The organism is Enterobacter sp. UPMP2052 (assembly GCF_053709675.1).
Map to the genome: position 1 here is coordinate 57,672 of NZ_JBSKJR010000006.1, position 56,092 is coordinate 113,763.

The 56,092-nt window shown below is 55.0% G+C and carries 61 protein-coding genes and 2 tRNA genes (2 of these 63 only partly in view); 23 read left to right on the forward strand and 40 right to left on the reverse strand.

What is annotated here, in order from left to right:
• Positions 1-627 carry the 5' portion of a permease gene (locus ACWKX3_RS16315; protein WP_454542086.1) on the reverse strand. 411 nt of this gene lie to the left of the window's left edge, so the window shows 627 of its 1,038 coding nt (coding positions 1-627); its start codon is at positions 625-627; its stop codon lies beyond the left edge, outside the window.
• 40 nt (positions 628-667) lie between these two features.
• Positions 668-1,312 carry an NAD(P)H-binding protein gene (locus ACWKX3_RS16320; RefSeq protein ID WP_006178743.1) on the reverse strand — a complete coding sequence of 215 codons (645 nt, stop codon included), beginning with the start codon at positions 1,310-1,312 and terminating at the stop codon, positions 668-670.
• Between the two features lie 127 nt (positions 1,313-1,439).
• Here ACWKX3_RS16320 and ACWKX3_RS16325 point away from each other — a divergent pair, with 127 nt between their 5' ends.
• Complete coding sequence (locus ACWKX3_RS16325) at positions 1,440-1,958, forward strand: type 1 glutamine amidotransferase domain-containing protein (protein ID WP_006178744.1); 519 nt, start codon at positions 1,440-1,442, stop codon at positions 1,956-1,958.
• Here the strand turns inward: ACWKX3_RS16325 and ACWKX3_RS16330 are convergent.
• Positions 1,938-2,372 carry a YhbP family protein gene (locus ACWKX3_RS16330; protein ID WP_006178745.1) on the reverse strand — a complete coding sequence of 145 codons (435 nt, stop codon included), beginning with the start codon at positions 2,370-2,372 and terminating at the stop codon, positions 1,938-1,940. The genes ACWKX3_RS16325 and ACWKX3_RS16330 overlap by 21 nt on opposite strands.
• A gap of 57 nt (positions 2,373-2,429) precedes the next feature.
• On the opposite strand from ACWKX3_RS16330, the gene ACWKX3_RS16335 reads away from it, so the two are divergent.
• The gene (locus ACWKX3_RS16335) at positions 2,430-2,717 is read left to right on the forward strand and encodes a GIY-YIG nuclease family protein (RefSeq protein WP_006178746.1); all 288 of its coding nucleotides are present in this window, start codon (positions 2,430-2,432) and stop codon (positions 2,715-2,717) included.
• Here the strand turns inward: ACWKX3_RS16335 and ACWKX3_RS16340 are convergent.
• The gene (locus ACWKX3_RS16340) at positions 2,704-3,207 is read right to left on the reverse strand and encodes a GNAT family N-acetyltransferase (protein WP_006178747.1); all 504 of its coding nucleotides are present in this window, start codon (positions 3,205-3,207) and stop codon (positions 2,704-2,706) included. The genes ACWKX3_RS16335 and ACWKX3_RS16340 overlap by 14 nt on opposite strands.
• Entirely contained in the window at positions 3,201-3,725 is a 525-nt protein-coding gene (gene ubiT, locus ACWKX3_RS16345; RefSeq protein ID WP_042322351.1) for a ubiquinone anaerobic biosynthesis accessory factor UbiT, read from the reverse strand. Before ubiT ends, ACWKX3_RS16340 begins: the two co-directional genes overlap by 7 nt.
• 220 nt (positions 3,726-3,945) lie before the next feature.
• Here ubiT and ubiU point away from each other — a divergent pair, with 220 nt between their 5' ends.
• From ubiU to ACWKX3_RS16360, 3 genes are all read left to right on the forward strand, one after another.
• A complete protein-coding gene (ubiU, locus tag ACWKX3_RS16350) occupies positions 3,946-4,941 on the forward strand; it encodes a ubiquinone anaerobic biosynthesis protein UbiU (RefSeq protein ID WP_006178749.1) in 996 nt (331 codons plus the stop codon).
• A 7-nt stretch (positions 4,942-4,948) separates the two neighbouring features.
• Positions 4,949-5,827, forward strand: coding sequence for a U32 family peptidase (locus tag ACWKX3_RS16355; protein ID WP_006178750.1), 879 nt, complete (start codon positions 4,949-4,951; stop codon positions 5,825-5,827).
• Positions 5,828-5,905: 78 nt separating this feature from the next.
• Positions 5,906-6,913, forward strand: coding sequence for a luciferase-like monooxygenase (locus ACWKX3_RS16360; protein ID WP_454542087.1), 1,008 nt, complete (start codon positions 5,906-5,908; stop codon positions 6,911-6,913).
• Positions 6,914-6,999: 86 nt separating this feature from the next.
• On the opposite strand, the gene mtr is transcribed toward ACWKX3_RS16360, so the two are convergent.
• The 12 genes from mtr to ACWKX3_RS16420 form a co-directional block, all read right to left on the reverse strand.
• Complete coding sequence (gene mtr / locus ACWKX3_RS16365) at positions 7,000-8,244, reverse strand: tryptophan permease (protein WP_101736910.1); 1,245 nt, start codon at positions 8,242-8,244, stop codon at positions 7,000-7,002.
• 141 nt (positions 8,245-8,385) lie between these two features.
• A complete protein-coding gene (locus ACWKX3_RS16370) occupies positions 8,386-10,275 on the reverse strand; it encodes a DEAD/DEAH family ATP-dependent RNA helicase (protein WP_006178753.1) in 1,890 nt (629 codons plus the stop codon).
• Positions 10,268-10,348: a protein YrbN gene (gene yrbN, locus ACWKX3_RS16375; RefSeq protein ID WP_097397692.1), complete on the reverse strand. Its 81-nt coding sequence runs from the start codon at positions 10,346-10,348 to the stop codon at positions 10,268-10,270. Before yrbN ends, ACWKX3_RS16370 begins: the two co-directional genes overlap by 8 nt.
• 108 nt (positions 10,349-10,456) lie before the next feature.
• Positions 10,457-11,341 (reverse strand): lipoprotein NlpI, encoded by an 885-nt coding sequence (gene nlpI / locus ACWKX3_RS16380; protein ID WP_006178754.1) that lies wholly within the window; start codon positions 11,339-11,341, stop codon positions 10,457-10,459.
• Between the two features lie 107 nt (positions 11,342-11,448).
• On the reverse strand, positions 11,449-13,584 hold the full coding sequence (pnp, locus tag ACWKX3_RS16385) for a polyribonucleotide nucleotidyltransferase (RefSeq protein ID WP_006178755.1): 2,136 nt from the start codon (positions 13,582-13,584) through the stop codon (positions 11,449-11,451).
• 242 nt (positions 13,585-13,826) lie between these two features.
• On the reverse strand, positions 13,827-14,096 hold the full coding sequence (gene rpsO / locus ACWKX3_RS16390) for a 30S ribosomal protein S15 (protein ID WP_002434239.1): 270 nt from the start codon (positions 14,094-14,096) through the stop codon (positions 13,827-13,829).
• Between the two features lie 155 nt (positions 14,097-14,251).
• Positions 14,252-15,202, reverse strand: coding sequence for a tRNA pseudouridine(55) synthase TruB (truB, locus tag ACWKX3_RS16395; RefSeq protein ID WP_454542088.1), 951 nt, complete (start codon positions 15,200-15,202; stop codon positions 14,252-14,254).
• On the reverse strand, positions 15,202-15,606 hold the full coding sequence (gene rbfA, locus ACWKX3_RS16400; protein ID WP_003024988.1) for a 30S ribosome-binding factor RbfA: 405 nt from the start codon (positions 15,604-15,606) through the stop codon (positions 15,202-15,204). The genes truB and rbfA overlap by 1 nt, the downstream gene beginning before the upstream one ends.
• Before the next feature lie 146 nt (positions 15,607-15,752).
• Positions 15,753-18,440 carry a translation initiation factor IF-2 gene (infB, locus tag ACWKX3_RS16405; protein ID WP_400406777.1) on the reverse strand — a complete coding sequence of 896 codons (2,688 nt, stop codon included), beginning with the start codon at positions 18,438-18,440 and terminating at the stop codon, positions 15,753-15,755.
• Between the two features lie 24 nt (positions 18,441-18,464).
• On the reverse strand, positions 18,465-19,967 hold the full coding sequence (nusA, locus tag ACWKX3_RS16410; RefSeq protein WP_282484583.1) for a transcription termination factor NusA: 1,503 nt from the start codon (positions 19,965-19,967) through the stop codon (positions 18,465-18,467).
• A gap of 28 nt (positions 19,968-19,995) precedes the next feature.
• Positions 19,996-20,448 carry a ribosome maturation factor RimP gene (gene rimP, locus ACWKX3_RS16415; protein ID WP_014833432.1) on the reverse strand — a complete coding sequence of 151 codons (453 nt, stop codon included), beginning with the start codon at positions 20,446-20,448 and terminating at the stop codon, positions 19,996-19,998.
• Positions 20,449-20,655: 207 nt separating this feature from the next.
• Positions 20,656-20,732 (reverse strand) — tRNA-Met (locus ACWKX3_RS16420).
• 286 nt (positions 20,733-21,018) lie between these two features.
• Here ACWKX3_RS16420 and argG point away from each other — a divergent pair.
• Positions 21,019-22,365: an argininosuccinate synthase gene (gene argG, locus ACWKX3_RS16425; RefSeq protein ID WP_454542089.1), complete on the forward strand. Its 1,347-nt coding sequence runs from the start codon at positions 21,019-21,021 to the stop codon at positions 22,363-22,365.
• Positions 22,366-22,554: 189 nt separating this feature from the next.
• Here argG and ACWKX3_RS16430 read toward each other — a convergent pair.
• From ACWKX3_RS16430 to rlmE, 6 genes are all read right to left on the reverse strand, one after another.
• Positions 22,555-22,641, reverse strand: a tRNA-Leu gene (locus ACWKX3_RS16430).
• A 9-nt stretch (positions 22,642-22,650) separates the two neighbouring features.
• Positions 22,651-22,983: a preprotein translocase subunit SecG gene (gene secG, locus ACWKX3_RS16435; RefSeq protein WP_006178762.1), complete on the reverse strand. Its 333-nt coding sequence runs from the start codon at positions 22,981-22,983 to the stop codon at positions 22,651-22,653.
• A gap of 224 nt (positions 22,984-23,207) precedes the next feature.
• Positions 23,208-24,545, reverse strand: a complete 1,338-nt coding sequence (glmM, locus tag ACWKX3_RS16440; protein WP_454542090.1) for a phosphoglucosamine mutase — start codon at positions 24,543-24,545, stop codon at positions 23,208-23,210.
• The gene (gene folP, locus ACWKX3_RS16445; RefSeq protein ID WP_454542091.1) at positions 24,538-25,386 is read right to left on the reverse strand and encodes a dihydropteroate synthase; all 849 of its coding nucleotides are present in this window, start codon (positions 25,384-25,386) and stop codon (positions 24,538-24,540) included. The genes glmM and folP overlap by 8 nt, the downstream gene beginning before the upstream one ends.
• A 99-nt stretch (positions 25,387-25,485) precedes the next feature.
• On the reverse strand, positions 25,486-27,420 hold the full coding sequence (gene ftsH / locus ACWKX3_RS16450; RefSeq protein ID WP_006178765.1) for an ATP-dependent zinc metalloprotease FtsH: 1,935 nt from the start codon (positions 27,418-27,420) through the stop codon (positions 25,486-25,488).
• Between the two features lie 102 nt (positions 27,421-27,522).
• Complete coding sequence (rlmE, locus tag ACWKX3_RS16455; protein WP_006178766.1) at positions 27,523-28,149, reverse strand: 23S rRNA (uridine(2552)-2'-O)-methyltransferase RlmE; 627 nt, start codon at positions 28,147-28,149, stop codon at positions 27,523-27,525.
• A gap of 127 nt (positions 28,150-28,276) precedes the next feature.
• On the opposite strand from rlmE, the gene yhbY reads away from it, so the two are divergent.
• Positions 28,277-28,570, forward strand: a complete 294-nt coding sequence (gene yhbY, locus ACWKX3_RS16460) for a ribosome assembly RNA-binding protein YhbY (protein WP_003861814.1) — start codon at positions 28,277-28,279, stop codon at positions 28,568-28,570.
• Positions 28,571-28,721: 151 nt separating this feature from the next.
• Here the strand turns inward: yhbY and greA are convergent, their stop codons facing one another.
• Positions 28,722-29,198, reverse strand: coding sequence for a transcription elongation factor GreA (gene greA, locus ACWKX3_RS16465; protein ID WP_006178768.1), 477 nt, complete (start codon positions 29,196-29,198; stop codon positions 28,722-28,724).
• 248 nt (positions 29,199-29,446) lie between these two features.
• Between greA and dacB the strand changes: the two genes are divergently transcribed.
• Genes dacB through pmrB form a run of 3 tightly spaced genes read left to right on the forward strand, consistent with a single transcriptional unit; the run spans position 29,447 to position 32,585 of the window.
• Positions 29,447-30,880 (forward strand): serine-type D-Ala-D-Ala carboxypeptidase, encoded by a 1,434-nt coding sequence (gene dacB, locus ACWKX3_RS16470; protein WP_006178769.1) that lies wholly within the window; start codon positions 29,447-29,449, stop codon positions 30,878-30,880.
• A 2-nt stretch (positions 30,881-30,882) separates the two neighbouring features.
• Positions 30,883-31,545 carry a two-component system response regulator PmrA gene (pmrA, locus tag ACWKX3_RS16475; RefSeq protein WP_006178770.1) on the forward strand — a complete coding sequence of 221 codons (663 nt, stop codon included), beginning with the start codon at positions 30,883-30,885 and terminating at the stop codon, positions 31,543-31,545.
• Complete coding sequence (gene pmrB / locus ACWKX3_RS16480; RefSeq protein WP_454542092.1) at positions 31,542-32,585, forward strand: two-component system sensor histidine kinase PmrB; 1,044 nt, start codon at positions 31,542-31,544, stop codon at positions 32,583-32,585. Before pmrA ends, pmrB begins: the two co-directional genes overlap by 4 nt.
• A 34-nt stretch (positions 32,586-32,619) precedes the next feature.
• On the opposite strand, the gene cgtA is transcribed toward pmrB, so the two are convergent.
• The 4 genes from cgtA to rplU all read right to left on the reverse strand — a co-directional run bounded on the left by cgtA (position 32,620) and on the right by rplU (position 35,461).
• A complete protein-coding gene (cgtA, locus tag ACWKX3_RS16485) occupies positions 32,620-33,795 on the reverse strand; it encodes an Obg family GTPase CgtA (RefSeq protein WP_006178772.1) in 1,176 nt (391 codons plus the stop codon).
• 16 nt (positions 33,796-33,811) lie between these two features.
• Positions 33,812-34,777, reverse strand: a complete 966-nt coding sequence (locus tag ACWKX3_RS16490; RefSeq protein WP_006178773.1) for a DMT family transporter — start codon at positions 34,775-34,777, stop codon at positions 33,812-33,814.
• Between the two features lie 95 nt (positions 34,778-34,872).
• Positions 34,873-35,130 carry a 50S ribosomal protein L27 gene (gene rpmA / locus ACWKX3_RS16495; RefSeq protein ID WP_004385076.1) on the reverse strand — a complete coding sequence of 86 codons (258 nt, stop codon included), beginning with the start codon at positions 35,128-35,130 and terminating at the stop codon, positions 34,873-34,875.
• A gap of 19 nt (positions 35,131-35,149) precedes the next feature.
• Positions 35,150-35,461 carry a 50S ribosomal protein L21 gene (gene rplU, locus ACWKX3_RS16500; protein WP_003025032.1) on the reverse strand — a complete coding sequence of 104 codons (312 nt, stop codon included), beginning with the start codon at positions 35,459-35,461 and terminating at the stop codon, positions 35,150-35,152.
• 257 nt (positions 35,462-35,718) lie between these two features.
• Here rplU and ispB point away from each other — a divergent pair, with 257 nt between their 5' ends.
• Together ispB and sfsB are read left to right on the forward strand one after the other, a co-directional pair.
• Positions 35,719-36,690, forward strand: a complete 972-nt coding sequence (ispB, locus tag ACWKX3_RS16505) for an octaprenyl diphosphate synthase (RefSeq protein ID WP_006178774.1) — start codon at positions 35,719-35,721, stop codon at positions 36,688-36,690.
• Positions 36,691-36,922: 232 nt separating this feature from the next.
• Entirely contained in the window at positions 36,923-37,195 is a 273-nt protein-coding gene (gene sfsB, locus ACWKX3_RS16510; RefSeq protein WP_042322106.1) for a DNA-binding transcriptional regulator SfsB, read from the forward strand.
• Between the two features lie 79 nt (positions 37,196-37,274).
• On the opposite strand, the gene murA is transcribed toward sfsB, so the two are convergent.
• The 7 genes from murA to mlaF form a co-directional block, all read right to left on the reverse strand.
• Complete coding sequence (gene murA / locus ACWKX3_RS16515) at positions 37,275-38,534, reverse strand: UDP-N-acetylglucosamine 1-carboxyvinyltransferase (RefSeq protein WP_454542093.1); 1,260 nt, start codon at positions 38,532-38,534, stop codon at positions 37,275-37,277.
• Between the two features lie 49 nt (positions 38,535-38,583).
• Positions 38,584-38,838 (reverse strand): BolA family iron metabolism protein IbaG, encoded by a 255-nt coding sequence (gene ibaG / locus ACWKX3_RS16520; RefSeq protein WP_042322109.1) that lies wholly within the window; start codon positions 38,836-38,838, stop codon positions 38,584-38,586.
• Between the two features lie 126 nt (positions 38,839-38,964).
• Positions 38,965-39,258: a lipid asymmetry maintenance protein MlaB gene (gene mlaB, locus ACWKX3_RS16525; RefSeq protein WP_058609401.1), complete on the reverse strand. Its 294-nt coding sequence runs from the start codon at positions 39,256-39,258 to the stop codon at positions 38,965-38,967.
• Positions 39,258-39,893 (reverse strand): phospholipid-binding protein MlaC, encoded by a 636-nt coding sequence (gene mlaC, locus ACWKX3_RS16530; RefSeq protein WP_006178779.1) that lies wholly within the window; start codon positions 39,891-39,893, stop codon positions 39,258-39,260. The genes mlaB and mlaC overlap by 1 nt, the downstream gene beginning before the upstream one ends.
• An 18-nt stretch (positions 39,894-39,911) precedes the next feature.
• Positions 39,912-40,460, reverse strand: coding sequence for an outer membrane lipid asymmetry maintenance protein MlaD (gene mlaD, locus ACWKX3_RS16535; RefSeq protein WP_006178780.1), 549 nt, complete (start codon positions 40,458-40,460; stop codon positions 39,912-39,914).
• A gap of 4 nt (positions 40,461-40,464) precedes the next feature.
• Positions 40,465-41,247: a lipid asymmetry maintenance ABC transporter permease subunit MlaE gene (gene mlaE / locus ACWKX3_RS16540; RefSeq protein WP_006178781.1), complete on the reverse strand. Its 783-nt coding sequence runs from the start codon at positions 41,245-41,247 to the stop codon at positions 40,465-40,467.
• Between the two features lie 7 nt (positions 41,248-41,254).
• Positions 41,255-42,067 carry a phospholipid ABC transporter ATP-binding protein MlaF gene (mlaF, locus tag ACWKX3_RS16545; protein ID WP_006178782.1) on the reverse strand — a complete coding sequence of 271 codons (813 nt, stop codon included), beginning with the start codon at positions 42,065-42,067 and terminating at the stop codon, positions 41,255-41,257.
• Positions 42,068-42,297: 230 nt separating this feature from the next.
• Between mlaF and ACWKX3_RS16550 the strand changes: the two genes are divergently transcribed.
• The 11 genes from ACWKX3_RS16550 to npr all read left to right on the forward strand — a co-directional run bounded on the left by ACWKX3_RS16550 (position 42,298) and on the right by npr (position 50,217).
• Positions 42,298-43,275, forward strand: coding sequence for a calcium/sodium antiporter (locus ACWKX3_RS16550; protein ID WP_006178783.1), 978 nt, complete (start codon positions 42,298-42,300; stop codon positions 43,273-43,275).
• 13 nt (positions 43,276-43,288) lie between these two features.
• Positions 43,289-44,275, forward strand: coding sequence for an arabinose-5-phosphate isomerase KdsD (kdsD, locus tag ACWKX3_RS16555; protein WP_006178784.1), 987 nt, complete (start codon positions 43,289-43,291; stop codon positions 44,273-44,275).
• 14 nt (positions 44,276-44,289) lie between these two features.
• Positions 44,290-44,856, forward strand: a complete 567-nt coding sequence (kdsC, locus tag ACWKX3_RS16560) for a 3-deoxy-manno-octulosonate-8-phosphatase KdsC (protein ID WP_058609399.1) — start codon at positions 44,290-44,292, stop codon at positions 44,854-44,856.
• Positions 44,853-45,428 (forward strand): LPS export ABC transporter periplasmic protein LptC, encoded by a 576-nt coding sequence (gene lptC / locus ACWKX3_RS16565; protein ID WP_006178786.1) that lies wholly within the window; start codon positions 44,853-44,855, stop codon positions 45,426-45,428. The genes kdsC and lptC overlap by 4 nt, the downstream gene beginning before the upstream one ends.
• Positions 45,397-45,951, forward strand: coding sequence for a lipopolysaccharide ABC transporter substrate-binding protein LptA (lptA, locus tag ACWKX3_RS16570; RefSeq protein WP_101736896.1), 555 nt, complete (start codon positions 45,397-45,399; stop codon positions 45,949-45,951). The genes lptC and lptA overlap by 32 nt, the downstream gene beginning before the upstream one ends.
• A 6-nt stretch (positions 45,952-45,957) precedes the next feature.
• On the forward strand, positions 45,958-46,683 hold the full coding sequence (gene lptB, locus ACWKX3_RS16575) for an LPS export ABC transporter ATP-binding protein (RefSeq protein WP_006178788.1): 726 nt from the start codon (positions 45,958-45,960) through the stop codon (positions 46,681-46,683).
• A gap of 47 nt (positions 46,684-46,730) precedes the next feature.
• Positions 46,731-48,164, forward strand: coding sequence for an RNA polymerase factor sigma-54 (rpoN, locus tag ACWKX3_RS16580; protein ID WP_006178789.1), 1,434 nt, complete (start codon positions 46,731-46,733; stop codon positions 48,162-48,164).
• Between the two features lie 22 nt (positions 48,165-48,186).
• Positions 48,187-48,474, forward strand: coding sequence for a ribosome hibernation promoting factor (gene hpf / locus ACWKX3_RS16585; protein WP_006178790.1), 288 nt, complete (start codon positions 48,187-48,189; stop codon positions 48,472-48,474).
• Positions 48,475-48,556: 82 nt separating this feature from the next.
• Positions 48,557-49,048, forward strand: coding sequence for a PTS IIA-like nitrogen regulatory protein PtsN (ptsN, locus tag ACWKX3_RS16590; RefSeq protein WP_006178791.1), 492 nt, complete (start codon positions 48,557-48,559; stop codon positions 49,046-49,048).
• A gap of 45 nt (positions 49,049-49,093) precedes the next feature.
• Positions 49,094-49,948 carry an RNase adapter RapZ gene (rapZ, locus tag ACWKX3_RS16595; protein WP_006178792.1) on the forward strand — a complete coding sequence of 285 codons (855 nt, stop codon included), beginning with the start codon at positions 49,094-49,096 and terminating at the stop codon, positions 49,946-49,948.
• The gene (gene npr / locus ACWKX3_RS16600; RefSeq protein ID WP_003861872.1) at positions 49,945-50,217 is read left to right on the forward strand and encodes a PTS phosphocarrier protein NPr; all 273 of its coding nucleotides are present in this window, start codon (positions 49,945-49,947) and stop codon (positions 50,215-50,217) included. The genes rapZ and npr overlap by 4 nt, the downstream gene beginning before the upstream one ends.
• 39 nt (positions 50,218-50,256) lie before the next feature.
• Here the strand turns inward: npr and mtgA are convergent, their stop codons facing one another.
• From mtgA to lptF, 5 genes are all read right to left on the reverse strand, one after another.
• Positions 50,257-50,982: a monofunctional biosynthetic peptidoglycan transglycosylase gene (gene mtgA, locus ACWKX3_RS16605; protein ID WP_102890127.1), complete on the reverse strand. Its 726-nt coding sequence runs from the start codon at positions 50,980-50,982 to the stop codon at positions 50,257-50,259.
• Positions 50,979-51,632, reverse strand: coding sequence for an isoprenoid biosynthesis glyoxalase ElbB (elbB, locus tag ACWKX3_RS16610; protein WP_042322122.1), 654 nt, complete (start codon positions 51,630-51,632; stop codon positions 50,979-50,981). The genes mtgA and elbB overlap by 4 nt, the downstream gene beginning before the upstream one ends.
• 231 nt (positions 51,633-51,863) lie before the next feature.
• The gene (gene arcB / locus ACWKX3_RS16615; RefSeq protein ID WP_006178795.1) at positions 51,864-54,200 is read right to left on the reverse strand and encodes an aerobic respiration two-component sensor histidine kinase ArcB; all 2,337 of its coding nucleotides are present in this window, start codon (positions 54,198-54,200) and stop codon (positions 51,864-51,866) included.
• Between the two features lie 137 nt (positions 54,201-54,337).
• A complete protein-coding gene (gene lptG / locus ACWKX3_RS16620; protein WP_006178796.1) occupies positions 54,338-55,420 on the reverse strand; it encodes an LPS export ABC transporter permease LptG in 1,083 nt (360 codons plus the stop codon).
• Positions 55,420-56,092, reverse strand: partial view of an LPS export ABC transporter permease LptF gene (gene lptF / locus ACWKX3_RS16625; protein ID WP_368747316.1) — the 3' portion only. The gene runs 428 nt beyond the window's last position; only the last 673 of its 1,101 coding nucleotides appear in the window; its start codon lies off the right edge, out of view — the gene reads right to left on this strand; its stop codon occupies positions 55,420-55,422. The genes lptG and lptF overlap by 1 nt, the downstream gene beginning before the upstream one ends.

The window sequence follows — 56,092 nt, forward strand, 5'->3', positions numbered from 1 at the left end:
CATCTCCAGCTCAACGGACGCTGTTTCTACCGTCTTGTCCTTCACCAGGTGCTGCACCAGCGTGGCGACCACCAGCACGGTCAACAGCCCGGCGACCAGGCGGATAAAGGCAAAATGCCAGCCGAGGACAAAGCCCATGAACACCAGCGTGGCCGGATTAAGCAGCGGGTTTCCCATCCAGAACGCGAGCGCCCCGCCCATTGAGACGCGCTGGCGACGCAGACCGGCGGTAACCGGCGCAGCACAGCAGGAGCACATCATGCCCGGCAGGGAGAAAATCGTCCCCAACAGCGTGCCCTGAAAGCGCGGCTGGCCTAAGGTTTTCACCAGCCAGTTACGCGGGATAAGGACCTGAACCAGCGAGCCGAGGAGCACCCCTAATACCGCCGCTTTCCAGACGGCAAGGAAATAGACCATGGCGTAGTCCCAAGCCGCCCGTAGCGGGCTGGCATCGGCCTGTGCGAGGATGGATTTACCAATACTGTGCGTGTCGGCAGCGGTGAAGGCTTTACCGTAGTAAGGCTGCCACTTCACGTACCAAAGGCCAACGATGACCACAAGAAAGAAGAGTGCGGGCTTCCACCATTGAACAGGTGTTGCCGCCTGAGATGAAGACTGACCAGTCATAGCATTCCCCGGAGAGTGTTATTGAATAAGCCGGGGGAGTTTACGCCTCGCCCTGCGCGATTTCACGCAGTTTTGCTGAGGGGATAATATTCACACCTTTCTTAGAGGGCGACAGGCCTTCTTTTAACATGGCGCGGGCGACGTCTCTTGCCTCGATGGATTTCCAGTTTCCGGGCAGGATTTTAAATAGCGGGGCAAAAAAGGATTCGTTGAACCGTCGCTCGTCACGGTGCCCGAGCAGCATCGAAGGCCGGACAATGGTCAGATACTCCCACTCCTGAGCGATCAGCGCCTCCTCCATTTTGCCTTTTACCTTGCTGTAGAAAAAAGGCGAGCTGGCGTTGGCACCCATTGAGCTGACCACCACAAAATGCTTCGCCCCCAGCTTTTTGGCCGTCAGGGCCGTATCGACAATCAGCGTGTAGTCGGCATGCACGAACGCCTCTTTGCTGCCCGCCTCGCGCCGCGTGGTGCCGAGACAGCAAAAGGCGATATCTATGGGGTCCTGCACCTGCCCCAGCGCATCGGTAAGCTGCGGATCGTGAGGATTAAAGACGCCTGAGATATCGGCCAGCGGGCGACGCGTAGGCGCGGCGATATAATTTACCCTTCGCTCCTGAATCAACAGCCGCAGCAGATGATCACCCACCAGCCCGGTTGCGCCTGTTATCAATACCTGGCTCATCCACTTCCCCTTTACAGAATAGTCCGTTTGCGATTCTGGCCTGCTCGACCACACTTAAAAGTCTGTACGGTAAGTATTTACCACAAACGGGAAAAAAACAGTCTGAAGCGATAACAACGGAGGAACCATGGGTAAAAAAATCGCAGTCTTGATTACCGACGAGTTTGAAGATTCAGAATTCACGTCACCAGCAGAGGCATTCCGCAAGGCGGGCCACGAGGTCGTTACCATCGAGAAAGAAGCGGGTAAAACCGTGAAGGGCCACAAGGGCGAAGCCAGCGTGACCATTGACGAATCCATTGATAACGTCAGCCCGTCAGATTTCGATGCCCTGCTGCTACCAGGCGGCCATTCACCGGATTCCCTGCGCGGAGACGATCGTTTCGTCACGTTCACCCGCGATTTCGTCGCCACCGGCAAGCCGGTCTTTGCCATTTGCCACGGGCCTCAGCTGCTGATCAGCGCTGACGTCGTGCGCGGGCGTAAGCTCACCGCCGTGAAACCGATCGTTATCGATCTGAAAAACGCGGGTGCCGAGTTCTACGATCAGGAGGTGGTCAACGATAAGGATCAACTGATCACCAGCCGTACGCCGGACGATCTGCCAGCGTTTAACCGCGAAGCGTTACGCCTGCTCGGCGCGTAACCAGTGCAGCTTTTTGCCAAAGCCCAGCGTGTTGTCGGTAAATTTCAGCTCATCAAGGCGGATTTCCCACACCGGGGCTTTTAGCGCAGCGGCAACCGGGAAGCGTCGCGTGTAGCGTTTACGCTGCGCGTCGCTTTCCTCTCCTTCCAGACGGCGAATTTCCCCTTTGAACTGAAGCCCGCGGATCAGCGCCACCGTTTTCGGCTGGCCGTTTACCGTGCCGGCCACCTTCGCCTGCTGGCCCGTCATTTGGGCATGACGCGTTTTGTCTTCGCTGAGGACGTAAAACGCCACCCGCTCCGGGTCGTAATAGTAGAACGCGTTCGCGCACCACATCTCCCCTTCGTCGTAGACACACCAGGTGACAACATGCTGCTTCGCAAGCCAGCGGTTTATGGCGGCCAGTGTTTCCATTTTTACTCTCTCTCATGCTAAGGTGCGTTTCACCTTAACATACTGAATCTGAATACCGTGTGCTGGTTTCTCTATCTTGTCCGAACCGCTGATAACGCGCTCTACACCGGGATCACCACCGATGTGGCGCGGCGTTTTATCCAACATCAGACGGGGAAAGGGGCTAAAGCCCTGCGGGGAAAAGGGGAACTGCGGCTCGCGTTTTCTGCCGCCGTTGGCGACCGTTCGCTGGCACTCAGGCTGGAGTACCGCATTAAGCAACTGACGAAGCGCCAGAAAGAGCGTCTCGTCAGTGGAGACGGCTCCTTCGAGGCGCTACGCGAAAGCCTGATTAAAAGCGATTGAAATGGTCGTGATACTCCACCAGACCATTAACGCCGTTCAGCGCGTCATCCGCCAGACGATGTACCTGGAAGGCGGATTCGGTGCCCGGCCAGCGGCAGCGCAGATCGTAATGCGCCGCCTGCTCAAAGCCTAAACGGCCATAGAACGCCGGATCGCCAAGCGTCACCACCGCCGCGTAGCCGAACTCATTCAGCGAATCCAGCCCTTCATAGACCATCTGGCGCGCCAGCCCCTGGCCGCGATAACGCTCATCGACCGCCAGCGGGGCCATTCCTACCCATTGTAGCTCTTCGCCCTGAACCACCACCGGACTGAATGCGACATAGCCCACCACCTGACCTTCGTCATCGGTGGCGACCAGCCCCAGCGTAATCAGGCCGTCTTCACGGAGATCCTGAACCAGTTGGGCTTCGGCATCGCTCTCAAAGGAGCGGCGCAGCAGCGCGTCAATACCCGGAGCATCAATCCCAATTTCGACTCGAATCAGCATGGCTCACCTACTGAAGTGTGTTTACCGTCCGGCGGGGTTTTCAGCCCGGCCTCAACGAAATCTGCCATTTGCATCAACATCATGCGCAGCGCTTTTGGCATCTGCTCCAGCTCAATGGCATCCATTAAATTTTTGACGTACAGACCCAGTTCCGTGTCACCTTCAATCACCAGACGGCGCTGGAAGAACAGCGTATCCGGATCCTGTTTACGCGCGGCGATCATCAGCAGATCGCTGGCACAGGCGCTAAAGCTCACATCCGCTTCGGCAGATTCACGCACGATCAGCTGGTCGTTCTCCACGGAGGTAAACCAGCGCAGCCCGATATCGCGGACCTCAATACTTAACCAGCGGCCTTCAAGGAACGCCAGCTCGCCGTCCTGCAGCGCCTGGCGGAATTGCCAGCTCAGGACCTGCTCCAGCACCTGGCGCTTGAGCGCGAACGGGGCCAGTTTGACCGGCACGCTCAGCATTGATGGGCCAAATTGTACGAGACGCGAACGCAGTTTATCCAGCACGAGCATTACTCCCTGATGTCTATAATCCTGTTATTTTGCCATATCCCGACGAGAACATAGCGGCGTAAATCAACAAACCGGCGTCCGCCTTACCTCATTATTGGTGTCATCAATACGCCATTAGCTGCCTTAAATCAAAAATTGTCGCGTATAGGTTAATTAAAATCCCAGCTCGTTAACAATTTTGCGATCGCTGCGATCGTCAACATCGGGATAATTTATGGAGCTGCTCTGCCCTGCCGGAAACCTTCCGGCGCTTAAGGCGGCCATCGAAAATGGGGCCGACGCGGTCTACATTGGGCTTAAGGATGATACCAACGCCCGTCATTTCGCTGGCCTAAACTTTACGGAGAAAAAGCTTCAGGAAGCCGTCAACTTCGTCCACCAGCACCGCCGCAAGCTGCATATCGCCATCAACACCTTTGCGCATCCTGATGGCTACGCCCGCTGGCAGCGCGCGGTGGACATGGCTGCCCAACTGGGCGCCGATGCTTTAATCCTGGCCGATCTCGCCATGCTTGAGTATGCGGCAGAACGCTATCCGCATATTGAGCGCCATGTCTCTGTTCAGGCATCTGCCACTAACGAGGAGGCGGTGCGTTTCTACCATCGTCACTTTGACGTTGCCCGCGTGGTTCTGCCGCGCGTGCTCTCTATCCATCAGGTGAAGCAACTCGCACGCGTCACGCCGGTGCCGCTGGAAGTGTTTGCCTTCGGCAGCCTGTGCATCATGGCTGAAGGGCGTTGTTATCTCTCGTCCTATTTAACCGGTGAGTCTCCGAATACCGTCGGAGCCTGTTCCCCTGCCCGCTTCGTTCGCTGGCAGCAAACGCCGCAGGGGCTGGAATCTCGTCTCAACGAGGTGCTGATCGACCGTTATCAGGACGGTGAAAACGCGGGCTACCCGACGCTGTGCAAAGGACGCTATCTGGTAGACGGCGAGCGTTATCACGCGCTTGAAGAGCCGACCAGCCTCAACACGCTGGAGCTGCTGCCGGAACTGCTGGCGGCGAATATCGCCTCGGTAAAAATTGAAGGTCGCCAGCGCAGCCCGGCCTACGTGAGCCAGGTAGCGAAAGTGTGGCGGCAGGCGATTGACCGCTGCATGGCCGATCCGCAGAACTACACCGCCCAGCCCGCCTGGATGGAGACGCTCGGATCGATGTCCGAAGGCACGCAGACCACGCTTGGCGCCTATCACCGTAAATGGCAGTGAGATAACCATGAAATATTCATTAGGGCCGGTGCTTTATTACTGGCCAAAAGAGACGCTGGAAGACTTCTACCAGCAGGCGGCAAACAGCAGCGCCGATGTGATTTACCTCGGCGAAGCGGTGTGCAGCAAGCGCCGGGCCACCAAAGTGGGCGACTGGCTGGATATGGCGAAAAGCCTCGCAGGAAGCGGTAAACAGGTTGTGCTGTCAACCCTCGCGCTGGTGCAGGCCTCGTCGGAGTTAGGCGAGCTGAAGCGCTACGTTGAAAACGGCGAGTTTCTGGTGGAGGCCAGTGACCTGGGCGTGGTGAACCTGTGCGCCGAGCGTAAGCTGCCGTTTGTCGCCGGCCATGCGCTGAACTGCTATAACGCGGTGACGCTGCGCCTGCTGCTTAAACAGGGGATGACGCGCTGGTGCATGCCGGTGGAGCTTTCCCGCGACTGGCTGGAAAATCTGCTGAAACAGTGCGACGAGCTGGGTATTCGCCATCAGTTTGAAGTAGAGGTACTGAGCTACGGCCATCTGCCGCTGGCCTACTCGGCCCGCTGCTTTACCGCCCGTTCGGAAGATCGTCCGAAAGATGAGTGCGAAACCTGCTGCATTAAATACCCGAACGGGCGCAGCATGCTGTCCCAGGAAAATCAGCAGGTCTTTGTCCTCAACGGCATTCAGACCATGAGCGGCTATGTGTATAACCTCGGCAACGAGCTGGCATCGATGAACGGACTGGTGGATATGGTGCGCCTGTCACCGCTGGATACCGGCGTCTTTGCGATGCTCGACGCGTTCCGCGCCAACGAAAACGGTGCCTCGCCGCTGCCGCTTACGTCCAACAGCGACTGTAACGGCTACTGGAAACGTCTGGCCGGGCTGGAACTTCAGGCCTAAAAAAGGCTCACTTTGTTAACAACGGTTAGTAAACTTTAATGCAGTATGAAAGATTCACCGTCGACAAAGTGAGCTGCTATGACTGACAAAACCATTCCGTTCTCGGTGCTGGATCTCGCGCCGATCCCACAAGGCTCCTCGGCACGAGAAGCCTTTTCGCATTCGCTCGCGCTCGCTCAGCTGGCCGAAAAGCGCGGCTATCACCGCTACTGGCTGGCCGAGCATCACAATATGGTCGGCATCGCCAGCGCCGCCACGTCCGTGCTGATTGGCTATCTGGCGGCCAATACGACGATGCTGCACCTCGGCTCGGGCGGCGTGATGCTGCCTAACCACGCCCCGCTGGTGATTGCTGAGCAGTTTGGCACCCTGAATACGCTCTATCCTGGCCGTATTGATCTGGGGCTTGGCCGCGCGCCGGGAAGCGATCAGCCAACGATGCGCGCGCTGCGCCGCCACATGAGCGGTGATATCGACAACTTCCCGCGCGATGTCGCCGAACTGGTGGACTGGTTCGACGCGCGCGATCCGAACCCGCACGTACGTCCGGTGCCGGGCTACGGCGAAAAAATCCCGGTCTGGCTCCTGGGCTCCAGCCTGTATAGCGCCCAGCTCGCAGCACAGCTTGGGCTGCCGTTTGCGTTCGCCTCGCATTTCGCGCCAGATATGCTGCACCAGGCGTTGCATCTGTACCGCACCCACTTCAAACCGTCCGAGCGTCTCGAGAAACCGTACGCGATGGTGTGTATCAACATCATTGCCGCCGACAGTACCCGCGATGCGGAATTCCTGTTCACCTCCATGCAGCAGGCCTTCATGAAGCTGCGTCGCGGCGAAACCGGCCAGCTACCGCCGCCGGTGGAGAACATGCATCAGCTGTGGTCCGCCTCCGAGCAGTATGGCGTTCAGCAGGCGCTGAGTATGTCTCTGGTGGGGGATAAGGCGAAAGTGCGTCACGGGCTGGAAGCGGTGCTGCGTGAAACCCAGGCGGATGAGATTATGGTTAACGGCCAGATCTTCGATCACCAGGCGCGTTTGCATTCGTTTGACCTGGCGATGCAGGTAAAAGAAGAGTTGGTGGGGTAGCCTTTTCGCCCGGTGGCGCGTCGCTTACCGGGCCTACGGGATCGCATAGGCCGGATAAGGCGTAGCCGCCATCCGGCACAAAAAACTTACTGATACACTGGCAACAGATTGAAGCTCGACAATACGTGTACCACCGCGTTGCCTACCCCGAACACCAGAATCAACGCAATCATCGGCTTACCGCCCCAGACGCGGAACGTCGGGCTACCAAAGCGCTTACGGGATTTGCGTGCCAGTAGCGCCGGAACGATTGCCGCCCAGATGGTTGCTGCCAGCCCTGCATAGCCAATGGCGTACAGGAAACCGTTCGGCCACAGCAGACCGCCGACAACCGGCGGCAGGAAAGTCAGCAGCGCGGTTTTGAAGCGCCCCATCGCCGAATCGTCAAAGCCAAACAGATCCGCCAGGTAGTCAAACAGACCCAGGGTGACGCCCAGGAAGGAGCTGGCCACCGCAAAGTTGGAGAACACAACCAACAGCAGATCCAGGCTGCGGCTGTTCAGTACGCCGCTCAGCGCCTGGACCAGCACATCAATATTACCGCCCTTCTGCGCAATGCCGATAAATTCCGGACGCGGGATGTTACCCATCGTCCCCAGCAGCCAAATCACATACAGCCCCAGTGCCAGCAGCGTGCCATAGATCAGGCACTTCACAATGGTGCGCGGATCTTTACCGTAGTATTTCATCAGGCTCGGCACGTTGCCGTGATAGCCAAACGAGGCCAGACAGAACGGCAGCGTCATCAGCAGGTATGGCGTATAGGAGGTGTTCACTTCCGCCACGTTAAACAGCGTCGCGGGGGTGACATGGCCGAGCAGGCTGCCGAAAGTCAGGAAGAAGGTGATCACCTTCGCGCCCAGCACGATCGCCGTCATGCGGCTCACCGCTTTGGTGCTTAACCAGACGATAAACGCCACGACCAGCGCAAAGCTGAATCCGGCCACGCGCGCTGGAACGTTCAGCGACATCTCTGAAAACGTATGGTGCAGAATTGAACCACTCGCGGAGATGTACGCGTAGGTCAGGATATAGAGCACGAACGCAATCGAGAGGCCGTTGATCAGGTTCCAGCCCTTGCCCAGCAGGTCTTTGGTAATGGTGTCGAAGCTGGAGCCCACGCGATAGTTCAGGTTAGCCTCCAGGATCATCAACCCGGAATGCAGCATGCAGAACCAGGTAAAGACCAGCGCCGCCAGCGACCAGAAAAACCACGCACCGGACATGACCACCGGCAGGGAGAACATCCCAGCACCAATGATGGTTCCGCCGATGATCACCACGCCGCCAAGCAGCGAAGGTGACGTTTGGGTGGTGGTTAGTGTCGCCATACAGCCTTTACTCCAGTCAAAAATGTGGTTTGCAGTTTAATGTGCAGCACTGTACCAGTACAAGAGTACAAAGGAAATAAAAAAAGCCCCGATCGCGTTGATCGGGGCTGTATATTTTACTTTACGTCTGAAGCGTAAGGCTTACGCGTCACGGCGACGGCTTGCGCCTTCGTCACGACGTGGGCCACGGTTTTCACGGCGTTCGCCGGAGAAACGACGACCTTCACCACCGCGACCTTCGCTACGACCGCCTTCACGACGCTCGCCACCGAAGCTGCGGCCACCGCCACGACGTTCGCCGCCGCGGTCAGTGCGAGGCTGTGCATCGCCCATCAGCTGCATGTTCATCGGCTTGTTCAGGATGCGAGTGCGAGTAAAGTGCTGCAGTACTTCGCCCGGCATACCTTTCGGCAGTTCGATGGTGGAGTGGGTACCGAACAGCTTGATGTTACCGATGTAACGGCTGCTGATGTCGCCTTCGTTAGCGATCGCGCCAACGATGTGACGCACTTCAACGCCATCATCACGGCCCACTTCAATGCGGTACAGTTCCATATCACCCGCGTCACGACGCTCACGACGTGGACGGTCTTCACCACCACGCTCTGGACGGTCACCACGTGGGCCACGGTCGTTACGGTCGCCACGACGTTCGAAACGGTCGTCACGGTCACGGAACTCACGCTTAGGACGCATAGGCGCATCTGGCGGAACGATCAGGGTACGTTCGCCCTGTGCCATTTTCAGCAGTGCTGCAGCCAGGGTTTCGATATCCAGCTCTTCGCCTTCAGCGGTAGGCTGGATCTGCGACAGCAGCGCACGGTACTGATCCAGATCGCTGCTTTCCAGCTGCTGCTGAACTTTGGCGGCGAATTTTTCCAGGCGGCGTTTGCCCAGCAGCTCTGCGTTTGGCAGCTCAGCTTCTGGAATGGTCAGCTTCATGGTGCGTTCAATGTTACGCAGCAGGCGACGCTCGCGGTTCTCAACGAACAGCAGCGCACGGCCAGCACGACCCGCACGACCGGTACGGCCGATACGGTGAACGTAAGACTCAGAGTCCATCGGGATGTCGTAGTTTACAACCAGGCTGATACGTTCAACGTCCAGACCACGTGCTGCCACGTCGGTTGCAATCAGGATATCCAGACGACCGTCTTTCAGGCGCTCCAGAGTCTGCTCACGCAGGGCCTGGTTCATATCACCGTTCAGCGCTGCGCTGTTGTAGCCGCTACGTTCCAGGGCTTCAGCCACTTCCAGGGTCGCGTTTTTGGTACGAACGAAGATAATCGCCGCATCAAAATCTTCTGCTTCCAGGAAACGAACCAGCGCTTCGTTTTTACGCATGCCGTATACAGACCAGTAGCTCTGGCTGATGTCCGGGCGAGTGGTTACGCTGGACTGAATGCGTACTTCCTGCGGCTCTTTCATGAAGCGGCGGGTAATACGACGGATAGCTTCTGGCATGGTGGCAGAGAACAGAGCGGTCTGATGACCTTCCGGGATCTGCGCCATAATGGTTTCTACGTCTTCGATGAAGCCCATACGCAGCATTTCATCTGCTTCATCCAGTACCAGACCGCTCAGTTTAGAGAGATCAAGGGTACCGCGCTTCAGGTGATCCAGCAGACGGCCCGGCGTACCGACAACAATCTGTGGCCCCTGGCGCAGGGCGCGTAACTGCACGTCATAACGCTGGCCGCCGTACAGGGCTACCACGTTTACGCCGCGCATATGTTTAGAGAATTCAGTCATCGCTTCAGCAACCTGAACAGCCAGTTCACGGGTTGGAGCAAGGACGAGGATCTGCGGTGCACGCAGGTCCGGATCAATGTTGTGCAGCAGCGGCAGCGAGAATGCTGCGGTTTTACCGCTACCAGTCTGGGCCATGCCCAGCACGTCACGACCAGAGAGCAGATGCGGAATACATTCTGCCTGGATCGGAGATGGTTTTTCGTAACCCAGATCGGTAAGGGCTTCAAGGATAGGAGCCTTCAGGCCCAGATCTGCAAAAGTGGTTTCGAATTCAGCCATGTAGTACAAGTGCCTCGATATTAATGGCGGCCAGTCTACTTAGCTCATCGTGAAAATGATTAGCAATTTTCATTGAAAAGTGTGAACCGGCTCAAAGTAGGTGTATTGACGAACAACAACGCCCTCACCAGTTAAGGTGATGGCAATCAAAAAGATTACGGGCTGATGTTTATGTCGTCAGCTATTGCTGGTCCGATTCTGCCAGGTCGTCTTGCTCCTGGCCCAAGAGCGATAATTCCAACAATGCATAACGGTGCTCAACGAAGTTGTGTACGTTGTTAGCAACCGCTAATTTGAACAGTGCCGTAGCGCTGTCCTTTTCCCCCAGACTTAGGTAGTACTTACCTAAATAGAAGTTGGTTTCACTGAGATGCTCAGCGAGCGAGGTGTTATCCGTTGCGTCCGCCTTGAGGCGTTCCATCAGCGTTGCTTCGCTAATGTTGCCCAGGTAGAACTCGACAATGTTCCATCCCCACTGTTCCTTGTCCGATTTATCGAAGCGCTGTTTCAGTGCTTCTTTTGCCTGCTTCTCATCGAGCTTCTGCTCAACGATGTAAAGCCACAGGCTGCGGAAAGGATCATTAGGATCGTCTTGATAAAACGCCAGCAGATCATCTTGCGCTAACTTGTCACGACCGCCGTAATACAATGCGATACCGCGATTCAAGTGCGCGTAGTTGTAAGTTGGATCAAGCTCAAGTACAGAATCAAACGCTTCATAGGCAGCATCAAAATTGCCTGCCTGCGTTAAATAAATGCCTAAGTAATTGAATACTTCAGGCATATCAGGTCGGATTGCCAGCGCTTGTGAAAAATCATTTCGCGCTAATGCCCTCAGACCGAGACTATCATACAACACTCCGCGCTCATATAAAAGCTGTGCGCGTTCGTCATCGGTTAAAGCCCGACTGGCAAGAATTTGTTCCATGCGTGCCAGAATCACTTCCTGCTGCAAAGTCGGTTGCAATGGCACTGCGAGGACTTCGCTCTTACGCCAGGCAGAGTTGCTGCATCCTGCCAGCGTTAAAGCTGTCGCAACGAAACACCAGCGCAAAAAAGGCTTCATTTCCCACTCCCGAAGACAACTATTGGATGACGTCCTGTCCCCCGGCTGCTAACAAGGCGTCCTGCCTGGTAATAGGCCCTCCGCAACGCGGAGGGCAAATGGCAACCTTACTCGCCTTGCTGTTCTGCTGCCGGTGCTTCTGGCGCAGCAGGCTGAGACTGCTCGGTTGCTTCTTTAATGCTCAGACGGATACGGCCCTGGCGGTCAACTTCCAGAACTTTAACCGGAACTTCCTGGCCCATCTGCAGGTAATCGGTCACTTTCTCAACACGCTTGTCAGCGATCTGAGAGATGTGTACCAGACCTTCTTTACCGCCACCGATGGCAACGAATGCGCCAAAGTCAACGATACGGGTCACTTTACCTGCATAGACGCGGCCCACTTCGATTTCTGCCGTGATTTCTTCGATGCGACGGATAGCGAATTTCGCTTTCTCGCCGTCGGTCGCTGCGATCTTCACAGTACCGTCATCTTCGATTTCGATTGTGGTGCCAGTCTCTTCGGTCAGGGCACGGATAACAGAACCGCCTTTACCGATAACGTCTTTGATTTTGTCTGGATTGATCTTGATGGTGTGGATACGTGGCGCGAACTGAGAAATATCGCCACGCGGCGCGTTGATCGCCTGTTCCATCACGCCCAGGATGTGCAGACGCGCACCTTTAGCCTGGTTCAGAGCAACCTGCATGATCTCTTTGGTGATGCCTTCAATTTTGATATCCATCTGCAGTGCAGAGATACCTTCGCGGGAACCCGCGACTTTGAAGTCCATATCGCCCAGGTGATCTTCATCACCCAGAATGTCAGACAGAACAACGAAGTTGTCGCCTTCTTTCACCAGACCCATTGCGATACCCGCAACAGCGGCTTTGATCGGCACGCCTGCATCCATCAGCGCCAGAGAGGCACCACACACGGAAGCCATAGAAGAGGAACCGTTAGATTCGGTGATTTCTGACACTACGCGAACGGTGTACGGGAATTTGTCAGCTTCTGGCATCACTGCCAGCACGCCGCGCTTCGCCAGACGACCGTGACCAATTTCACGACGCTTCGGTGAGCCCACCATACCGGTTTCGCCTACGGAGTACGGAGGGAAGTTGTAGTGGAACAGGAAGCTGTCGGTACGTTCGCCCATCAGTTCGTCGATGTTCTGTGCATCACGGGCAGTACCCAGCGTGGCGGTAACCAGCGCCTGAGTTTCGCCACGGGTGAACAGTGCAGAACCGTGGGTACGCGGCAGAACGCCAGTACGCACGTCCAGACCACGGATCATATCTTTTTCACGACCATCGATACGCGGTTCGCCTGCCAGTACGCGGCTACGAACAACGTTTTTCTCGATTGCGTGCAGGATTTCGCCAATTTCGTTAGCATCCAGCGTTTCGTCTTCAGCAACCAGGGTCGCGGTCACTTCAGATTTGATCACATCAACCTGAGCATAGCGCTCCTGTTTGTCGGTGATGCGGTATGCGTCGCTCAGACGAGATTCTGCCAGTGCCGCTACGCGTGCATTCAGCGCGTCGTTAACCGCTTCTGGCTGCCAGTCCCAACGTGGTTTACCGGCTTCTTTCACCAGGTCGTTGATGTTCTGGATAACGATCTGCTGCTGGTCGTGGCCGAAGACCACAGCGCCCAGCATCTGGTCTTCGCTCAGCAGCTCTGCTTCGGATTCAACCATCAGAACCGCGGCTTCAGTACCGGCAACGACCAGGTCCAGCTTACTTTCTTTCAGCTCTTCCTGCGTTGGGTTCAGCACGTACTGGTCATTGATGTAACCTACGCGTGCAGCACCGATTGGGCCGTTGAATGGAATACCAGACAGTGACAGGGCAGCGGATGCGCCGATCATCGCAACGATGTCCGGGTTAACCTGTGGGTTAACGGAAACAACGGTGGCGATAACCTGAACTTCGTTAACGAAGCCTTCCGGGAACAGCGGACGAACCGGGCGGTCAATCAGACGCGCAATCAGGGTTTCGCCTTCGCTTGGACGGCCTTCACGACGGAAGAAACCACCCGGGATTTTACCGGCAGCGTAGGTACGCTCCTGGTAGTTTACGGTCAGTGGGAAAAAGTCCTGACCTGGTTTAGCTTTTTTCTGGCCCACAACGGTAACGAACACCGCGGTGTCATCCATGCTTACCATTACGGCAGCAGTAGCCTGACGCGCCATCATGCCGGTTTCCAGCGTGACGGTGTGCTGACCATACTGGAACTTACGAACGATCGGATTCAGCAAAATTCTATCCTTTCTTAAATGTGTGACAGCACACCACCGGTGTGCTGACGATTTAACCCGACCTTCTTCGCATCCTCGCGACTAATGACAACCGACACCCCCATGGGTGAAGCCTCTCATTAGCCGCGCGAACCTCTGCAATGAAGATCATTTATAGCAACAATACAATAGTTTCCATTGAATTGCTGCCGTCTGGTTGAAAAAAGGGGCCATCAGGCCCCCTTTTCTGAAACTCGCAAGACTTAGCGACGCAGACCCAGACGCTCGATCAGCGAGGTGTAGCGTGCAACATCTTTACGCTTCAGGTAGTCGAGCAGTTTACGACGCTGAGAAACCATGCGCAGCAGACCACGACGGCTGTGGTGATCTTTTTTGTGCTCTGCAAAGTGACCCTGCAGGTGGTTAATCTGTGCAGTCAGCAGTGCAACCTGAACTTCGGTAGAACCGCTGTCGTTAGTACCACGACCAAACTCAGAAACGATTTTAGCTTTAGCTTCAACGCTTAGAGACATTTTCAAACTCCAACATATAAAGAATTTAAGGATGCCGATCTCTAATTCAGCAATCCCAGTGTACGACCCGCAGATTGTTAAACAATTTGCAGACCGTTAAGCGGCGATATTCTACTCGTCTCCCCTGCTTATCGCAAGGTGAGCCGTTATCGCCGTTAGCCTTCGACCGGGTATTCAACCACCAGACGGCGCGGCGCAACGCGCCCTTCGCCATCCATTTCACCCATGCCGATAAACTTCCCTTCCTCACTTTCGGTCACGCGAACCAGGCCTTCAGCCGGCGCGTCCGTTGTACGAACCGGGTTTCCGTTCTTAAAGTACACGGAAGACGTTAAAGGAAGGTTAACGACAGGGAAATCGGCCGCCGGGCTATCCATCGGCATCAGCAGCGGATCGAGCAGCTCGGCAGGGGAAATCTCCTGCGCGTGCGCCTGTTCAACCAGCGCATGAAGATGCTCAAGGGTCACCATGCGTTCAACCGGATATTTACTGACGGCCAGACGACGCAGGTAAATCACGTGCGCACCGCAGCCCAGCTTTTCACCGAGATCGTCAATGATGGTCCGAATATAGGTCCCTTTCGAACAGTGGACTTCCAGCTCCAGCTCATCGCCCTCGTGGCGGATAAACAGCAGCTCATATACCGTGATCGGGCGTGCCTCGCGCGGCACCTCAATGCCCTGACGCGCGTATTCGTAGAGTTTCTTGCCCTGATATTTCAGCGCCGAATACATCGACGGCACCTGCATAGTGTCTCCGCGGAAGCTCTCCAGCGCGGCATCCAGCTGTTCGGCGCTAAAGGTTACGGGGCGCTCTTCCACCACCTGACCATCGGCATCGGAGGTATCCGTGCGCTGGCCGAGCTTCGCGATAACGCGATAACGCTTATCGGAATCCAGCAGGTACTGAGAAAATTTTGTCGCCTCCCCCAGGCAAACCGGCAGCATACCGGTTGCCAGCGGATCCAGCGCGCCAGTGTGGCCCGCACGGTTGGCGTTAAAAAGACGCTTCACTTTTTGCAGCACGTCGTTGCTGGATGCGCCCTGGGGTTTATCCAGCAGCAGCACGCCATGCACGTCGCGACCACGACGACGAGGACGACTCATCAGTCCTCCTTGCTGTCGTCCGCTGGGTTAACACGACGTTCATCGTCATGTTTCACCACGCTGGTCACCAGGTTGGACATACGCATACCTTCGACCAGCGAGTTGTCGTAGAAGAAGGTCAGCTCAGGCACGATACGCAGGCGCATCGCTTTGCCGAGCAGAGAGCGGATGAAACCAGAGGCTTCCTGCAGGGCTTTAATGCCGTTTTTCACTGCCGCTTCGTCCTGATCGTTCAGGAAGGTCACGAACACTTTGGCATAGGCCAGGTCACGTGACATTTCAACGCCGGACACGGTGGTCATCATGCCCACGCGTGGGTCTTTGATTTCGCGTTGCAGAATGAGCGCAATCTCTTTCTGCATTTCCTGCGCTACGCGCTGAGGGCGACCAAATTCTTTCGCCATAATAAATTCTCCAGACAAAAAAGGGGCTAAAAGCCCCTTTTGAAATTATTGCCGGGTGGCGCTTCGCTTACCCGGCCTACGCGAATTAATCATCAAAGGATTTTGGGTTGCCGCCAACACAGTGGCGGCCCAAAAACCGACGACGATTACGCGATGGTACGTTGGATTTCGATGATCTCGAACACTTCGATCATATCGCCAACGCGAACGTCGTTGTAGTTCTTCACGCCGATACCACATTCCATGCCGTTACGCACTTCGTTAACGTCATCTTTGAAGCGGCGCAGGGATTCCAGCTCGCCTTCATAGATAACCACGTTGTCGCGCAGTACACGGATTGGGTTGTGACGTTTGATGTTACCTTCGGTAACCATACAGCCCGCGATCGCACCGAATTTCGGTGATTTGAACACGTCACGCACTTCAGCCAGACCGATGATCTGCTGTTTCAGCTCAGGAGACAGCATGCCGCTCATTGCCGCTTTCACTTCGTCGATCAGGTTATAGATGACGGAGTAGTAACGCAGATCCAGGCTTTCCGAATCGATAACTTTACGCGCAGAGGCGTCAGCACGAACGTTGAAGCCAACCAGGATAGCGTTGGACGCAGCAGCCAGGGTCGCGTCGGTTTCGGTGATACCACCTACGCCAGAACCGATGATCTTCACTTTCACTTCGTCGGTAGACAGTTTCAGCAAGGAGTCGGAGATCGCTTCCACAGAACCCTGAACGTCGGCTTTCAGTACGATGTTCACTTCGTGAACTTCGCCTTCGGTCATGTTCGCGAACATGTTCTCAAGTTTAGATTTCTGCTGACGAGCCAGTTTCACTTCACGGAATTTACCCTGACGGTACAGAGCCACTTCACGCGCTTTCTTCTCGTCACGTACAACGGTCACTTCATCACCCGCGGCCGGAACACCGGACAGACCCAGGATTTCCACTGGAATGGATGGACCCGCTTCCAGCACTTCCTGACCCAGTTCGTTACGCATCGCACGAACGCGACCGTATTCGAAACCACACAGTACGATGTCACCCTTGTTCAGAGTACCTTCGCGAACCAGAACGGTCGCTACCGGACCGCGACCTTTATCCAGGAAGGATTCGATAACCGCGCCGCTCGCCATACCTTTACGAACCGCTTTCAGCTCCAGAACTTCAGCCTGCAGCAGGATGGCGTTCAGCAGGTCGTCGATACCGGTACCGGCTTTTGCAGAAACAGGGATGAACTGCGCTTCGCCGCCCCACTCTTCCGGCATAACGCCGTACTGAGAGAGCTCGTTCTTAACGCGATCCATATCGGCTTCTGGCTTATCGATTTTGTTGACCGCAACAACCAGAGGCACCTGCGCCGCTTTCGCGTGCTGGATAGCTTCAATGGTCTGTGGCATCACGCCATCGTCTGCTGCGACAACCAGTACAACGATATCCGTTGCCTGAGCACCACGAGCACGCATTGAGGTAAACGCTGCGTGGCCCGGGGTATCCAGGAAGGTGATCATGCCGTTTTCGGTTTCTACGTGGTAAGCACCGATGTGCTGGGTAATACCACCCGCTTCGCCGGAGGCAACCTTAGTAGAACGAATGTAGTCAAGCAGAGAGGTTTTACCATGGTCAACGTGACCCATGATGGTCACAACTGGCGCGCGCGGTTCAGCCGCTGCACCCGTGTCACGGTCGCTCATTACTGCTTCTTCCAGCTCGTTTTCACGACGCAGGATAACTTTGTGGCCCATCTCTTCGGCAACCAGCTGTGCGGTTTCCTGGTCGATGACCTGGTTGATGGTCGCCATTGCGCCCAGTTTCATCATCGCTTTGATGACCTGAGAGCCTTTAACCGCCATCTTGTTCGCCAGATCGCCAACGGTGATGGTTTCGCCGATCACAACGTCACGGTTAACGGCCTGCGCTGGCTTCTGGAAGCCCTGCTGCAGAGCGGAACCTTTACGCTTACCGCCTTTACCGCCGCGAACCGCTGCACGCGCTTCTTCACGGTCAGCTTTAGATTCAGCGTGCTTGTTGCCTTTTTTCGCTGGACGCGCCGCTTTGGTGCTGCGAGTACGGCCACGACCACCTTCAACTTCACGGTCGTTGTCATCTTCAGCCTGGCGTGCGTGCTGGGAAGTGGTAACGTGATAATCGCTGTTGTCTTCAGACGGCTCAGCGGTATTCACACCGTTTTTCTCGTTTTCTTCTGCCATACGGCGTGCTTCTTCTGCCACACGACGCGCTTCTTCTTCCAGCTTGCGGCGTGCTTCTTCTTCCGCTTTACGCTTCAGTTCGGCAGCTTCATTTTCACGGCGGGCTTTTTCAGCCTGGGCGGTTTTTGTCATATCGTCGGTCTGTTGATTGCTCACTTTGTCTTTTTCCGCAGCTTCACGCTTCACTTTATCACTTGCGTCGCGTTTCGCTTTTTCTGCGGCCTCACGTTCAGCTTTTAATTCTGCTTCGCGTTTGGCAGTTGCTTCTGCCTCACGCTGAGCTTGTTCTTCCGCTTCACGCTGTGCCTGCTCTTCCGCAGCAAGGCGTTCGGCCTCTTGCGGATCACGTTTTACAAAGGTGCGCGTCTTGCGGACTTCGATTTGTACCGATTTGCTTTTGCCACCGGTACCAGGGATATTCAACGTGCTACGCGTTTTGCGCTGCAGCGTTAACTTGTCAGGCGTAGAACCGTGTTCACGGTTCAGGTGCGCTAACAAGGTTTGTTTTTCTTGCGCGGTCACCGAGTCATCAGCGGACTTCGGGATCCCTGCATCAGCAAATTGCTGTACCAGGCGGTCCACGGAGGTCTGAATCTCGGCAGCCAGCGATTTTACAGTTACATCAGTCATGCTGTTCCTTCCTGCTACAGTTTATTACGCTTCGTCGCCGAACCAGCAAATATTACGTGCGGCCATGATGAGTTCGCCGGCTTTCTCGTCGGTTAAACCTTCGATATCGGCCAGGTCATCAACGCCTTGCTCAGCGAGATCTTCCAGCGTACAAACACCACGGGCAGCCAGCTTGAACGCAATCGCACGATCAAGACCTTCCAGATTCAGCAGGTCATCAGCCGGCTTGTTATCGCCAAGGCTTTCTTCCTGAGCCAGCGCCAGGGTGGTCAGTGCGTTTTTAGCGCGTTCACGCAGGGCTTCAACGGTCGCTTCATCCAGACCGTCAATTTCCAGCAGCTCTTTCATTGGCACATAGGCCAGTTCTTCCAGCGTAGAGAAACCTTCTTCAACCAGAACGGTGGCGAAATCTTCGTCAATGTCCAGGTATTTGGTGAAGGTATCGATCGCCGCGTGGGCTTCAGCCTGATGCTTGGCCTGCAGGTCATCAACGGTCATCACGTTGAGTTCCCAGCCGCTCAGCTGTGACGCCAGACGTACGTTCTGACCGTTACGGCCAATCGCCTGCGCCAGGTTGCCCGCTTCTACCGCGATATCCATGGTGTGCTTGTCTTCGTCAACCACGATAGACGCCACATCAGCCGGCGCCATTGCGTTGATCACGAACTGCGCTGGGTTATCGTCCCACAGAACGATATCGATACGCTCGCCGCCCAGTTCGGTAGAAACCGCCTGAACGCGCGCGCCGCGCATACCCACACACGCACCAACCGGATCGATACGCTTATCGTTGGTTTTCACCGCGATTTTCGCACGTGAACCAGGATCGCGAGCCGCTGCTTTGATTTCGATAACTTCTTCGCCGATTTCCGGCACTTCAATACGGAACAGTTCTACCAGCATTTCTGGTTTAGAACGGGTCACGAACAGCTGTGCGCCACGCGCTTCAGGGCGAACGGCATACAGCACACCGCGGATACGGTCGCCTGGGCGGAAGTTTTCACGCGGCAGCATGTCTTCACGCAGGATAACGGCTTCAGCGTTACCCGGCATCCCTTCGGATTTGATCTCCAGAGAGATGTTGTCGCGGTTCACTTTCTTCACCACACCCGTGATGATTTCGCCTTCCTGATCGCGGAACTGATCGACAACCAGCGCGCGCTCGGCTTCGCGTACTTTCTGGACGATAACCTGCTTCGCGGTCTGCGTGGTGATACGGTCGAAGGTAACAGATTCAATCTGATCTTCAACGTATTCGCCCACGTTCAGGCTTTCGTCTTCGTAACGCGCCGCTTCCAGGGTGATCTCTTTAGTCGGCTGGGTAACTTCTTCAACAATCACCCAACGACGGAATGTATCGAAGTCACCGCTTTTACGATCGATTTCTACGCGAACATCGATCTCTTGTTCGTATTTTTTCTTGGTTGCTGTAGCCAGTGCACTTTCCAGCGCTTCGAAAATCTTCTCACGCGGCAGTGATTTCTCGTTGGAGACGGCTTCAACAACAGCCAAAATTTCTTTGTTCATCGCGGGCTTTTCACCTCAATCCAGACTGTTAAAAGTGGGGAACCAGGTTCGCCTTCTGGATATTACTCAGCGCGAACACTTCATCTTTGCCTTCGACTGTAACCGTGATCATTTCACCATCAACAGCTTTGATAATTCCCTGCCATTTACGGCGGTTCTGTACGGCCATACGCAGAACGAGAGCCACTTCTTCACCGGTAAAGCGCACATAGTGCTCGGCCGTGAACATCGGACGATCGAGGCCGGGTGAGGAAACTTCCAGGTTGTACGCAACGGTAATTGGGTCTTCAACATCAAGAACCGCACTCACCTGGTGGCTAACATCAGCACAATCATCAACATTGATGCCATCTTCACTATCAATATAGATGCGCAGCGTCGATGTGCGGCCGCGAACGAATTCGATGCCGACCAGTTCGTAGCCCAGTGCTTCGACCGGTGCAGTAATCATCTCTGTTAATTTTTGCTCTAATGTGGACAAGCCCACCCCCAAGACATAAAAAAAGGGCGTAAAGCCCAGTTATTCTGTAGTCAGATAACAAAAAACCCCGAAAAATCGGGGCTTTAGATAACTGAACCCTATAGCCACAACTGTGGCCTGGAGCACTCTCCGAAAGAATTTTTTCAAATCCAGCTACGAAGGCTCTGAGTCTTCACAGTATATTTGAAAAAGAACTTTATGGGAAAGTGGTTGCGGGGGCCGGATTTGAACCGACGACCTTCGGGTTATGAGCCCGACGAGCTACCAGGCTGCTCCACCCCGCGCCTGAAACGTGGCAAATTCTACGCGTTTTGAGGAGAATTTGCAAATAATGCTGGGATTTGGTACCGAAGACGGGACGTAAAATCGGCGTTCAGTATATTGATAGTGACCCCCACCTGTCAACCCAACATAACGTAGCGTAAAGAGAGGGAAATTTTTACAAAAAATGCACACGTCTCTTCCGGTCATCGTCAAAAGATGATTAAATGAATACTCACTTATTTTGCATAAACATGCATCGAGAGCGAAAGCGATCTCTTCTCAGTCAATCAAGCAGGGTTTTATTTTATGACGACGATTCTCAAGCATCTCCCGGTAGGACAACGTATTGGCATCGCTTTTTCGGGCGGCCTGGATACCAGTGCTGCGCTGCTGTGGATGCGACAAAAGGGAGCGGTTCCGTATGCATATACTGCGAACCTGGGTCAGCCGGACGAGGAAGATTATGATGCTATCCCACGTCGTGCCATGGAGTACGGTGCAGAGAATGCCCGTCTGATTGACTGCCGTAAGCAACTGGTGGCGGAAGGCATTGCTGCCATTCAGTGTGGCGCGTTCCACAATACCACTGGCGGCCTGACCTATTTTAACACCACCCCGCTGGGCCGTGCCGTCACCGGCACCATGCTGGTTGCCGCCATGAAAGAAGATGGTGTGAACATCTGGGGTGACGGCAGTACCTATAAAGGCAACGATATCGAACGTTTCTATCGTTATGGCCTGCTGACCAACGCCGAGCTGCAGATCTATAAGCCGTGGCTGGATACTGATTTTATCGATGAACTGGGCGGCCGTCATGAAATGTCAGAATTCATGATCGCCTGCGGCTTTGACTACAAGATGTCGGTCGAAAAAGCGTACTCCACCGACTCCAACATGCTGGGTGCCACGCACGAAGCAAAAGATCTGGAGTTCCTGAACTCCAGCGTGAAAATCGTCAACCCAATCATGGGTGTGAAGTTCTGGGACGAAAACGTCAAAATCCAGGCTGAAGAAGTGACAGTACGTTTCGAGCGCGGCCATCCGGTTGCCCTGAACGGCAAAGCCTTCTCTGACGATGTCGAGCTGATGCTGGAAGCGAACCGTATCGGCGGACGTCACGGTCTGGGCATGAGCGATCAGATTGAGAACCGTATTATCGAAGCGAAAAGCCGTGGCATCTATGAAGCCCCGGGGATGGCGCTGCTGCACATTGCCTATGAGCGTCTGCTGACCGGCATTCATAACGAAGATACCATTGAGCAGTATCACTCTCATGGCCGTCAGCTGGGTAAACTGCTGTATCAGGGTCGCTGGTTCGATCCGCAGGCGCTGATGCTGCGTGATGCCCTGCAGCGTTGGGTGGCGAGTGCCATCACCGGGGAAGTGACGCTGGAACTGCGTCGCGGTAACGACTACTCGATCCTCAACACCGTCTCTGACAACCTGACCTATAAAGCAGAGCGCCTGACCATGGAGAAAGGTGATTCAGTATTTTCTCCGGACGATCGTATTGGTCAGCTGACCATGCGTAACCTGGACATCACCGATACGCGTGAGAAGCTGTTCAACTACGTTGAGAATGGTTTGCTCTCAGCCAGCTCTGGCAACGGCCTGCCGCAGGTTGAAAACCTGGAACACAGCGATAAGAAGTAACGCTGACAAGAGATGCAAAAGGCGCCCAGCGGGCGCCTTTTTTATTTGGGTTTTCGTAGGCCCGGTAAGCGCAGCGCCACCGGGCAATATAGCGGGTGGCGCAAGGTTTATCCGCCCTACGAAAGATCGAAGACACACGATCTACAGACGAAAAAAAAGACGTCTTTCGACGTCTTTCTTCTGGAATATTGGTACCGAGGATGGGACTCGAACCCACAAGCCCGTTAGGGCACTACCACCTCAAGGTAGCGTGTCTACCAATTCCACCACCTCGGTACTGAGTACTTAGTGTGGGATGTCGCTGGTCGGCTTAGCCGGTTCAGCTGGCTGAGTCTGCTCAGTTTTAGACGGAGCACTCAGATTTTCCCACTCGCTTCCTTTACTGGTCTTGTTGCTGTTGATATTGCCCAGCACCAGACTGATGATGAAGAACAGCGTAGCCAGAATCGCAGTTGTACGGGTCATGAAGTTCGCAGAACCACTTGAACCAAACAGCGTACCGGAAGCGCCTGCTCCGAAGGAGGCTCCCATATCAGCGCCTTTACCTTGCTGCAGCATGATCAGCGCTACAAGAGCGATGGCTACAATAAGGAAAATAACTAAAAGAGCTTCGTACATAATCAACCTGTTCCTTGCGGATTTGCCGCATACCAATGCTTCGACCAATTAGCAGGATTTCGTGTTTCCCACTGAAGCGGGTGTGAATACTAACCAAAGCGAATGACCTTCGCAAGGGCATTTTCGACGCATTTTACCAACTGCGGAAAAAAACAGCAAAAAGACATTATCTGCTTAAAACAAAGGCGGCAAACGCCGCCTTTTTAATCACTTAATCGTAATAATTATGCTGCTTTCACCGCATCAGCAATTCGGTGCGCAAACTCGGTGACCTGCGCTTCGTCCTCACCTTCCACCATTACCCGGATCACAGGCTCGGTACCGGACTTACGCAGCAGTACGCGACCACGATTACCGAGCGCTTCCTCAACCTCCGCCATCACCGCTTTTACCTGTTCATTTTCGAGCGGATCGCCTTTACCGGCGGTAAAACGCACATTGACGAGGATCTGTGGGAACAACTTCATGCCGCTGCACAGATCGTGCAGGCTCATATGGTTGCGCGCCATCGCCGCAACCACCTGCAGCCCCGCCACGATGCCGTCACCGGTGGTGGTTTTGTCGAGCAGGATCACGTGACCTGAGTTTTCTGCGCCAATGCGCCAGCCTTTCTCCTGCAGTTTCTCCAGCACGTAGCGGTCCCCCACTTTCGCGCGAACAAACGGGATACCCAGCTGTTTCAGCGCCAGCTCAAGACCCATGTTGCTCATCAGCGTGCCGACCGCACCGCCGCGCAGTTGGCCCTGGCGCAACCCTTCGCGGGCAATGATGTAGAGGATCTGATCGCCATCGACCTTGTTGCCTTCGTGGTCGACCATGATCACGCGATCGCCGTCACCATCCAGCGCAATTCCGATGTCAGCTTTTTCAGCCAGCACGCGCGCCTGCAGCGCACGCACGTCCGTCGCGCCGACTTCTTCGTTAATGTTCAGGCCATCCGGCTCGCAGCCGATGGTGATGACTTTTGCACCCAGCTCGCGGAAAACGTTTGGCGCAATGTGGTAGGTCGCACCGTTGGCGCAGTCCACCACGATTTTAAGGTGGGCAAGGCTCAGTTCATTCGGGAAGGTGCCTTTGCAAAACTCAATATAGCGACCAGCGGCATCGACAATGCGGTTCGCTTTACCCAGCTCTGCGGAGTCCACGCAGGTGATCTCTTTTTCCATTTCGGCTTCAATGGCTTCTTCAACTTCATCCGGCAGCTTAGTGCCATCGATGGAGAAGAACTTGATGCCGTTGTCATAGAATGGGTTGTGCGAAGCTGAAATGACAATCCCCGCTTCCGCGCGGAAGGTGCGAGTCAGATAGGCTACGGCAGGCGTCGGCATTGGGCCAGTAAAGGAGGCGGAAAGCCCCGCAGCCGACAGACCTGCTTCCAGCGCTGATTCCAGCATATAGCCTGAAATACGGGTATCTTTACCGATGATAATCTTACGCGAGCCGTGACGCGCCAGCACCTTACCTGCCGCCCAACCCAGCTTCAGAACAAAATCAGGAGTGATTGGAGCATCGCCAACGCGTCCACGGATACCATCGGTACCAAAATATTTACGATTACTCATAGCGTTTGTTTTCCTTGGCTGCCAGGGTGGCTTCAACCACGCGCATGGCTTCTACTGTTTCTTTTACGTCATGGACGCGAATAATGTGTGCTCCCTGCATCGCTGCAATTACCGCACAAGCGAGGCTGCCGCTGAGGCGCTCACTCGGTCCGATATTCAGCAATTGTCCGATCATCGACTTTCTCGACATACCAACCAGCAGCGGAAGGCCGAAATGATGGAATTCGGACAAGCGTGCAAGCAGTGCATAGTTGTGTGAGAGATTTTTACCGAAACCGAACCCCGGGTCGAGCAGCAATTTCTCTTTTGGGATGCCGGCACGTTCACAGCGTGCGATATGGTCAATAAAGAAGCGATTTACATCGGCAAAGACATCGTCGTAACTAGGCGCTTCCTGCATCGTTTTCGGCTGCCCCTGCATATGCATCAGGCACACCGGTAAACCGGTTTCTGCCGCCGCCTCCAGCGCGCCCGGTTCGGTCAGCGAGCGAATGTCATTGATGATGTGAGCACCCACTCTCGCCACTTCGCGAATCACTTCAGGCTTTGATGTGTCGACGGAAATCCATACTTCAAAACGCTGCGCAATCGCCTCAACCACCGGCACCACGCGCGCTAACTCTTCGTCTACTGAAACATCCGCCGCCCCCGGACGCGTGGACTCCCCGCCAATATCAATGATGGTGGCACCCGCATTGATCATCAAATTCGCGTGCTTAACCGCCTCAATAAGCGTGTTGTGCGTACCACCGTCGGAGAAGGAGTCAGGGGTAACATTCAGGATACCCATCACATGAGGATGTGAGAGTTCAAGATGCGAATCCTGGGCGAAAAGTTTCATGGCAAAAATCCCTGGTATCTATATGGTTTAGCGAAAAAGAAAAACCCCGGAGCAAGCTCCAGGGTTTGAAGTTAAGACAAACGCATCAACAGCAGTGACTTACTTGTCGCCCAACTGTTCTGACATGGTGTTACCCGGGTTTGGCGTACGCGGTTCATCGACCGGACGCGGTGCACGCGGGGTGCCATTGTTGTCAGAATTGTTGGAAGCGCCTGGGTCTTCCCAGCCCGCTGGCGGACGCACTTCGCGACGTGCCATCAGGTCGTCAATCTGCGGAGCATCGATGGTCTCATATTTCATGAGCGCATCTTTCATCGAATGCAGAATGTCCATATTGTCGTTCAGGATCTGACGTGCGCGAGCGTAGTTACGTTCGATCAGCGCTTTCACTTCCTGGTCGATGATACGTGCAGTTTCATCGGACATATGTTTGGCTTTCGCGACGGAACGGCCCAGGAATACTTCACCCTCTTCCTCTGCATACAGCAGCGGACCGAGTTTGTCGGAGAAGCCCCACTGAGTCACCATGTTACGCGCCAGGTTTGTCGCCACTTTAATATCGTTGGACGCACCGGTCGAAACATGTTCCACACCGTAGATAATCTCTTCCGCCAGACGACCACCGTACAGGGTCGAAATCTGGCTTTCCAGCTTCTGACGGCTGGCGCTGATTGCATCGCCTTCCGGCAGGAAGAACGTCACGCCCAGCGCACGACCGCGCGGAATAATCGTCACTTTATGCACCGGATCGTGTTCCGGTACCAGGCGACCAATAATCGCGTGGCCTGCTTCGTGATATGCCGTGGACTCTTTCTGCGCTTCCGTCATCACCATGGAGCGACGTTCCGCACCCATCATGATTTTGTCTTTCGCTTTTTCGAACTCGACCATGGACACGACGCGCTTGTTGCCGCGAGCAGCAAACAGCGCCGCTTCGTTGACCAGGTTCGCCAGGTCCGCACCGGAGAAGCCCGGGGTACCACGCGCGATAATTGCCGCGTCGATATCAGGTGCCAGCGGTACGCGACGCATGTGAACTTTCAGAATCTGTTCACGACCGCGTACATCCGGCAGACCGACCACAACCTGACGGTCAAAACGACCTGGACGCAGAAGCGCAGGGTCAAGAACGTCCGGACGATTAGTTGCCGCGATAACGATGATACCTTCGTTACCTTCAAAGCCGTCCATCTCAACCAGCATCTGGTTCAGCGTCTGTTCACGTTCATCGTGACCGCCGCCCAGGCCTGCGCCACGCTGGCGGCCTACGGCATCGATTTCATCGATGAAGATAATGCACGGTGCTGCTTTCTTGGCCTGCTCGAACATGTCACGCACACGAGATGCACCGACACCCACGAACATTTCAACGAAGTCAGAACCTGAAATAGTAAAGAACGGCACCTTCGCTTCGCCTGCGATGGCTTTCGCCAGCAGGGTTTTACCGGTACCCGGAGGGCCAACCATCAGCACGCCTTTCGGGATCTTACCGCCCAACTTCTGGAAACGGCTCGGCTCGCGCAGGTATTCAACCAGCTCGCCCACCTCTTCTTTCGCTTCGTCACAACCTGCAACGTCGGCAAAGGTGGTCTTGATCTGGTCTTCCGTTAACATACGCGCCTTGCTCTTACCGAACGACATGGCACCTTTGCCACCGCCGCCCTGCATCTGACGCATAAAGAAGATCCAGACACCAATAAGAAGCAGCATCGGGAACCAGGAGATGAAGATAGAAGCCAGCAGGCTTGGTTCTTCTGGCGGCTCACCAACCACTTTGACGTTTTTAGTCAGAAGGTTATCAAGCAGCTTAGGATCGTTCACCGGGATGTAGGTCGTGTAACGGTTACTATCTTTCTTGGTAACGTTGATCTCACGTCCGTTGATACGCGCTTCGCGAACCTGGTCCTGATTGACCTCCTGCAGGAAGGTAGAATAATCCACCTTGCGGCCATTCGACTCGCTGGGCCCAAAGCTCTGGAATACTGACATCAGCACAACGGCAATGACCAGCCAGAGTATTAGGTTTTTCGCCATGTCACTCAAGGGATTAACCTCATATTACAACTGTGTTAAAAACAGCGTCAGGATACTCTATATCCAGTGTCATTCAAACTTTCGTTTGAAATACACCGGTTATCATTTTCGCCCGGTCGCTACAATATACACTTCTCGAGAACGAGCCCGGGAAGAGTCCGGCTTACGAACTTTGACCTTCGCAAACAGGGAGCGAATTTCCTTAAGATACTCCTCGAAACCTTCGCCCTGAAACACCTTCACAACAAAACTACCACCAGGCGCTAGTACATCACGACTCATTTCTAACGCTAGCTCCACCAGATACATGGCGCGGGGGATATCCACCGCCGGTGTTCCACACATATTTGGTGCCATATCAGACATGACAACCTGGACCTTACTGTCACCTACACGATCAAGTAACGCTTTCAGTACTAATTCATCACGAAAGTCGCCCTGAAGGAAGTCCACACCAACGATAGGATCCATTGGTAAAAGATCGCATGCGATGATTCGGCCCGTTCCGCCGATCTGCGTAACCGCATACTGAGACCATCCGCCAGGTGCTGCACCGAGATCGACAACCGTCATTCCCGGCTTAAAAAGTTTGTCACTTTGCTGTATTTCATCAAGTTTAAACCAGGCGCGGGAACGCAACCCCTTTTTCTGCGCCTGTTGAACATATTTATCGCTAAAGTGTTCCTGTAGCCAGCGGCTGGAGCTGGCAGAACGCTTTTTACCTGTCATTTAACATTTCCGTCCTGGTTCATCGTTGCTTGCCTGTGACGTAAATTTCTACGCAGCTATTTGGCGATATTAGGGAGATGGCGGTAGAATGAACCGTTTTCAATCCCAACGTAAGCAAAAATATACGATGAATCTGAGTACTAAACAAAAACAGCACCTTAAAGGTCTGGCACATCCGCTCAAGCCGGTAGTTATGCTTGGCAACAATGGTTTGACCGAAGGGGTGCTTGCCGAGATTGAACAAGCGCTGGAACACCACGAGCTGATCAAGGTGAAAATCGCCTCTGAAGACAGAGACACTAAAAACCTGATCGTGGAAGCCATCGTGCGCGAAACCGGCGCCTGTAATGTACAGGTCATCGGTAAAACGCTGGTGCTCTATCGCCCATCTAAAGAGCGTAAAATCTCGCTGCCACGCTAAGGATATCCTGAATCGAACACATTTTCTGTGTAAAACGAGGGATTTCTGTCAGCAGGTGAGCAAAATGCCACGCTACTTAAGTTGATAAAAGGCCGCTATGCGGCCTTTTTCTTATCTTTACAATGTATCAACATCTTATCGGAGATGCGAATTACAGGTATTCAACCTTAATAATTTCGTATTCCACTTCACCACCCGGGGTGCGGATGACGACAACATCGTCCTGCTCTTTGCCAATCAGACCGCGCGCAATCGGCGAGTTTACCGAGATGAGGTTCTGCTTAAAGTCAGCTTCGTCATCCCCAACGATGCGGTATTTCTGCTCTTCGTCGTTGTCCAGGTTCAGCACGGTAACGGTAGCGCCGAAAATCACGCGACCATTGTTTGGCATTTTGGTGATATCGATAACCTGCGCATTAGACAGCTTCGCTTCGATATCTTTAATACGGCCTTCGCAAAAGCCCTGCTGCTCACGCGCGGCGTGGTATTCAGCATTTTCTTTCAGGTCGCCGTGCTCACGCGCATCCGCGATAGCAGCAATGATTTCAGGGCGACGTACGGATTTAAGGAAATCCAGCTCTTCGCGCAGTTTTTCTGCGCCACGTAAGGTCATCGGAATAGCTTGCATTTGTTATACCTCTTGAACATTCCTGTTGGGAGCAGCGTCACCTGCTCCGGCCCCTGCGCCCATGTACATCCAACCATGAGCGGGCCAGAAGCAAAAAGAAAACCGACCCGGGAACAAAGTCCCAGGTCAGCAGCAATTTTTCAATTTGATACGCATTTTACCGCGAAGTTCACTATGGGTCATCGTTTACTTTGCAGTGCCATGCACCGTAGTATGACGGTTTGTTTTCGGGTTGTTAGCGCGAGACTATGCGATTTTCCAGATTTATCATCGGATTGACTACCAGTATCACGTTCACCGTTCAGGCCGCGAATGTTGATGAGTACATTAACCAGCTGCCCGCAGGGGCTAACCTTGCGCTGATGGTGCAGAAGGTTGGAGCCCAGGCACCCGATATTGACTATCACAGTCAACAGATGGCGCTGCCTGCCAGTACCCAAAAGGTGATCACCGCCCTCGCCGCGCTGCTTCAGCTTGGTCCTGACTTCCGCTTTACCACCACCCTTGAGACCAAAGGTAACATCGACGGTGGCGAGCTGAAAGGCGATCTTATCGCCCGGTTCGGCGGTGACCCCACGTTCAAGCGCCAGGATATTCGCAACATGGTGGCGGTGCTGAAAAAATCTGGTGTGCAAAAGATCGATGGCAACGTACTGATCGACACCTCGATTTTTGCCAGCCATGATAAAGCCCCAGGCTGGCCGTGGAACGACATGACGCAGTGCTTTAGCGCCCCGCCAGCCGCGGCTATCGTTGACCGTAACTGTTTCTCCGTGTCGCTTTACAGCGCACCAAAGCCGAATGATTTAGCCTTTATTCGTGTCGCCTCTTACTACCCGGTCACGATGTTCAGCCAGGTGCGTACGCTGGCAAAAGGATCGCCGGATGCGCAGTACTGCGAGCTGGATGTCGTCCCGGGTGATTTAAACCGCTACACGCTCACCGGCTGCCTGACGCAGCGTGCCGACCCGCTGCCGCTGGCCTTTGCTATTCAGGACGGTGCGGGTTACGCAGGCGCCATTCTTAAAGACGAACTCAAACAGGCCGGAATTACCTATTCTGGCACCCTGCTGCGCCAGACGCAGGTTAATCAGCCGGGTAACGTCATCGCCAGCAAACAGTCCGCGCCGCTGCACGATCTGCTTAGGATTATGCTGAAAAAATCGGACAATATGATCGCGGATACGGTGTTCCGCATGATTGGTCATGCGCGTTTCGGCGTGCCGGGTACCTGGCGTGCGGGGTCTGACGCTGTACGGCAGATACTGCGTCAGCAGGCGGGGATCGACCTTGGCAATACGATTGCCGTCGATGGATCAGGGCTGTCACGCCATAACCTGATCTCCCCCGCAACCATGATGCAGGTGCTGCAGTACATTGCACAGCACGACACTGAACTAAACTTTATTACGATGCTGCCGCTTGCCGGGCACGATGGCTCCCTTCAGTACCGCGCCGGGCTTCATGCGGCGGGAGTGGATGGAAAGGTCTCGGCTAAAACAGGCTCGCTGCAGGGCGTGTATAACCTGGCAGGCTTTATCACGACCGCCAGTGGACAACGCATGGCGTTCGTACAATATCTTTCCGGCTATGCCGTCGAACCAGCAGACCAGCGTAATCGTCGAATTCCTCTGGTGCGCTTCGAAAGCAGGCTTTATAAGGACATCTACCAGAATAACTAGCGATGAAACTTCTCATAGTTGAAGACGATCTGTTATTGCAGGAAGGGCTGGCGCTCGCGCTGGCGAATGAGGGCTATGCGCTCGACTGTGCCGCGACGGCAGCAGAAGCGGACGCCCTGATCCAGAGCGGCGAGTACAGCCTGGTGATCCTTGATTTGGGCCTGCCAGATAAAGACGGTGCCACGCTGTTAAGCCAGTGGCGTCGCCGGGGCGTTGAAAACCCGGTGCTGATCCTCACGGCGCGCGATGCCATTGAAGACCGCATTAACGGCCTCGACTCGGGCGCTGATGACTATCTGGTGAAACCCTTTGCGCTGGCAGAGCTTCAGGCCCGCGTGCGGGCGCTTATCCGCCGCTATCAGGGGCACAGCGATAATCTGCTGACAGACGGAGACATCACGCTCAATCTGCAAACCCAGCAGGTGCTGCGCCAGTCTCAGCCTGTTGAAGTCACGCCAAAAGAGTTCGCCCTCCTGACCCGCCTGATTATGCGCAGCGGGCAGACGGTACACCGTGAAACGCTGCAGCAGGACATTTACTCCTGGCAGGACGATCCGGGTTCTAACACCCTTGAAGTTCACATCCATAACCTGCGGCGCAAGCTCGGCAAGGACAGAATTAAAACCGTGCGCGGCGTAGGCTATCGCCTTGAGAGTCAGAAATGAACAGCATGCGTCGGCGATTAATGGTGTTGCTGGCGGTTATCCTGTTATTTTTCCAGTTGATCAGCGTGATTTGGCTGTGGCATGAAAGCCGCGAGCAGATTGGCTTTCTGGTCAGTGAAACCCTGTCGGCGAAAGCGCGTAACAGCCACGTCGAAAAAGAGATCCGCGAGGCCATTGCTTCGCTGCTGGTCCCCTCGCTGGTCATGGTCGGCTTTACCCTCCTGTTTTCGTTCTGGGCGGTGACCTGGATAACCCGACCACTCAATAAGCTGCGCATCAGCCTCGCCAACCGCTCGGCGGATAATCTCACCCCTCTGCCCATGTATTCTGATATGGAAGAGATTGGCGCGGTCACGACCTCATTAAATCAGCTGCTGGCGCGTCTGGATCACACTATCCAGCAGGAGCGTCTGTTCACCGCTGACGCGGCCCACGAACTGCGAACGCCGCTTGCCGGTATCCGGCTGCATCTGGAGCTGATGGCGCAATCCGGCTCGCCTCAGGCTGCCCCGCTGATAAGCCGCATCGACCAGCTCATGCATACCGTAGAACAACTGCTGATGCTGGCCCGTGCAGGGCAGGCGATGGCCAGCGGGCATTACGATACCGTCAACTGGACTGAAACCATCATCGCCCCGCTGGGCCTTGAGCATGAAGCCAAAGAGCACAAGGTGATATGGCCCGCTGACAGCGCGCTTACGGTGCAGGGAGACCCTGTCCTGCTGCGTCTGATGCTAAGGAACCTGCTTGAGAACGCCGCCCGCTACAGCCCTGTGGGGACAACTATCGAGGTGACGCTCACCGAGCGGGACGGGGGAACGCAGGTCAGTGTGATTGATGAGGGGCCGGGCATCGACGAAGCGCATCGCCAGTCAATCACCGAACCGTTCAGACGTCTTGACCAGCGCTACGGTGGAAGCGGCCTGGGGCTGAGCATCGTGCAGCGTATCGTTCAGCTCCACCACGGGCAATTAACGCTGGAGAACGGCCCTCAAGGCGGCTTAATTGCCAGTTGCTGGCTGCCTTCGAGGTTAGGATAAAAAAAAGCCCCTTAACAGGGGCTTCTTGCAGGAATCAATGCTTGTAGATGAACTCGACGCCTTCTTCGTCATCTTCATCCCAGTCATCGTCCCAGTCTTCATCATCTTCTTCCGCTTCCTGCTCTTCGAGCTGCTGGCGGTGGTAGTCATCCCACATGAATTCGACTTTTTCTGGCTGTTTCACTTCTTCAGCCTGAACGATTGGGTTTTCGATGATAAAGTTCATCACATCCCAGCAGAGATCTTTCACGCCAATCTGGCTTGCCGCAGAGATCAGGTAGTATTTATCTTCCCAACCCATCGCTTCAGCAATGGCTTTCGCTTTGGCTTCAGCTTCCGCTTTGTCCATCAGGTCGATCTTGTTAAAGACCAGCCAGCGCGGCTTGCCTGCCAGTTTTTCGCTGTATTTTTCCAGCTCGCCAATAATAATACGGGCGTTATCCACCGGATCGGATTCATCAATAGGGTTAATATCGATGATATGCAGCAGGACACGGCAACGCTCAAGGTGCTTCAGGAAGCGAATCCCCAGACCCGCGCCCTCTGCCGCGCCTTCGATCAGGCCCGGAATATCCGCTACCACGAAGCTCTTTTCGTGGTCCATGCGGACAACGCCCAGGCTCGGTACCAGCGTGGTGAAGGGATAATCTGCCACTTTCGGCTTCGCGGCAGACACGGCACGAATGAAGGTTGATTTACCCGCATTTGGCATACCCAGCATACCCACGTCAGCCAGCAGCATCAGTTCAAGCTGCAGATCGCGCGTGTCACCCGGCGTACCCATGGTTTTCTGACGAGGAGCACGGTTCACGGAGGATTTAAAACGGCTGTTGCCCAGACCGTGCCATCCGCCTTTTGCCACCATCAGGCGCTGACCGTGTTTGGTCATATCACCCATGGTTTCACCGGTACCCTGATCGATAACACGGGTCCCGACAGGCACTTTAATGACCACGTCTTTACCGCGTTTACCGGTACAGTCACGGCTCTGGCCGTTTTGACCACGTTCAGCGCGGAAAGATTTTTCGAAACGGTAGTCGATCAGCGTGTTGAGGTTTTCATCCGCCTCAAGCCACACATCGCCGCCATCTCCGCCGTCGCCGCCGTCAGGGCCGCCACGTGGAATATATTTTTCACGGCGGAAGCTGACACAACCGTTACCGCCATCACCTGCAACGACCAGAATCGTCGCTTCATCAACAAACTTCATTTTACTTCTCCGTAAATCATTCGCCTGAGCGGGGGATCGTTACAACCGCTTCATTTTTGCGCCAGCGCCCCCAGAGACGATGACCAATGGCGGAATACATCGCGCCCGCAACCACGACAAACGCACCGAGATAGCCCAACAGGTTGAGCATCGGTCTGACGAAAACATCGGGCCAGGCCATTGATAACAAATCTGAAAATAACAGCGTAAACAGCGGAGTCAGCGTGATTAATGCGCTCACCTGCGCTGCCTGCCAGCGCGCCATTGCTTCGGCCAGCGCGCCATAACCGACCAGCGTGTTTAGCCCACAAAAAATGAGACACGCTAGCTGCCAGTCGCTCAGTTGGGTAATCACACCCGGTTTTGCTAACGGCAACAGTGCTATTGTACACAAAGTGTACAACAAAAGGAGGATCTGCTGTGAGGCCAGGCGACGTAATAACACCTTTTGCGCGACGCCGTAACTCACCCAGACCGTTGCTGCACCCACGCCAAAAATCACACCCCAGGTGTAATCCGTCAGCCGGGTGAAAATCTCAATCAGGCTGGTGTTGAAGAACATCACCAGCCCGCAGAGCAACATACTCGCCCCCACAATCTGCGTCCCGCGCATCTTCTCTTTGAGGATGAAGACGCTGGCGACCATCATGCCCACCGGTGAAAGTTGACCAATCACCTGCGACGCCGTGGGGCTAAGATACTGCAGGGAAGAGCTGAACAGAATGAAGTTCCCGAACAGCCCGCCCGTCGCGATAGCCAGTAATACCAGCCAGCGCGGTTTACGGAAGAGGCGCAGCGGCGGAAGCTTGCCCTTGATCGCCAGAATGGCACCGAGGCCAATACTCGCCATCAAAAAGCGATAAAACACCACCGTCGGCGGCTCCATCACTTCCAGAACCTGCTTCATTGCAATTGGCAATGCACCCCAACACATCGCGGTGGTCAGCGCCAAAAGAATACCAATGCCGGCCTGCTGCTTCATGCCCGTTTTCCCTACAGAAAATTTTCCGGGTTTCCAATGTAAAAAGCCCCGCAACGTGTTGCGGGGCTTTAATCCGTTACCGGACCGAGAAAACCTTACTCAGCAACGATGCTGATGTATTTACGGTTGTTCGGGCCTTTAACTTCAAATTTCACTTTACCGTCTGCTTTAGCAAACAGAGTGTGGTCACGACCGCAACCTACGTTGTTGCCAGCGTGGAATTTGGTGCCACGTTGACGAACGATGATGCTACCCGCCAGAACGGATTCGCCACCGAAACGCTTAACGCCAAGGCGTTTAGCTTCTGAATCGCGACCGTTACGTGTGGAGCCGCCAGCCTTTTTATGTGCCATTTAAATCTCTCCTCAGGTCTTAGGCGCTGATGCCAGTAATTTTCACATCAGTGAACCACTGACGGTGGCCCTGCTGCTTACGGTAGTGCTTACGACGACGAAACTTAACGATTTTAACTTTCTCGCCACGACCGTGTGCAACAACTTCAGCTTTGATAACGCCGCCATCAACGAAAGGAACGCCGATTTTGACTTCTTCACCGTTTGCGATCATCAGAACTTCAGCGAATTCAACAGATTCGCCAGTTGCGATGTCCAGCTTTTCCAGGCGAACGGTCTGACCTTCGCTTACTCGGTGTTGTTTACCACCACTTTGGAAAACCGCGTACATATAAACTCCGCTTCCGCGCACATCCTCGTATGATTCAGAGTGCGCTATAAATATTCACAATAGGGCGCGAATATTACGCAAAACGCGAGCCTTTGACAAGTGCTACCATCAATAGATGAAGAAAAAAAACACAACACGTACGGTAACGTTTATCTGCGCCGTTTTTTCAGTACAATCAGCGATACTATTGATAAACCGAAACCCTTTGTGAACCCACATCCCGTGGGATAAACAGGATAAAAAGCCCGGCTTTTGCGATGAATTTAGATAAAATCAACGAGTTAACCGCGCAAGATATGGCGGGTGTGAATGCAGCAATCCTGGAACAACTCAACTCTGACGTTCAACTGATCAATCAGTTGGGCTATTACATCGTCAGCGGCGGCGGTAAACGCATTCGCCCGATGATTGCCATTCTGGCCGCAAGAGCCGTTGGCTATCAGGGAAATGCCCATGTGACGATCGCGGCGCTGATCGAGTTTATCCACACCGCCACGCTCCTTCATGATGACGTTGTGGATGAATCTGACATGCGTCGCGGCAAAGCCACGGCTAACGCCGCGTTTGGCAATGCGGCAAGCGTACTGGTGGGTGATTTTATCTATACCCGTGCTTTCCAGATGATGACCAGCCTCGGCTCGCTGAAGGTGCTGGAAGTGATGTCTGAAGCGGTGAACGTGATCGCCGAAGGCGAAGTGCTGCAGCTGATGAACGTCAACGATCCGGACATTACCGAAGAGAGCTACATGCGCGTGATTTACAGCAAGACCGCGCGTCTGTTTGAAGCAGCGGCTCAGTGTTCCGGCATCCTCGGCGGCTGCACCGACGTCCAGGAAAAAGGGCTTCAGGACTATGGCCGCTATCTTGGCACCGCGTTCCAGCTGATTGACGATTTACTGGACTACAGTGCCGATGGCGAGACGCTGGGCAAAAACGTCGGCGACGACCTGAACGAAGGCAAACCGACCCTGCCGCTGCTACACGCCATGCGCAACGGTACCCCCGAGCAGGCAAAAATGATCCGTGAAGCGATCGAGCAGGGAAATGGTCGACATCTTCTGGAACCTGTCCTGGAAGCCATGGCGATCAGCGGTTCACTTGAATGGACGCGTCAGCGTGCCGAAGAAGAAGCCGATAAAGCCATTGCAGCACTTCAGGTGATCCCGGACAGCCCATGGCGCGATGCGCTTATTGGCCTTGCCCACATCGCCGTTCAACGCGATCGTTAATCCCCTTCCCCGGGCTCCCTGCCGCCGCGCAGGGAGCTTCCAGTACGTTCTTAAAAACTCCATTTTCACGTTAAATCATCGGTTTACAGGCCGCATGAATAAAGTCATGTCTTATTCTGAATATTGCTTCCAGTAACTCGAACTTTTTAGAACCGCTGTTCGAAGACGGTATAGTAACCCCGTCATTTCAGGAGAAATGGCATGGGTGAACATGAACACAAGGACAGCTTCAATGGATACGAAATTTATCGACTGGCATTCGGCTGATATTATTGCGGCACTTCGCAAAAAAGGGACATCTCTGGCTGCAGAGTCGCGTCGCAACGGGCTCAGTTCTTCCACACTGGCGAACGCACTGACCCGACCATGGCCGAAGGGTGAATTGATTATCGCCACCGCGCTGGACACCCAGCCGTGGGTAATCTGGCCTTCACGCTACCACGATCCCGTTACCCATGAGTTTATCGACAGAACGCGCATGATGCGCCAGAAAAAAACGACGTGAAGCGCTGTTGAGGTAACACGCGCATTTTGACAGGAACAGCAATCCCCCGACCATCTCTGGCAGGGGGCTGCCGGAACGATTACTCGCCCTTCACACGCTCGATATTAGCACCCAGCGCGCGCAGTTTATCTTCAATACGCTCATAGCCGCGATCAATATGGTAGATACGATCGACAACGGTAGTCCCTTCCGCAATGCAGCCCGCCAGCACCAGGCTTGCAGACGCACGCAGATCGGTTGCCATCACCTGCGCACCAGACAGTTTTTCAACGCCGTGGCAGATCACCGTATTGCTTTCGATTTCCGCATGCGCGCCCATACGGATCAGTTCCGGTACGTGCATAAAGCGGTTTTCAAAGATGGTCTCGGTAATAAAGCCCGTCCCTTCGGCTACCAGGTTCAGCAGGGTGAACTGCGCCTGCATATCGGTCGGGAAAGCCGGGTGCGGAGCGGTACGCACGTTGACCGCTTTAGGGCGATTGCCGTGCATGTCCAGGCTGATCCAGTCTTCACCAATTTCGATATCGGTGCCCGCATCACGCAGTTTCGCCAGCACGGCGTCCAGAGTATCTGGCTGTGCATTGCGGCAGGTGATTTTCCCGCCGGAAATCGCGGCGGCTACCAGGAAGGTGCCGGTTTCGATACGGTCCGGCAGCACGCGGTACACGCCGCCGCCCAGGCGCTCTACGCCCTCAATGGTGATACGATCGGTGCCCTGACCTGAAATTTTCGCGCCCAGCGCCACGAGGAAGTTTGCGGTATCCACAATTTCCGGCTCGCGTGCGGCGTTTTCGATGATGGTGGTGCCTTCCGCCAGCGTTGCCGCAGACATAATGGTCACCGTTGCGCCCACGCTCACTTTGTCCATGACGATGTGCGCGCCTTTCAGACGACCGTTCACGGACGCCTTAACGTAACCTTCTTCCAGCTTGATCTCTGCGCCCAGCTTCTCTAAGCCAAAGATGTGCAGATCGACCGGACGCGCACCAATCGCGCAGCCGCCCGGCAGGGAAACCTGTCCCTGACCAAAACGCGCCACCAGCGGACCAAGCGCCCAGATGGAGGCACGCATGGTTTTCACCAGATCATAGGGCGCGGAGAAGTTGTTAACCTGGCTGGCGTCGATCCAGACGGAACCATTGCGCTCCACCTTAGTACCCAGTTGAGCAAGCAACTTCATGGTCGTGTCGATATCTTTCAGCTTCGGTACGTTCTGGATCTCTACCGGCTCTTCGGCGAGCAGCGCCGCAAAGAGGATAGGCAGCGCGGCGTTTTTGGCGCCGGAAATAGTGACTTCGCCCTGGAGACGCGTTGGTCCCTGTACACGAAATTTGTCCATTGTTTGCTCTCTTATAAATTCAACCGTGCTGCGGGCTGTCGCCCTCAGCTTAGAAACCGTTTAGTTTGCGATCGCGTGCCCACTCTTGCGGGGTGAACGCTTTAATCGACAGGGCGTGGATGCGGTTGTCCGCAATGTATTCCATCAGCGGCGCATACACAGCCTGCTGTTTCTTCACACGACTCATACCGTCGAAGATCTCACCCACAGCAATAACCTGGAAGTGACTGCCATCGCCAGAGACGTGGGCTTCCTGAAGGGAGAGTGCATTCATCAGCACAGTCTGGATTTCATTATTTTCCATGGGGTCTTTATCATCTGATTGTGAAAACAAGCCCAACATCTTAGAGCAAAGTGGCGTTGTCTTAAACAAGCAAAAAGCCCCGACGGTGAAACTGTCGGGGCTTTCGGAAGTAACGCACTGAAAATGTTAGCGAGGTAAAACGTCGTCGGGCAAATTGTAGAGCTGCGCAAGGGTCACAACATTGTCGCTCGCGCCAGCAAGCCGGACTTGCGTTCCGTGCTTTTTCCCCACGGCGACAAGATGTGCCAGCATCGCAACACCGGCGGTATCCACGCGGGTGACGCTGTTCAAATCAATCAGCGTCACGCCCTTCATCGCGTCATCGCGCGCGTCCCAAAGCGGGTTGAGCAGATCCTGGTCCAGCTCACCCTTAAGCTTCAACGTTTCACCTTCGCGCGACCAGCTAAGTTGCTGCGTCATTACTTCTTCTCGTCCAGGGAAATTTTCTGACGAGAGATAGACTGAAGCTGTGCAGTCAGACCATCAATGCCCTTGGTGCGCAGCAGATCGCTCCACTCGTTCTGTTTGGTGGTGATCATGCTTACGCCTTCGGCGATCATGTCATAGGCCTGCCAATTACCGGTCTGGCTGTTTTTACGCCACTGGAAATCCAGGCGAACCGGCGGACGGCCATTGGGATCGATGATAGTGACACGAATAGGCACAATCGTGGCATCACCCAGCGGTTGCTCCGGGGCGATCTGGTACGTCTGGCCGTGGTACATCGCCAGCGCCTGACCATATGCCTGCTTCAGGTATTCACGGAATGCGGCAAAGTAGGCTTCACGCTGCGCAGGGGTAGCATCTTTGTAATAGCGACCCAGCACCAGCGCACCCGCGTATTTGATCTGCACGTACGGCAGCAGCTCCTGATCGACCACATCGCGAAGATAGTCAGGGTTGGCGCGAATTTTTGGCTGTTCGTTTTTAAGACGATCGAAGGTTTTCTTCGCGGCCTCATCCATCAGTTTGTACGGGTTGCTCTGATCCGCCGCGTGGGCTGCGGTAAGAGGGGCGATAACCAGCATGGCAACCATTAATAGTCGTTTAAACATGAATGACTTCTCCTGATATTAATTCGCTGCACCAGGCGTCGGTGCGACATTGGTAGGGTCCTCACTCTGCGCAGGGGCAGCGTCAGACTTTTTATCATCCCCTTTACTGTTGTAAAGGAATTGACCAATCATATCCTCCAGCACCATGGCGGATTTCGTATCCTGAATCACGCTGCCGTCTTTAAGGATAGTCGTTCCCAGCTCGGGGTCTTCGAAACCAACGTTAAGTGCCAGATATTGTTCACCCAGCAGCCCCGAGGTACGAATGGAAAGCGAACTGGTATCGGGAATGTGGTTGTAACGCTCTTCGATATCCATCGCGACGCGCGGCAGATAGGTTTTCTCGTCAAGCGTGATATCCGCCACGCGGCCAATCACCACGCCACCGATGCGGATCGGTGAACGCGCTTTCAGGCCGCCGATGTTATCGAAGGTGGCATAAACACGGTAAGTCGGTTCAGTCCGGATAGAGGTGATATCCGCCGCTCGCAGGCAGATGAAGAGTGCTGCCAGAAGCGCCAGAAGCAGAAATACGCCGACCCAAATTTCATTTTTTCTCGTTTGCATGAACTCAATTCCCAAACATCAGTGCGGTGAGCACAAAATCCAGACCCAGTACGGCCAGCGACGAATGAACGACAGTACGTGTTGTCGCGCGGCTAATGCCCGCCGACGTAGGGATTGCGTCGTAACCATTGAACAACGCAATCCAGGTAACCGTAACGGCAAATACCAGGCTCTTAATCAGGCAGTTGATCAGATCCATCCGCAGGTCGATGGCGTCCTGCATCGCGGACCAGAAGAACCCGGCGTCGATCCCTTTCCAGTGCACGCCGACCAGCGAACCGCCCCAAATCCCGACGGCGACAAAAAGAATAGTCAGCAGCGGTAACGAAATGACTCCCGCCCAGAAGCGAGGAGAGATCACGCGGCGCAGCGGATCGACCGCCATCATCTCCATGCTGGAGAGCTGCTCGGTGGCGCGCATCAGGCCAATTTCGGCGGTTAATGCCGAGCCGGCACGTCCGGCAAACAGCAGCGCGGCCACCACCGGCCCGAGCTCACGCAGCAGGGACAGGGCCACCAGCATCCCGAGGCTCGTTTCCGCACTGTAGGTCGTCAAAACCAGGTAACCCTGCAGCCCAAGCACCATGCCGATAAACAGACCGGAAACGATGATGATAACCATCGACAGTACGCCGACGTTATAGAGCTGCCGCACCAGCAGCGGCGCATGCTTGCGGAATTCCGGTTTGCCGACCAGCGCGTTGAATAACATCAATCCGGCACGCCCGAACGTCCTGATGGTTTTTATGCCACGGTGTCCAAGAGCGGCCAACGCATTTAACAGCATGAGTGGCTTAACTCCCTATTCCCAGTAAATCGTCACGATAATCACCTGCCGGATAGTGGAACGGGACAGGCCCGTCCGCAATACCGTCGAGGAACTGCCGCACGCGCGGATCGCAATTTTCCTGCAGCGCCTGAGCGCTGCCGTGCGCGACGATCCTTTTGTCTGCCACTATGTAGGCGTAATCAGCAATGCTCAGCACTTCCGGCACGTCGTGTGACACCACGATGCAGGTTACACCGAGCGCGCTGTTTAACTCAGAAATTAACTTCACCAGCACGCCCATGGTAATGGGGTCCTGTCCGACAAACGGCTCGTCGAACATGATTAAATCAGGCTCTAAGGCGATAGCGCGCGCTAATGCGGCACGGCGGGCCATCCCACCAGACAGTTCCGACGGCATTAATTTGGCGGCTCCGCGAAGCCCAACGGCCTCAAGCTTCATCATCACCGTGCTTTTCAGCAACTCAGGCGGCAGGCTCGTATGCTCACGCAGCGGGTAGGCTACGTTATCAAAGACGTTCATATCGGTGAACAGCGCCCCGGACTGAAAAAGCATGCTCATCCGTTTGCGGACAGTATACAAACGCGAACGTGACATCGCCGGGACGTTTTCACCGTCGAAGAGAATTTCGCCGCCGTCAGGTGGAATTTGCCCACCGATCAACCGCAGCAGCGTCGTTTTACCGATCCCGGATGGCCCCATGATGGCAGTGATCTTGCCTCGCGGGACTGTCAAAGAAATATCTTCAAATATCAATCGGTTGCCGCGAGAGAAACTGACGCCACGGACATCGACTAAATTCGCCATCGTTTGGCTCATTTATGGTTCCTTTCTTACCGTGCTTCACGTTTGCATGAAGCCTAAATCAGCCCTAAACCCCACATTTTTACAGAATATTAGCCGTGGAGGTTAGCGAAAGCTGGCATTTGTTTTACTTTTCCGGCGCATAAAGTCAAAATTAGGAATTCGTTACGCCTCAGACTGTATGCAGCGCCCACAATAATTTTTGCGCGGTGGACCGGCGAGTATACCTGAAGAAAGGACTTTTGATGCTTTTAGCAACAGCACTGTTAATTATTGGTTTACTTTTGGTGGTCTACAGTGCTGACCGTTTGGTGTTTGCCGCATCAATCCTGTGCCGGCTGATGGGCGTCCCGCCTATCGTCATTGGGATGACGGTGGTCAGCGTCGGAACCTCTCTTCCGGAAATCATCGTTTCAGTCTCGGCATCGCTGCATGGCCAGGTTGATCTGGCGATTGGTACGGCGATTGGCTCAAACATCGTCAACATTTTACTCATTTTAGGCTTAGCCGCCCTGCTACATCCATTTCGCGTACATTCTGATGTTCTGCGCCGCGAACTGCCGCTAATGTTAGTCGTAAGCCTGCTGGCTGGCTACGTGCTGCATGACGGCGTGTTGAGTATTGATGACGGCATTTTCCTGCTCGCGCTGGCCGCGATTTGGCTGCTGTATAGCGTTAAAATTGCCCGTAACGCCGAGAAACAAGGAAATGACACCCTCACGCGCGAGCATGTCGCTGAACTGCCGCGTGAGGGGACGCTACCCGTCGCCCTGCTGTGGCTGGGCGTCGCGCTGATCATCATGCCAATGGCCACACGTATGGTGGTGGATAACGCGACCGTGCTGGCGAATTACTTCGCGATGAGCGAACTGACAATTGGCCTGACGGTGATCGCCATCGGGACCAGCTTGCCGGAACTCGCCACCGCCATTGCGGGCGCGCGTAAAGGCGAAGATGATATCGCGATAGGCAATATCATCGGCTCGAACATTTTCAATATCGCGATTGTCACGGGATTGCCGGCGCTGATCGCGCCGGGGCCGTTTAACCCGATGGTCTTCTCGCGCGATTACGGCGTGATGCTGCTGGTGAGCGTGATATTTGCCCTGCTCTGCTGGCGCAAGCAACGACAGATTGGTAAAGGCGCAGGCGCGCTGCTGACGGGTGGTTTTATCGTATGGATGGCGATGCTGTACTGGCTTTCGCCTCTTCTCTCTGGGTAAACGGAAACGCATTATGTCGCAAATAGAATTGCAGCCGGGTTTTGACTTTCAGAAAGCAGGTAAAGACGTTCTGGAGATTGAACGTGAAGGCCTGGCGCAGTTAGATCAGTACATTAATCAGGATTTTAGTCTGGCCTGTGAGAAGATGTTCTACTGTGCCGGTAAAGTCGTGGTGATGGGTATGGGCAAATCCGGCCACATTGGGCGCAAAATGGCGGCGACTTTTGCCAGCACCGGCACCTCGTCCTTTTTTGTCCATCCAGGTGAAGCCGCACACGGCGACCTGGGTATGGTCACACCGCAGGACGTCGTGATCGCCCTGTCGAACTCGGGCGAGTCCAACGAGATTTTAGCGCTGATCCCGGTTCTGAAGCGGCTGCAGGTGCCCCTGATTTGCATGACCAGCCGTCCGGAGAGCAGCATGGCGCGCGCCGCCGATATCCACCTGTGCGTGAAAGTACCGAAAGAAGCCTGCCCGCTGGGTCTGGCACCGACCTCCAGCACCACCGCGGCGTTAGTCATGGGCGACGCGCTTGCCGTTGCGCTACTGGAAGCACGCGGTTTTACGCCCGAAGATTTCGCCCTTTCTCATCCCGGAGGCGCGCTGGGGCGTAAGCTGCTGCTGCGGGTCAACGATATTATGCACACCGGCGACGAGATCCCTCACGTAAGCAAAGAGGCCTCGCTGCGCGATGCGTTACTGGAAATCACGCGAAAAAATCTGGGCATGACGGTTATCTGCGATGACCTGATGAAAATCCAGGGGATCTTCACCGATGGCGACTTGCGCCGCGTGTTTGATATGGGTGTGGATGTCCGCACGCTGGGCATTGCCGACGTCATGACGTCAGGCGGCATCCGCGTGCGTCCCGGCACGCTGGCGGTTGAAGTGCTCAACCTGATGCAGTCCCGTCATATTACCTCAGTGATGGTTGCTGATGGCGACCAACTGCTGGGTGTGGTACATATGCATGATCTGCTGCGCGCGGGCGTAGTGTAATGAAGGATAAGACAATGAGTAATGCGGGTGCATCCCTTGCAACCTGTTATGGCCCGGTCAGTACCCACATGATGGCAAAGGCGGAAAATATTCGCCTGTTGATCCTTGATGTGGACGGTGTGCTCTCCGACGGCCTGATTTATATGGGCAATAACGGCGAAGAGCTGAAAGCATTTAACGTACGCGACGGCTACGGCATTCGCTGTGCCCTCACGTCGGGCATTGAAGTTGCTATCATCACAGGACGGAAAGCTAAGCTGGTAGAAGATCGCTGCGAAACGCTGGGGATTACCCATCTCTATCAGGGGCAGTCTGACAAAATGATGGCCTTCAGGGATTTGCTGGGGAAACTGGCTGTCGCGCCGGAAAACGTTGCCTACGTGGGCGACGATTTGATTGACTGGCCGGTCATGTCAGAGGTGGGGCTGAGTATCGCCGTTGCCGACGCCCATCCGCTGCTTATTCCGCGCGCTGACTATGTTACTCACATTAACGGTGGCCGCGGTGCCGTACGTGAAGTCTGCGATCTGCTTCTGCTGGCGCAGGGCAAGCTTGATGAGGCCAAAGGGCAATCGATATGAGTAAAACCAGACGTTGGGTTATCATTCTGCTGACGCTTGTCGTACTGGTACTGATTGGCGTGAATCTCGCTGACCGTGACGATACGCAACCGGATACTGTCAACACAAGCGATCCAACCTACAAAAGCGATCACAGCGATACCGTGGTATATAGCCCGGAAGGTGCGCTGAACTATCGCCTGATTGCCCAGCACGTTGAATATTTTTCAGATGATGGGGTCTCGTGGTTTACCAAACCGGTGATGACCACCTTTGATACGGATAAAGTCCCGACGTGGTCAATCAAGTCTGACCGCGCAAAACTGACGAATGACCGTATGCTTTATCTGTATGGCCATGTTGAGGTCATCGCCCTGACCGCTGATGCTCAACTGCGCAGAATCACCACGGATAACGCCCAGATCAACCTGGTTACCCAGGACGTGACATCTCAGGATCTGGTCACATTATACGGCACGACATTTAATTCCAGCGGTTTGAGAATGCGCGGGAACTTACGCAGCAAAAACGCCGAGCTGATTGAAAAGGTTAGAACCTCCTATGAAATTCAAAACAAACAAACTCAGCCTTAAATTACTTATCGCCAGCGCACTGCTGGCCGCCAGTCTTCCCGCGCTCGCTGTGACTGGCGATACCGAACAGCCGATCCATATCGAGTCTGACGCCCAGTCGCTTGATATGCAGGGTAACGTCGTCACCTTTACGGGCAACGTCGTCATGACCCAGGGCACCATTAAAATTAACGCCGACAAAGTGGTGGTCACCCGCCCTGGCGGCGAGCAGGGTAAAGAGATCATTGATGGTTACGGTAACCCTGCCACCTTCTACCAGATGCAGGACAACGGCAAACCGGTAAAAGGCCGCGCCTCGCATATGCATTACGAGCTGGCGAAGGATCTGGTTATCCTGACCGGTAACGCCTATCTGGAACAGCTGGACAGCAACATTACCGGCGACAAGATCACCTACCTGGTGAAAGAGCAGAAAATGCAGGCCACCAGCGAGAAAGGGAAACGCGTCACCACCGTGCTTGTGCCTTCGCAGCTGCAGGATAAAGGCAAAGGCCAGGCCCCGGCACAGAAGAAGAGTAACTAATTCGTTATGGCAACATTAACTGCTAAAAACCTCGCGAAAGCGTATAAAGGCCGCCGCGTCGTCGAAGATGTCAGTCTGACCGTCAACTCCGGCGAAATTGTGGGCCTGCTTGGCCCTAACGGTGCAGGTAAAACCACCACCTTCTACATGGTGGTCGGTATTGTGCCGCGCGATGCAGGTAACATTATCATCGACGATGAAGACATCAGCCTGCTGCCGCTGCACGCGCGTGCGCGCCGTGGTATCGGCTACCTGCCGCAGGAAGCGTCAATCTTCCGTCGCTTAAGCGTCTTCGATAACCTGATGGCCGTGCTGCAGATCCGTGACGATCTGACCAGCGAGCAGCGCACCGACCGTGCGAACGAGCTGATGGAAGAGTTCCACATTGAACATCTTCGCGACAGCCTCGGTCAGGCGCTCTCTGGCGGTGAACGTCGCCGCGTTGAGATTGCACGTGCGCTGGCCGCTAACCCGAAATTCATCCTGCTTGATGAACCTTTCGCGGGCGTTGACCCCATTTCCGTTATTGATATCAAACGCATTATTGAGCACCTGCGCGATAGCGGGCTTGGCGTACTCATCACTGACCATAACGTCCGTGAAACGCTGGCCGTCTGCGAACGCGCCTACATTGTTAGCCAGGGCCATCTGATTGCCCACGGTACGCCGCAGCAAATCCTCCAGGATGAGCATGTTAAGCGCGTGTACCTTGGGGAAGACTTCAGACTCTGATAGGGTAGAGGCAACGTAGCGCCGAACCGGAGAAAAATGCTCTGAATATGAAGCAAGGTTTGCAATTAAGGCTGAGCCAGCAACTGGCGATGACGCCGCAGCTCCAGCAGGCGATCCGTCTGCTGCAGCTGTCCACGTTAGAACTTCAGCAGGAGCTCCAGCAGGCGCTGGACAGCAATCCGTTGCTGGAGCAAACCGATCTTCATGACGAGGTAGACACCCAGCAAACGCAAGACGCAGAAATGCTCGACACCGTTGAGGCGCTCGAACAAAAAGAGATGCCGGACGAGCTTCCGCTGGATGCCAGCTGGGATGAACTCTACACCGCCGGTACCCCTTCCGGAACGCGTGCAGACTACCAGGACGACGAGCTGCCGGTCTACCAGGGCGAAACCACCCAGTCTCTGCAGGATTACCTGATGTGGCAGGTGGAGCTTACGCCGTTCTCCGATACCGATCGCGCCATTGCGACCTCCATTGTCGATGCCGTGGATGACACAGGCTATCTGACCGTCACGCTGGACGACATTCTGGAAAGTATCGGCGACGAAGACGTTGAGCTGGAAGAAATTGAAGCCGTGTTAAAGCGCATCCAGCGCTTCGACCCGGTCGGTGTGGCGGCGAAAGATCTGCGCGACTGCCTGCTGATCCAGCTTTCGCAGTTCGCCAAAGAGACGCCGTGGATCGACGAAGCCCGCTTAATCATCAGCGATCATCTGGATCTGCTCGCCAACCATGATTTCCGTTCGCTGATGCGCGTCACGCGTCTGAAAGAAGAGGTGCTGAAAGAGGCGGTGAATTTAATTCAGTCCCTCGATCCGCGTCCCGGCCAGTCGATCCAGACCAGCGAACCAGAATACGTGATCCCTGACGTGCTGGTGCGAAAGCATAACGGTCGCTGGGTGGTTGAACTGAATTCAGACAGCATCCCTCGTTTGCAAATTAACCAGCAGTACGCCTCCATGTGCACCAGCGTTCGCAACGACTCCGACAATCAATATATTCGTAGCAACCTTCAGGAAGCGCGATGGTTGATCAAAAGTCTGGAGAGCCGAAATGATACGCTGCTGCGCGTAAGCCGCTGTATTGTCGAACAGCAGCAGGCGTTCTTCGAGCAGGGCGAAGAATTTATGAAGCCGATGGTGCTGGCGGATATCGCCCAGGCCGTCGAGATGCATGAATCAACCATTTCCCGTGTGACCACGCAGAAGTATCTGCACAGCCCGCGCGGTATTTTTGAGCTTAAGTATTTCTTCTCCAGCCATGTGAATACCGAAGGCGGCGGCGAAGCCTCGTCAACGGCAATCCGTGCACTGGTGAAGAAGTTGATCGCCGCGGAAAACCCCGCGAAGCCACTGAGCGACAGTAAGTTGACCACCCTTCTCTCCGATCAGGGTATTATGGTGGCACGTCGTACCGTTGCGAAGTACCGAGAGTCTTTATCCATTCCGCCGTCTAACCAGCGTAAACAGCTGGTCTGACTCAACCGATAAGGAAGACACTATGCAGCTCAACATCACTGGACAAAACGTCGAAATTACTGAGGCCCTGCGCGATTTCCTGAACACGAAGTTCGCGAAATTAGAGCAGTATTTCGAAAGGATCAACCAGGTCTATATTGTGTTGAAAGTGGAGAAAGTGACTCATATCTCGGATGCCACCCTGCACGTAAACGGGGGTGAACTGCATGCGAGTGCGGAAGGGCAAGACATGTACGCGGCTATCGACGGCTTGATTGATAAGCTTGCACGACAGCTCAATAAACATAAAGATAAACTGAAACAACACTAATTGTCCGGGCAGTTAACGGGTGCAGGAAGGCCTGTTGTGAAACACAACAGGCCGTTTGTACAGTTAGCGCTTAGGTGAAATTATGATGAACAACGATTCCGCTCTTCAATTGAGCAATGTCCTGAACCAGGAATGTACCCGCAGTGGCGTTCACTGCCAGAGCAAGAAACGTGCGCTGGAGATTATCAGTGAGCTGGCCGCAAAGCAGTTGGGCCTGCCGCCGCAGCTGGTATTTGAAGCGATTTTGACCCGTGAAAAAATGGGCAGTACCGGTATCGGCAACGGCATCGCGATCCCGCACGGCAAGCTGGAAGAAGACACCCTGCGTGCCGTCGGCGTGTTTGTGCAGCTCGAAACGCCCATCGCGTTCGATGCCATTGATAATCAGCCGGTCGATCTCCTCTTCGCCCTGCTGGTGCCAGCCGATCAAACGAAAACCCATCTGCATACGCTGTCACTGGTTGCTAAGCGGCTGGCCGATAAAACCATTTGCCGTCGACTGCGCTCAGCCCAAAGTGATGAGGAGCTGTATCAAATTATCACTGAAGCAGAAGGCAATCAGGATGATGCATAACCGGGAGATGGCCTTCACATCTGTTGCCCTGAGGAGAAACGGAACATGGTGTTGATGATCGTCAGCGGTCGTTCAGGGTCGGGGAAATCCGTCGCCCTGCGCGCGCTGGAAGATATGGGCTTTTACTGCGTAGATAACCTGCCGGTGGTGCTCTTGCCCGAACTGGCCCAAACGCTCGCGGACAGGCAGATCTCGGCGGCAGTGAGTATCGACGTCCGCAACATGCCAGAGTCGCCGGAAGTGTTTGAGCAGGCGATGAGCAACCTGCCGGAAGCTTTCTCGCCTCAGCTGCTGTTCCTTGACGCCGACCGTAACACGCTGATCCGTCGCTACAGCGACACGCGTCGTTTGCACCCGCTCTCCAGTAAAAATCTCTCCCTGGAAAGCGCCATCGATCAGGAGAGCGACCTGCTGGAGCCGCTGCGTTCCCGCGCCGACCTGATTGTCGACACCTCCGAAATGTCCGTCCACGAGCTGGCAGAGATGCTGCGTACCCGTCTACTGGGCAAACGCGAGCGTGAACTGACAATGGTGTTCGAATCCTTCGGCTTTAAGCACGGTATTCCGATCGATGCGGATTATGTCTTCGACGTGCGCTTCCTGCCGAACCCCCACTGGGATCCCAAACTGCGTCCTATGACCGGTCTGGATAAGCCCGTCGCGGCGTTCCTCGACAGACACACAGAAGTTCACAATTTTATCTACCAGACGCGAAGCTACCTTGAGCTATGGTTACCTATGCTGGAGACCAACAACCGTAGCTACCTGACGGTGGCGATTGGCTGTACCGGCGGTAAACATCGCTCGGTTTATATTGCCGAGCAGCTGGCCGATTACTTCCGCTCACGCGGCAAGAACGTTCAGTCCCGTCATCGCACGCTGGAAAAACGTAAAACATGACCGTAAAACAGACCGTTGAGATCACCAATAAGCTGGGTATGCACGCCCGTCCGGCGATGAAGCTGTTTGAACTGATGCAGGGCTTTGACGCAGAGGTGTTGCTGCGCAACGATGAGGGGACCGAGGCAGAAGCCAACAGCGTGATTGCGTTGCTGATGCTGGATTCTGCCAAAGGTCGTCAGATCGAGGTGGAGGCCACCGGTCCGCAGGAAGAGGAAGCGCTGGCCGCGGTGATTGCCCTGTTTAACGCCGGGTTTGACGAAGACTAACCCTCAGCGCAAAGGCGGGTGGCGCGATGCTGCCCCGCCCTACATCAGCTTGTTACGCTCCATAAACCCTTCCCCACCCAGCTGGCGCATCTGCCGCATGATCCACGCCTGACGGCTGCGCACATACCCTGTCGGCGCGTTTGCTTTAAAGCGGATCGGATTCGGCAGGACAGCAGCCAGCAACGCCGCTTCAGACATACTTAACCGGCTCGCGGGCTTATTGAAATAACGTTGTGAAGCAGCCTCCACGCCAAACACGCCGTCACCGAATTCTGCGATATTGAGATAGACGGTCAAAATGCGCTTTTTGCTCCAGACCGTTTCAATGCCCAGCGTCAGCCCGGCCTCCAGCCCTTTTCTCACCCAACTGCGGCCATCCCACAAAAAGAGATTTTTCGCGGTTTGCTGCGATATCGTCGATGCGCCGCGCACCCGGTTCTCATGGCGTTCGTTATGAGCAAGCGCCTTTTCGATCGCCGCCACGTCAAAACCCCAGTGCTCCGGGAATTTCTGATCTTCTGCCGCCATCACCGCCAGCCCCATCCACGGCGAAATCGACTCCGTGCTCACCCAGTCAGAGTGTGCTACGTAGCCAAAATCCCCGGTGAGCCAGGCACTTAGCTGCCGTTCGACCATGACGGCGGAGAAAGGCACCGGTACGATGCTGAACAGGGCAATCCCGCCGCCCCAGAATACCGCCAGCACCACCACGATGCGCACCAGGATGCGTTTCACCCATGCGCCTGCTCCCCATTTACGCTTCATTCGCTCAGAACCAGCACCCGGTCCACCAGCTTATCAATGCCCGTGGCGGCCTCAGCGATACTCTGCGCCAGCATGTACGCGGGCGTGGTTATAATCTTGTTCTCTTCATCGACCACGATGTCGTCCACCGGGCAAGGAACATGTTCGCCCCCCATCTCTTCGATAAGGTCGGCCGTATCGATATCGGTCCCGATGGTCAGACGCAGCGGGAAATCAAAGATTTTCGGCAGCATCGCGGGCGCAATACAGATAAAGCCCAGCGGTTTACCCGCCGCATGCATTGCCCTGGCGAGGGAGCGTAAATCGGGATCAACATGGCACTCCGCCCCGTGGGCAGCAAAGGTGCTGAGATTTTTGGCCGCACCGAAGCCTCCCGGCACGATTAACGCGTCGAGCTGTGACGCGTCTGCCTGCCCCAGCGGATGGATATCCCCGCGGGCGATGCGCGCCGCTTCAATCAGCACGTTACGGCTTTCCGCCATCGGTTCGCCGGTGAGATGATTGATCACATCCGCCTGGCTTTTATCCGGCGCGAAGCAGACCACCTCCGCGCCCTGGCGGGAGAGCGCCAGGAGGGTTAATACCGCTTCATGGATCTCCGAACCGTCGTAAACACCGCAGCCACTCAGCACGACACCTATTTTTTTCATCTTAAGGATCCTTCTTTGCAACGTACTGAAGCACATTAATAATTTTGATTAAAACGCTATGCTTCACACATTTCACTGATTCATGTAACAAATCATTTAAGATTTGCTATCTTATCTGCGTGCGGCCTAAATATTCAGGCGGCGTCCATGCGAAAACAACACAAAAAATCCGGCGCAGCCACGATTTCCCTGGTGTTGGCGCAGTATTCGCGCACCCCGGTTAAGCCGGGGTCATTTTTTTCTGGCGTCCACCCAGGCTTTCAGCACCGCCACATCGTTTTGCCACTCCTGCTTCATCTCTTCAACCCATTCAGCCACATTATCTTCCCAGGCAGGAAGATCCGGCGACTGGATCTGCTGGCCGAGCTGCTGCAGATGGCGCAGGCCGACCGAACCGGCGGCACCTTTGATTTTATGCCCTTCCTCGACAATGCCTTTTTGATCCCGCGCGGTCAGGTTGGACTCGAGCACGCTCAGATAGCCCGGCATCATTTTCTCAAATATGGCCAGGCCATCGGTAATCAGCTTAGGTCCGACCAAATCGATATACTGCTCCAGCATGGCAGTATCCAGTATCGTTTGGGCTTTCGCGCTATCAACAGACGTCATGGTGCTCTCCTCTTCATCTCGGGTATCCCAGAACTTCTTGATCATGGCGGTCAGGGCAGGCACCGCCAGCGGCTTGCTGAGCACATCATCCATACCGGCATCGAGGTACTCTTTTTTATCCTTCAGCACGTTCGCCGTCAGCGCAACCAGCGGCGGCAGATCTTCCGCCGCATAGGTGCGGGTCAGCTCGCGGGAGATATCCAGGCCGGTCATGTCCGGCAACTGGATATCCAGCAGAACGAGGTCATATTCCCCCGGTGTGAACATCTCCAGCGCGGCTTTACCGGTCATGGCGACGTCCACGCTGTTACCGAGTTTCTCCAGCACCGAGCGGGCGACAATCACGTTCAGCTCGATGTCTTCCACCAGCAGAACGTGCAGTGCCGGCAGCGGCATATCGTCACTTTCAAACGTGTCTTCGACCTCTTCGGCCACCGCTGGCGCATGAACCGTCAGGGTGAAGGTCGAGCCTTTACCCGGCTGGCTGGAGACGGTGATATCTCCTCCCATGCTCTTCGCCAGACGTTTTGAGACGGCCAGACCAATGCCGGTACCCGTCGCGGGCTTGCCGCCCTGGCTGTCTTTGACCTGATAATACATGGCAAAGATTTTATCCTGCTCCTCCTGCGGGATGCCGATCCCCGAGTCTTCTACCTCAAAGCGCAGCATATCCCCTTCTTCATTGCGAATACGCACCGCGACCCGGCCCCCGTGCGGGGTAAATTTCACCGCGTTGCTGATGAGGTTCCACAGGATCTGCCGCAGGCGCGTGCCGTCCGTCACCACTTTGTGCGGCAACGGCAGGGTTGGCTCCATCACGAAGCTCAGCCCTTTTTGCTGCGCCTGAAGGCCGGAGAGGTTTTCCAGGTCTGCCAGGAAGCCGGTGAAGTCTACCGGCTGGTTATCGAGCTGTACCTTGCGGCGCTCCATCTTATCCATGTCGATAATATCGTTGAAGATATTGCCCAGCGTAACCGCCGAAACGTGGATCGTTTTAAGGTATTTTTCCTGCTCAGCGGTCAGGTCGGTGTCGAGCAAAATACGGCTCAGCCCCACAATACCGTTGAGCGGCGTACGCAGTTCATGGCTGATGGTGGAGATAAAGGTGGTCTTATCGCGGCTGGCGCGCTCCAGCGCATCCTGATAGCGCTTACGCTCGGTGATATCGCGACCAAAGCCCATCAGACCGTGACGTTTACCCACGCGGTCGTAGTACGGCACCTTGCGGATCTCAAAGCAGGCCTTACGCCCGTCCGGGTAGTCCAGCCACTGTTCGTAGGTCAGCGAGACGTTGTGGCGGAACACCTTTTCGTCGGTCTCCATCACCTTGGCGGCCGCCTCTTCGGAGTAAACATCCTGCGGCTTCAGGTTTACCAGCTGTTTTTCGCTTTTCCCGGTCAGCAGCTCCATCGCGCGGTTACAGCCGGAGAACTCTTTATCTTCGTTTCGGTAGAACACCAGATCTGGCGAGGCATCAAGGAAAGAGCGCAGGAAAGAGGATTGCTGCTCGAGCTGGATCTGCGTGACTTCGCGCTCCTTCATCTCAATTTTGAGCTGCTCAAGCGTGGTCTGACGCTCGGCTTCGGCCTTCTCGCGGTCAGTAATTTCCTGATTTAACTGGGCGATATTGTCTTTGAGCTGGACGTTGAGCTTAAGATCGCGCTCGCGCATCTCCTCCAGCTTATCAACCAGCTTTGACAGGCGCTGGCGAGACTCCTCCAGTTGTTCCACCACCACAGAGAGGAAATAGACCGCCCACGGCGTAATTAACAGGCCAAAGAAAATGGAGCGGATGACGTCGATGCTCTCGACCTGGCCATGCAGAACCATGGTCACGGCCATTTGCACCACAATTGCCAGGACGACCAGTGCCAAAGCCAGCAGCATGGAGAAACGCACCAGCCCGAGCTTCATCATCAGATCGACGTAATACTGGGCCAGCATTCGAATTTGCTTCATAGAGGATCCCTTCACGACGTTATCGCTCAATAATACTCAAATTCGCGGCGAGGCGTGGAAGGTTGTGAGAAAAAGTGCGGGGTGAAACAGGAGATTAGCTTCGCTCCCGGGGATCCGGGAGCGAGAAAGACGCGTTATCAGGAGCGTCTCAGCAACATCCAGAGACTGATCAGCAAGAAGCTGGCGCTTGGCAGCAACGCACCGATAATGGGCGGAATGCCGTAAACCAGCGTCAGCGGACCAAAGATCTGGTCTAGCACGTAGAAGACGAAGCCAAAGCTGATCCCGGTGACCACGCGCACGCCCATCGGCACGCTACGCAGCGGGCCAAAGATAAATGACAAGGCCATCAGCATCATTACCGCCACCGACAGCGGCTGGAAGATTTTGCTCCACATGTTGAGCTGATAGCGCCCGGCATCCTGGCCACTCGACTTCAGGTACTTGACGTAGTTATGCAGGCCGCTGATGGAGAGCGCATCAGGATCAAGCGCCACCACGCCCAGCTTGTCCGGCGTCAGGTCGGTTTTCCAGGTACCGGTGACCGTCTGCGTACCGGTGATTTGCTTCGGATCGGTCAGGTTTGATTCATCCACCTGCGAAAGACGCCACTGTTTGTGCTCAGCGTCGAACTTCGCAGACGAGGCGTGACGAACCGACTGCAGGCGACGCTCGTTGTTGAACGCGTAAATACTCACCCCGCCCAGCTCGTCGTCACCCTTCACACGTTCGATATAGACGAAGTTGTTGCCGTCTTTCGCCCACAGCCCCTGCTGCGTTGAAAGCAGCGAGCCGCCGTACATGGCCTGCGCACGATAGTTACGCGCCATCTGTTCGCCCTGCGGCGCGACCCATTCGCCAATCGCCATGGTCAGCAGCACCAGCGGAATCGCGGTTTTCATTACCGACAGCGCAACCTGCATACGGGTGAAGCCTGACGCCTGCATCACGACCAGCTCGCTGCGCTGTGCCAGCATCCCCAGCCCCAGTAGCGCCCCCAGCAGGGCCGCCATCGGGAAGAAGATCTGCACGTCTTTTGGCACGCTGAGCAAGGTATACATCCCCGCGCCCATCGCGTCATAGTTGCCCTGACCGGCTTTTTTCAGCTGATCGACAAATTTGATAATGCCCGAGAGCGACACCAGCATGAAAAGCGTCATCATGATGGTGGTAAAAATCGTTCTACCGATATAGCGATCAAGAACGCCAAATGCCTGCATTAGATGGCTCCTTTACGCGTAAAACGGGCGCGGATCCTGCGCACAGGCACCGTATCCCATAAGTTAAGCCCCACTGCCAACAACAGATACAGACCATTGACCACCCAGGTCCAGATGGCCGGATCGATCTTACCTTTGCCACCGTTAGACTTAATCGAGGTTTGTAACAGGAAGAACACCAGGTAGAGCAGCATGGCGGGCAGCATGGAGAGCACGCGCCCCTGACGTGGGTTCACCACGCTCAGTGGCACCACCATCAGCGCCATCATAAACACCGTGAAGACCAGAGTGATACGCCAGTGCAGCTCAGCGCGCGCGCGGTCACTGTCTGTCGCGAGCAGAGTACGCATGTTCATCTGTTCGGTATCAGTGGGGTCGAGCGCAACGGTCTGATGACCGACAATCGCCTGATAGTTCTGGAAATCGGTAATGCGGAAGTCGCGCAGCATCGCCGTGCCTTCAAAACGTGTGCCTTTATTGAGCGTCACGACCTGAGAGCCATCTTTACGCTGCGACAGCTGGCCTGAGTCCGCCACCACCACGGAGGGGCGAGCGTTACCTTTTGGGCGCAGCTGAGCAAGGAAGACATCGTTAAACCGGTTGCCATTCACGCTTTCGATAAACAGCACAGAGTTGCCGTCGCTGGCCTGCTGGAACTGCCCTTGCGCTAAC

Coding starts and splice junctions, on each gene's coding strand:
- mlaB (WP_058609401.1), bottom strand. CDS start 39,258: ATGACGCAGCAACTTAGCTGGTCGCGCGAAGGTGAAACGTTGAAGCTT.
- mlaC (WP_006178779.1), bottom strand. CDS start 39,893: ATGTTTAAACGACTATTAATGGTTGCCATGCTGGTTATCGCCCCTCTT.
- rpoN (WP_006178789.1), top strand. CDS start 46,731: ATGAAGCAAGGTTTGCAATTAAGGCTGAGCCAGCAACTGGCGATGACG.
- ACWKX3_RS16550 (WP_006178783.1), top strand. CDS start 42,298: ATGCTTTTAGCAACAGCACTGTTAATTATTGGTTTACTTTTGGTGGTC.
- pmrB (WP_454542092.1), top strand. CDS start 31,542: ATGAACAGCATGCGTCGGCGATTAATGGTGTTGCTGGCGGTTATCCTG.
- kdsC (WP_058609399.1), top strand. CDS start 44,290: ATGAGTAATGCGGGTGCATCCCTTGCAACCTGTTATGGCCCGGTCAGT.
- hpf (WP_006178790.1), top strand. CDS start 48,187: ATGCAGCTCAACATCACTGGACAAAACGTCGAAATTACTGAGGCCCTG.
- ACWKX3_RS16490 (WP_006178773.1), bottom strand. CDS start 34,777: ATGAAGCAGCAGGCCGGCATTGGTATTCTTTTGGCGCTGACCACCGCG.
- greA (WP_006178768.1), bottom strand. CDS start 29,198: ATGCAAGCTATTCCGATGACCTTACGTGGCGCAGAAAAACTGCGCGAA.
- yrbN (WP_097397692.1), bottom strand. CDS start 10,348: ATGAAAATTGCTAATCATTTTCACGATGAGCTAAGTAGACTGGCCGCC.
- mlaF (WP_006178782.1), bottom strand. CDS start 42,067: ATGAGCCAAACGATGGCGAATTTAGTCGATGTCCGTGGCGTCAGTTTC.
- rpmA (WP_004385076.1), bottom strand. CDS start 35,130: ATGGCACATAAAAAGGCTGGCGGCTCCACACGTAACGGTCGCGATTCA.
- lptA (WP_101736896.1), top strand. CDS start 45,397: ATGAAATTCAAAACAAACAAACTCAGCCTTAAATTACTTATCGCCAGC.
- cgtA (WP_006178772.1), bottom strand. CDS start 33,795: ATGAAGTTTGTTGATGAAGCGACGATTCTGGTCGTTGCAGGTGATGGC.
- infB (WP_400406777.1), bottom strand. CDS start 18,440: ATGACTGATGTAACTGTAAAATCGCTGGCTGCCGAGATTCAGACCTCC.
- arcB (WP_006178795.1), bottom strand. CDS start 54,200: ATGAAGCAAATTCGAATGCTGGCCCAGTATTACGTCGATCTGATGATG.
- ACWKX3_RS16320 (WP_006178743.1), bottom strand. CDS start 1,312: ATGAGCCAGGTATTGATAACAGGCGCAACCGGGCTGGTGGGTGATCAT.
- ptsN (WP_006178791.1), top strand. CDS start 48,557: ATGATGAACAACGATTCCGCTCTTCAATTGAGCAATGTCCTGAACCAG.
- folP (WP_454542091.1), bottom strand. CDS start 25,386: ATGAAACTTTTCGCCCAGGATTCGCATCTTGAACTCTCACATCCTCAT.
- pmrA (WP_006178770.1), top strand. CDS start 30,883: ATGAAACTTCTCATAGTTGAAGACGATCTGTTATTGCAGGAAGGGCTG.
- yhbY (WP_003861814.1), top strand. CDS start 28,277: ATGAATCTGAGTACTAAACAAAAACAGCACCTTAAAGGTCTGGCACAT.
- ACWKX3_RS16330 (WP_006178745.1), bottom strand. CDS start 2,372: ATGGAAACACTGGCCGCCATAAACCGCTGGCTTGCGAAGCAGCATGTT.
- dacB (WP_006178769.1), top strand. CDS start 29,447: ATGCGATTTTCCAGATTTATCATCGGATTGACTACCAGTATCACGTTC.
- ACWKX3_RS16370 (WP_006178753.1), bottom strand. CDS start 10,275: ATGGCTGAATTCGAAACCACTTTTGCAGATCTGGGCCTGAAGGCTCCT.
- rbfA (WP_003024988.1), bottom strand. CDS start 15,606: ATGGCGAAAGAATTTGGTCGCCCTCAGCGCGTAGCGCAGGAAATGCAG.
- argG (WP_454542089.1), top strand. CDS start 21,019: ATGACGACGATTCTCAAGCATCTCCCGGTAGGACAACGTATTGGCATC.
- rlmE (WP_006178766.1), bottom strand. CDS start 28,149: ATGACAGGTAAAAAGCGTTCTGCCAGCTCCAGCCGCTGGCTACAGGAA.
- mlaE (WP_006178781.1), bottom strand. CDS start 41,247: ATGCTGTTAAATGCGTTGGCCGCTCTTGGACACCGTGGCATAAAAACC.
- lptG (WP_006178796.1), bottom strand. CDS start 55,420: ATGCAGGCATTTGGCGTTCTTGATCGCTATATCGGTAGAACGATTTTT.
- ibaG (WP_042322109.1), bottom strand. CDS start 38,838: ATGGAAAATAATGAAATCCAGACTGTGCTGATGAATGCACTCTCCCTT.
- sfsB (WP_042322106.1), top strand. CDS start 36,923: ATGGATACGAAATTTATCGACTGGCATTCGGCTGATATTATTGCGGCA.
- lptB (WP_006178788.1), top strand. CDS start 45,958: ATGGCAACATTAACTGCTAAAAACCTCGCGAAAGCGTATAAAGGCCGC.
- truB (WP_454542088.1), bottom strand. CDS start 15,202: ATGAGTCGTCCTCGTCGTCGTGGTCGCGACGTGCATGGCGTGCTGCTG.
- ftsH (WP_006178765.1), bottom strand. CDS start 27,420: ATGGCGAAAAACCTAATACTCTGGCTGGTCATTGCCGTTGTGCTGATG.
- npr (WP_003861872.1), top strand. CDS start 49,945: ATGACCGTAAAACAGACCGTTGAGATCACCAATAAGCTGGGTATGCAC.
- kdsD (WP_006178784.1), top strand. CDS start 43,289: ATGTCGCAAATAGAATTGCAGCCGGGTTTTGACTTTCAGAAAGCAGGT.
- glmM (WP_454542090.1), bottom strand. CDS start 24,545: ATGAGTAATCGTAAATATTTTGGTACCGATGGTATCCGTGGACGCGTT.
- ispB (WP_006178774.1), top strand. CDS start 35,719: ATGAATTTAGATAAAATCAACGAGTTAACCGCGCAAGATATGGCGGGT.
- mlaD (WP_006178780.1), bottom strand. CDS start 40,460: ATGCAAACGAGAAAAAATGAAATTTGGGTCGGCGTATTTCTGCTTCTG.
- rplU (WP_003025032.1), bottom strand. CDS start 35,461: ATGTACGCGGTTTTCCAAAGTGGTGGTAAACAACACCGAGTAAGCGAA.
- elbB (WP_042322122.1), bottom strand. CDS start 51,632: ATGAAAAAAATAGGTGTCGTGCTGAGTGGCTGCGGTGTTTACGACGGT.
- nlpI (WP_006178754.1), bottom strand. CDS start 11,341: ATGAAGCCTTTTTTGCGCTGGTGTTTCGTTGCGACAGCTTTAACGCTG.
- ubiU (WP_006178749.1), top strand. CDS start 3,946: ATGGAGCTGCTCTGCCCTGCCGGAAACCTTCCGGCGCTTAAGGCGGCC.
- ACWKX3_RS16340 (WP_006178747.1), bottom strand. CDS start 3,207: ATGCTGATTCGAGTCGAAATTGGGATTGATGCTCCGGGTATTGACGCG.
- secG (WP_006178762.1), bottom strand. CDS start 22,983: ATGTACGAAGCTCTTTTAGTTATTTTCCTTATTGTAGCCATCGCTCTT.
- mtr (WP_101736910.1), bottom strand. CDS start 8,244: ATGGCGACACTAACCACCACCCAAACGTCACCTTCGCTGCTTGGCGGC.
- ACWKX3_RS16360 (WP_454542087.1), top strand. CDS start 5,906: ATGACTGACAAAACCATTCCGTTCTCGGTGCTGGATCTCGCGCCGATC.
- murA (WP_454542093.1), bottom strand. CDS start 38,534: ATGGACAAATTTCGTGTACAGGGACCAACGCGTCTCCAGGGCGAAGTC.
- ACWKX3_RS16325 (WP_006178744.1), top strand. CDS start 1,440: ATGGGTAAAAAAATCGCAGTCTTGATTACCGACGAGTTTGAAGATTCA.
- mtgA (WP_102890127.1), bottom strand. CDS start 50,982: ATGAAGCGTAAATGGGGAGCAGGCGCATGGGTGAAACGCATCCTGGTG.
- ACWKX3_RS16355 (WP_006178750.1), top strand. CDS start 4,949: ATGAAATATTCATTAGGGCCGGTGCTTTATTACTGGCCAAAAGAGACG.
- rpsO (WP_002434239.1), bottom strand. CDS start 14,096: ATGTCTCTAAGCGTTGAAGCTAAAGCTAAAATCGTTTCTGAGTTTGGT.
- nusA (WP_282484583.1), bottom strand. CDS start 19,967: ATGAACAAAGAAATTTTGGCTGTTGTTGAAGCCGTCTCCAACGAGAAA.
- rapZ (WP_006178792.1), top strand. CDS start 49,094: ATGGTGTTGATGATCGTCAGCGGTCGTTCAGGGTCGGGGAAATCCGTC.
- lptC (WP_006178786.1), top strand. CDS start 44,853: ATGAGTAAAACCAGACGTTGGGTTATCATTCTGCTGACGCTTGTCGTA.